At 62.8% G+C, this 53,661-nt stretch carries 64 protein-coding genes (1 of these 64 only partly in view); 43 read left to right on the top strand and 21 right to left on the bottom strand.

Annotated elements, in window-relative coordinates:
- Window positions 1-210: 210 nt before the first annotated feature.
- From ACH79_RS29835 to ACH79_RS29845, 3 genes are all read left to right on the top strand, one after another.
- The gene (locus tag ACH79_RS29835) at window positions 211-636 is read left to right on the top strand and encodes a YciI family protein (protein ID WP_161854123.1); all 426 of its coding nucleotides are present in this window, start codon (window positions 211-213) and stop codon (window positions 634-636) included.
- A gap of 164 nt (window positions 637-800) precedes the next feature.
- Window positions 801-1,331 carry a dihydrofolate reductase family protein gene (locus tag ACH79_RS29840; RefSeq protein ID WP_161854124.1) on the top strand — a complete coding sequence of 177 codons (531 nt, stop codon included), beginning with the start codon at window positions 801-803 and terminating at the stop codon, window positions 1,329-1,331.
- A gap of 77 nt (window positions 1,332-1,408) precedes the next feature.
- A complete protein-coding gene (locus ACH79_RS29845) occupies window positions 1,409-2,062 on the top strand; it encodes a glutathione S-transferase family protein (RefSeq protein ID WP_161854125.1) in 654 nt (217 codons plus the stop codon).
- A gap of 87 nt (window positions 2,063-2,149) precedes the next feature.
- Here the strand turns inward: ACH79_RS29845 and ACH79_RS29850 are convergent, their stop codons facing one another.
- The gene (locus ACH79_RS29850) at window positions 2,150-2,608 is read right to left on the bottom strand and encodes a DUF3237 domain-containing protein (protein WP_161854126.1); all 459 of its coding nucleotides are present in this window, start codon (window positions 2,606-2,608) and stop codon (window positions 2,150-2,152) included.
- Window positions 2,609-3,548: 940 nt separating this feature from the next.
- On the opposite strand from ACH79_RS29850, the gene ACH79_RS29855 reads away from it, so the two are divergent.
- Together ACH79_RS29855 and ACH79_RS29860 are read left to right on the top strand one after the other, a co-directional pair.
- The gene (locus ACH79_RS29855; RefSeq protein ID WP_371419296.1) at window positions 3,549-4,400 is read left to right on the top strand and encodes an alpha/beta fold hydrolase; all 852 of its coding nucleotides are present in this window, start codon (window positions 3,549-3,551) and stop codon (window positions 4,398-4,400) included.
- A 131-nt stretch (window positions 4,401-4,531) separates the two neighbouring features.
- Window positions 4,532-5,167, top strand: a complete 636-nt coding sequence (locus ACH79_RS29860; RefSeq protein WP_161854128.1) for a class I SAM-dependent methyltransferase — start codon at window positions 4,532-4,534, stop codon at window positions 5,165-5,167.
- A gap of 745 nt (window positions 5,168-5,912) precedes the next feature.
- Here the strand turns inward: ACH79_RS29860 and ACH79_RS29865 are convergent.
- On the bottom strand, window positions 5,913-6,263 hold the full coding sequence (locus ACH79_RS29865) for a hypothetical protein (RefSeq protein WP_161854129.1): 351 nt from the start codon (window positions 6,261-6,263) through the stop codon (window positions 5,913-5,915).
- A gap of 163 nt (window positions 6,264-6,426) precedes the next feature.
- Between ACH79_RS29865 and ACH79_RS29870 the strand changes: the two genes are divergently transcribed.
- On the top strand, window positions 6,427-6,966 hold the full coding sequence (locus ACH79_RS29870) for a DUF1993 domain-containing protein (RefSeq protein WP_161854130.1): 540 nt from the start codon (window positions 6,427-6,429) through the stop codon (window positions 6,964-6,966).
- Between the two features lie 99 nt (window positions 6,967-7,065).
- Window positions 7,066-7,509: a GNAT family N-acetyltransferase gene (locus tag ACH79_RS29875; protein ID WP_246738194.1), complete on the top strand. Its 444-nt coding sequence runs from the start codon at window positions 7,066-7,068 to the stop codon at window positions 7,507-7,509.
- Window positions 7,510-7,561: 52 nt separating this feature from the next.
- Here ACH79_RS29875 and ACH79_RS29880 read toward each other — a convergent pair whose 3' ends face one another.
- Entirely contained in the window at window positions 7,562-7,954 is a 393-nt protein-coding gene (locus ACH79_RS29880; protein ID WP_161854132.1) for a VOC family protein, read from the bottom strand.
- A 274-nt stretch (window positions 7,955-8,228) separates the two neighbouring features.
- On the opposite strand from ACH79_RS29880, the gene ACH79_RS29885 reads away from it, so the two are divergent.
- The gene (locus ACH79_RS29885) at window positions 8,229-9,440 is read left to right on the top strand and encodes an MFS transporter (protein ID WP_161854133.1); all 1,212 of its coding nucleotides are present in this window, start codon (window positions 8,229-8,231) and stop codon (window positions 9,438-9,440) included.
- Window positions 9,441-9,526: 86 nt separating this feature from the next.
- Here ACH79_RS29885 and ACH79_RS29890 read toward each other — a convergent pair whose 3' ends face one another.
- The 4 genes from ACH79_RS29890 to ACH79_RS29905 all read right to left on the bottom strand — a co-directional run bounded on the left by ACH79_RS29890 (window position 9,527) and on the right by ACH79_RS29905 (window position 12,394).
- The gene (locus tag ACH79_RS29890) at window positions 9,527-10,507 is read right to left on the bottom strand and encodes a thioredoxin family protein (protein WP_161854134.1); all 981 of its coding nucleotides are present in this window, start codon (window positions 10,505-10,507) and stop codon (window positions 9,527-9,529) included.
- A 2-nt stretch (window positions 10,508-10,509) separates the two neighbouring features.
- Window positions 10,510-11,211 carry a cytochrome c biogenesis CcdA family protein gene (locus ACH79_RS29895; RefSeq protein ID WP_161854135.1) on the bottom strand — a complete coding sequence of 234 codons (702 nt, stop codon included), beginning with the start codon at window positions 11,209-11,211 and terminating at the stop codon, window positions 10,510-10,512.
- Between the two features lie 28 nt (window positions 11,212-11,239).
- Complete coding sequence (locus tag ACH79_RS29900; protein ID WP_202639340.1) at window positions 11,240-11,641, bottom strand: cupin domain-containing protein; 402 nt, start codon at window positions 11,639-11,641, stop codon at window positions 11,240-11,242.
- Between the two features lie 78 nt (window positions 11,642-11,719).
- A complete protein-coding gene (locus tag ACH79_RS29905) occupies window positions 11,720-12,394 on the bottom strand; it encodes a VOC family protein (RefSeq protein ID WP_161854137.1) in 675 nt (224 codons plus the stop codon).
- 149 nt (window positions 12,395-12,543) lie between these two features.
- On the opposite strand from ACH79_RS29905, the gene ACH79_RS29910 reads away from it, so the two are divergent.
- The 3 genes from ACH79_RS29910 (at window position 12,544) to ACH79_RS29920 (ending at window position 14,853) form a co-directional block, all read left to right on the top strand.
- The gene (locus ACH79_RS29910; RefSeq protein WP_161854138.1) at window positions 12,544-13,071 is read left to right on the top strand and encodes a MarR family winged helix-turn-helix transcriptional regulator; all 528 of its coding nucleotides are present in this window, start codon (window positions 12,544-12,546) and stop codon (window positions 13,069-13,071) included.
- 66 nt (window positions 13,072-13,137) lie between these two features.
- Window positions 13,138-14,115 carry an SDR family oxidoreductase gene (locus ACH79_RS29915; RefSeq protein ID WP_161854139.1) on the top strand — a complete coding sequence of 326 codons (978 nt, stop codon included), beginning with the start codon at window positions 13,138-13,140 and terminating at the stop codon, window positions 14,113-14,115.
- Window positions 14,116-14,151: 36 nt separating this feature from the next.
- Window positions 14,152-14,853 carry a GNAT family N-acetyltransferase gene (locus ACH79_RS29920; RefSeq protein WP_161854140.1) on the top strand — a complete coding sequence of 234 codons (702 nt, stop codon included), beginning with the start codon at window positions 14,152-14,154 and terminating at the stop codon, window positions 14,851-14,853.
- Window positions 14,854-14,884: 31 nt separating this feature from the next.
- Here the strand turns inward: ACH79_RS29920 and ACH79_RS29925 are convergent, their stop codons facing one another.
- Complete coding sequence (locus ACH79_RS29925; protein ID WP_161854141.1) at window positions 14,885-15,340, bottom strand: SRPBCC family protein; 456 nt, start codon at window positions 15,338-15,340, stop codon at window positions 14,885-14,887.
- Window positions 15,341-15,461: 121 nt separating this feature from the next.
- Here ACH79_RS29925 and ACH79_RS29930 point away from each other — a divergent pair, with 121 nt between their 5' ends.
- The 8 genes from ACH79_RS29930 to ACH79_RS29965 all read left to right on the top strand — a co-directional run bounded on the left by ACH79_RS29930 (window position 15,462) and on the right by ACH79_RS29965 (window position 20,867).
- Window positions 15,462-16,547 (top strand): adenylate/guanylate cyclase domain-containing protein, encoded by a 1,086-nt coding sequence (locus ACH79_RS29930; RefSeq protein WP_161854142.1) that lies wholly within the window; start codon window positions 15,462-15,464, stop codon window positions 16,545-16,547.
- 66 nt (window positions 16,548-16,613) lie between these two features.
- Window positions 16,614-16,952, top strand: a complete 339-nt coding sequence (locus ACH79_RS29935; RefSeq protein ID WP_161854143.1) for a helix-turn-helix transcriptional regulator — start codon at window positions 16,614-16,616, stop codon at window positions 16,950-16,952.
- Window positions 16,953-16,963: 11 nt separating this feature from the next.
- Window positions 16,964-17,500, top strand: coding sequence for an SRPBCC family protein (locus ACH79_RS29940; protein WP_161854144.1), 537 nt, complete (start codon window positions 16,964-16,966; stop codon window positions 17,498-17,500).
- Between the two features lie 55 nt (window positions 17,501-17,555).
- Entirely contained in the window at window positions 17,556-18,305 is a 750-nt protein-coding gene (locus ACH79_RS29945; RefSeq protein ID WP_161854145.1) for a DUF899 family protein, read from the top strand.
- Window positions 18,302-18,598, top strand: a complete 297-nt coding sequence (locus ACH79_RS29950) for a hypothetical protein (RefSeq protein ID WP_161854146.1) — start codon at window positions 18,302-18,304, stop codon at window positions 18,596-18,598. The genes ACH79_RS29945 and ACH79_RS29950 overlap by 4 nt, the downstream gene beginning before the upstream one ends.
- 66 nt (window positions 18,599-18,664) lie before the next feature.
- Window positions 18,665-19,078: a GFA family protein gene (locus ACH79_RS29955; RefSeq protein WP_161854147.1), complete on the top strand. Its 414-nt coding sequence runs from the start codon at window positions 18,665-18,667 to the stop codon at window positions 19,076-19,078.
- Between the two features lie 97 nt (window positions 19,079-19,175).
- The gene (locus tag ACH79_RS29960) at window positions 19,176-19,889 is read left to right on the top strand and encodes an IclR family transcriptional regulator (protein WP_161854148.1); all 714 of its coding nucleotides are present in this window, start codon (window positions 19,176-19,178) and stop codon (window positions 19,887-19,889) included.
- A gap of 126 nt (window positions 19,890-20,015) precedes the next feature.
- Window positions 20,016-20,867, top strand: a complete 852-nt coding sequence (locus ACH79_RS29965; protein ID WP_161854149.1) for an NAD(P)H-dependent oxidoreductase — start codon at window positions 20,016-20,018, stop codon at window positions 20,865-20,867.
- Window positions 20,868-20,940: 73 nt separating this feature from the next.
- On the opposite strand, the gene ACH79_RS29970 is transcribed toward ACH79_RS29965, so the two are convergent.
- Window positions 20,941-21,504 carry a putative glycolipid-binding domain-containing protein gene (locus tag ACH79_RS29970; protein WP_161854150.1) on the bottom strand — a complete coding sequence of 188 codons (564 nt, stop codon included), beginning with the start codon at window positions 21,502-21,504 and terminating at the stop codon, window positions 20,941-20,943.
- Between the two features lie 172 nt (window positions 21,505-21,676).
- On the opposite strand from ACH79_RS29970, the gene ACH79_RS29975 reads away from it, so the two are divergent.
- From ACH79_RS29975 to ACH79_RS29985, 3 genes are all read left to right on the top strand, one after another.
- Entirely contained in the window at window positions 21,677-22,027 is a 351-nt protein-coding gene (locus ACH79_RS29975; RefSeq protein ID WP_161856644.1) for a Lin0512 family protein, read from the top strand.
- Between the two features lie 68 nt (window positions 22,028-22,095).
- The gene (locus ACH79_RS29980; protein ID WP_161854151.1) at window positions 22,096-23,817 is read left to right on the top strand and encodes a dihydroxy-acid dehydratase; all 1,722 of its coding nucleotides are present in this window, start codon (window positions 22,096-22,098) and stop codon (window positions 23,815-23,817) included.
- 78 nt (window positions 23,818-23,895) lie between these two features.
- Entirely contained in the window at window positions 23,896-24,438 is a 543-nt protein-coding gene (locus ACH79_RS29985) for a 2'-5' RNA ligase family protein (RefSeq protein WP_161854152.1), read from the top strand.
- A 48-nt stretch (window positions 24,439-24,486) separates the two neighbouring features.
- On the opposite strand, the gene ACH79_RS29990 is transcribed toward ACH79_RS29985, so the two are convergent.
- Together ACH79_RS29990 and ACH79_RS29995 are read right to left on the bottom strand one after the other, a co-directional pair.
- Window positions 24,487-25,116 carry an HAD-IA family hydrolase gene (locus tag ACH79_RS29990; RefSeq protein WP_161854153.1) on the bottom strand — a complete coding sequence of 210 codons (630 nt, stop codon included), beginning with the start codon at window positions 25,114-25,116 and terminating at the stop codon, window positions 24,487-24,489.
- Between the two features lie 21 nt (window positions 25,117-25,137).
- The gene (locus ACH79_RS29995; RefSeq protein WP_161854154.1) at window positions 25,138-26,010 is read right to left on the bottom strand and encodes an SDR family oxidoreductase; all 873 of its coding nucleotides are present in this window, start codon (window positions 26,008-26,010) and stop codon (window positions 25,138-25,140) included.
- Window positions 26,011-26,090: 80 nt separating this feature from the next.
- Between ACH79_RS29995 and ACH79_RS30000 the strand changes: the two genes are divergently transcribed.
- On the top strand, window positions 26,091-26,798 hold the full coding sequence (locus tag ACH79_RS30000) for a glutathione S-transferase family protein (RefSeq protein ID WP_161854155.1): 708 nt from the start codon (window positions 26,091-26,093) through the stop codon (window positions 26,796-26,798).
- Here the strand turns inward: ACH79_RS30000 and ACH79_RS30005 are convergent.
- Together ACH79_RS30005 and ACH79_RS43235 are read right to left on the bottom strand one after the other, a co-directional pair.
- Window positions 26,791-27,339 carry a disulfide bond formation protein B gene (locus tag ACH79_RS30005; RefSeq protein ID WP_161854156.1) on the bottom strand — a complete coding sequence of 183 codons (549 nt, stop codon included), beginning with the start codon at window positions 27,337-27,339 and terminating at the stop codon, window positions 26,791-26,793. The two genes, ACH79_RS30000 and ACH79_RS30005, sit on opposite strands and share 8 nt — an antisense overlap.
- A 7-nt stretch (window positions 27,340-27,346) precedes the next feature.
- Entirely contained in the window at window positions 27,347-27,505 is a 159-nt protein-coding gene (locus tag ACH79_RS43235) for a DUF5993 family protein (protein ID WP_202639064.1), read from the bottom strand.
- A 183-nt stretch (window positions 27,506-27,688) separates the two neighbouring features.
- On the opposite strand from ACH79_RS43235, the gene ACH79_RS30010 reads away from it, so the two are divergent.
- Window positions 27,689-29,014: a dicarboxylate/amino acid:cation symporter gene (locus ACH79_RS30010; protein ID WP_161854157.1), complete on the top strand. Its 1,326-nt coding sequence runs from the start codon at window positions 27,689-27,691 to the stop codon at window positions 29,012-29,014.
- A 32-nt stretch (window positions 29,015-29,046) separates the two neighbouring features.
- Window positions 29,047-29,424 (top strand): ArsC family reductase, encoded by a 378-nt coding sequence (locus tag ACH79_RS30015; protein ID WP_161854158.1) that lies wholly within the window; start codon window positions 29,047-29,049, stop codon window positions 29,422-29,424.
- On the opposite strand, the gene ACH79_RS30020 is transcribed toward ACH79_RS30015, so the two are convergent.
- On the bottom strand, window positions 29,421-30,023 hold the full coding sequence (locus ACH79_RS30020) for a PAS domain-containing protein (protein WP_161854159.1): 603 nt from the start codon (window positions 30,021-30,023) through the stop codon (window positions 29,421-29,423). The two genes, ACH79_RS30015 and ACH79_RS30020, sit on opposite strands and share 4 nt — an antisense overlap.
- Window positions 30,024-30,398: 375 nt before the next feature.
- On the opposite strand from ACH79_RS30020, the gene ACH79_RS30025 reads away from it, so the two are divergent.
- The 7 genes from ACH79_RS30025 (at window position 30,399) to ACH79_RS30055 (ending at window position 36,894) form a co-directional block, all read left to right on the top strand.
- Window positions 30,399-31,154: an ABC transporter ATP-binding protein gene (locus ACH79_RS30025; protein ID WP_161854160.1), complete on the top strand. Its 756-nt coding sequence runs from the start codon at window positions 30,399-30,401 to the stop codon at window positions 31,152-31,154.
- Entirely contained in the window at window positions 31,147-31,890 is a 744-nt protein-coding gene (locus tag ACH79_RS30030; RefSeq protein ID WP_161854161.1) for an ABC transporter ATP-binding protein, read from the top strand. The genes ACH79_RS30025 and ACH79_RS30030 overlap by 8 nt, the downstream gene beginning before the upstream one ends.
- 38 nt (window positions 31,891-31,928) lie before the next feature.
- Window positions 31,929-33,149 (top strand): ABC transporter substrate-binding protein, encoded by a 1,221-nt coding sequence (locus ACH79_RS30035; RefSeq protein ID WP_161854162.1) that lies wholly within the window; start codon window positions 31,929-31,931, stop codon window positions 33,147-33,149.
- A gap of 70 nt (window positions 33,150-33,219) precedes the next feature.
- Window positions 33,220-34,107, top strand: a complete 888-nt coding sequence (locus ACH79_RS30040; protein ID WP_161854163.1) for a branched-chain amino acid ABC transporter permease — start codon at window positions 33,220-33,222, stop codon at window positions 34,105-34,107.
- Between the two features lies 1 nt (window position 34,108).
- On the top strand, window positions 34,109-35,077 hold the full coding sequence (locus ACH79_RS30045; RefSeq protein ID WP_161854164.1) for a branched-chain amino acid ABC transporter permease: 969 nt from the start codon (window positions 34,109-34,111) through the stop codon (window positions 35,075-35,077).
- A gap of 152 nt (window positions 35,078-35,229) precedes the next feature.
- Window positions 35,230-35,874 carry a DUF47 domain-containing protein gene (locus ACH79_RS30050; RefSeq protein WP_057836192.1) on the top strand — a complete coding sequence of 215 codons (645 nt, stop codon included), beginning with the start codon at window positions 35,230-35,232 and terminating at the stop codon, window positions 35,872-35,874.
- Window positions 35,875-35,889: 15 nt separating this feature from the next.
- The gene (locus ACH79_RS30055; RefSeq protein ID WP_161854165.1) at window positions 35,890-36,894 is read left to right on the top strand and encodes an inorganic phosphate transporter; all 1,005 of its coding nucleotides are present in this window, start codon (window positions 35,890-35,892) and stop codon (window positions 36,892-36,894) included.
- Here ACH79_RS30055 and sugE read toward each other — a convergent pair.
- Window positions 36,886-37,209 carry a quaternary ammonium compound efflux SMR transporter SugE gene (gene sugE / locus ACH79_RS30060; RefSeq protein WP_161854166.1) on the bottom strand — a complete coding sequence of 108 codons (324 nt, stop codon included), beginning with the start codon at window positions 37,207-37,209 and terminating at the stop codon, window positions 36,886-36,888. The two genes, ACH79_RS30055 and sugE, sit on opposite strands and share 9 nt — an antisense overlap.
- Before the next feature lie 153 nt (window positions 37,210-37,362).
- Between sugE and ACH79_RS30065 the strand changes: the two genes are divergently transcribed.
- From ACH79_RS30065 to ACH79_RS30095, 7 genes are all read left to right on the top strand, one after another.
- Entirely contained in the window at window positions 37,363-38,982 is a 1,620-nt protein-coding gene (locus tag ACH79_RS30065; protein ID WP_161854167.1) for a peptide chain release factor 3, read from the top strand.
- Between the two features lie 272 nt (window positions 38,983-39,254).
- On the top strand, window positions 39,255-39,980 hold the full coding sequence (locus ACH79_RS30070; RefSeq protein WP_161854168.1) for a crotonase/enoyl-CoA hydratase family protein: 726 nt from the start codon (window positions 39,255-39,257) through the stop codon (window positions 39,978-39,980).
- A 58-nt stretch (window positions 39,981-40,038) separates the two neighbouring features.
- Window positions 40,039-40,596: a TetR/AcrR family transcriptional regulator gene (locus ACH79_RS30075; RefSeq protein WP_161854169.1), complete on the top strand. Its 558-nt coding sequence runs from the start codon at window positions 40,039-40,041 to the stop codon at window positions 40,594-40,596.
- A 67-nt stretch (window positions 40,597-40,663) separates the two neighbouring features.
- Entirely contained in the window at window positions 40,664-41,266 is a 603-nt protein-coding gene (locus ACH79_RS30080; protein WP_161854170.1) for a hypothetical protein, read from the top strand.
- 89 nt (window positions 41,267-41,355) lie between these two features.
- Complete coding sequence (locus tag ACH79_RS30085; protein WP_161854171.1) at window positions 41,356-41,940, top strand: NnrU family protein; 585 nt, start codon at window positions 41,356-41,358, stop codon at window positions 41,938-41,940.
- Between the two features lies 1 nt (window position 41,941).
- Window positions 41,942-42,763 (top strand): 3-methyl-2-oxobutanoate hydroxymethyltransferase, encoded by an 822-nt coding sequence (gene panB, locus ACH79_RS30090; RefSeq protein ID WP_161854172.1) that lies wholly within the window; start codon window positions 41,942-41,944, stop codon window positions 42,761-42,763.
- An 11-nt stretch (window positions 42,764-42,774) separates the two neighbouring features.
- Window positions 42,775-44,370 carry a class I adenylate-forming enzyme family protein gene (locus ACH79_RS30095; RefSeq protein WP_161854173.1) on the top strand — a complete coding sequence of 532 codons (1,596 nt, stop codon included), beginning with the start codon at window positions 42,775-42,777 and terminating at the stop codon, window positions 44,368-44,370.
- 12 nt (window positions 44,371-44,382) lie between these two features.
- Here ACH79_RS30095 and ACH79_RS30100 read toward each other — a convergent pair whose 3' ends face one another.
- Together ACH79_RS30100 and ACH79_RS30105 are read right to left on the bottom strand one after the other, a co-directional pair.
- Window positions 44,383-44,685, bottom strand: a complete 303-nt coding sequence (locus tag ACH79_RS30100) for a hypothetical protein (RefSeq protein WP_161854174.1) — start codon at window positions 44,683-44,685, stop codon at window positions 44,383-44,385.
- Between the two features lie 140 nt (window positions 44,686-44,825).
- Complete coding sequence (locus ACH79_RS30105; RefSeq protein ID WP_161854175.1) at window positions 44,826-45,698, bottom strand: hypothetical protein; 873 nt, start codon at window positions 45,696-45,698, stop codon at window positions 44,826-44,828.
- A 243-nt stretch (window positions 45,699-45,941) separates the two neighbouring features.
- Between ACH79_RS30105 and ACH79_RS30110 the strand changes: the two genes are divergently transcribed.
- From ACH79_RS30110 to ACH79_RS30125, 4 genes are read left to right on the top strand one after another with little or no spacing between them, the layout of a single operon-like run.
- Complete coding sequence (locus ACH79_RS30110; RefSeq protein ID WP_161854176.1) at window positions 45,942-46,595, top strand: tetratricopeptide repeat protein; 654 nt, start codon at window positions 45,942-45,944, stop codon at window positions 46,593-46,595.
- Between the two features lie 28 nt (window positions 46,596-46,623).
- A complete protein-coding gene (locus tag ACH79_RS30115; protein WP_161854177.1) occupies window positions 46,624-47,133 on the top strand; it encodes a hypothetical protein in 510 nt (169 codons plus the stop codon).
- Window positions 47,134-47,188: 55 nt separating this feature from the next.
- Entirely contained in the window at window positions 47,189-48,571 is a 1,383-nt protein-coding gene (gene der / locus ACH79_RS30120) for a ribosome biogenesis GTPase Der (protein WP_161854178.1), read from the top strand.
- Window positions 48,568-49,809: a TCR/Tet family MFS transporter gene (locus ACH79_RS30125; RefSeq protein WP_161854179.1), complete on the top strand. Its 1,242-nt coding sequence runs from the start codon at window positions 48,568-48,570 to the stop codon at window positions 49,807-49,809. Before der ends, ACH79_RS30125 begins: the two co-directional genes overlap by 4 nt.
- A 106-nt stretch (window positions 49,810-49,915) precedes the next feature.
- Here ACH79_RS30125 and ACH79_RS30130 read toward each other — a convergent pair whose 3' ends face one another.
- The 4 genes from ACH79_RS30130 to purF all read right to left on the bottom strand — a co-directional run.
- On the bottom strand, window positions 49,916-51,142 hold the full coding sequence (locus ACH79_RS30130; protein WP_161854180.1) for an ABC transporter substrate-binding protein: 1,227 nt from the start codon (window positions 51,140-51,142) through the stop codon (window positions 49,916-49,918).
- A 96-nt stretch (window positions 51,143-51,238) separates the two neighbouring features.
- Window positions 51,239-52,372, bottom strand: a complete 1,134-nt coding sequence (locus tag ACH79_RS30135; RefSeq protein ID WP_161854181.1) for a hypothetical protein — start codon at window positions 52,370-52,372, stop codon at window positions 51,239-51,241.
- Window positions 52,373-52,571: 199 nt separating this feature from the next.
- On the bottom strand, window positions 52,572-53,312 hold the full coding sequence (locus ACH79_RS30140; RefSeq protein ID WP_161854182.1) for an SDR family NAD(P)-dependent oxidoreductase: 741 nt from the start codon (window positions 53,310-53,312) through the stop codon (window positions 52,572-52,574).
- Window positions 53,313-53,472: 160 nt separating this feature from the next.
- Window positions 53,473-53,661: the 3' portion of an amidophosphoribosyltransferase gene (gene purF, locus ACH79_RS30145; RefSeq protein WP_161854183.1), read on the bottom strand. The gene runs 1,317 nt beyond the window's last position; the window shows 189 of its 1,506 coding nt (coding positions 1,318-1,506); its start codon lies off the right edge, out of view — the gene reads right to left on this strand; it ends in the stop codon at window positions 53,473-53,475.

A 53,661-nucleotide genomic window follows, 5' to 3' on the forward strand; every position in this document is an offset into this window, starting at 1 on the left:
GGACCGAGCAACCAAACTCCGACCACAAGCAAGCGCAGCCCGGGTGAGCGCAGCGATACCCGGGACCGCCCCCGCTGACCCGAAAAGCGGTCGTTCCTGCCGCGCATCTCGAACATCGAAAAAATCTGCAGAACGATGTCGGTTTCCGACAAGCTCGTTCGTCCTCCCGATGAGCGCCAAAAGGGGCCGGCTCAAACAAGGTGACAGACGATGCGGGTTATGGTGTTCGCGAAAGCCACTGAGGACAGCGAAAAGGGCGTGCCCCCCACGGCCGAGGCGTTCGAGGCGATGGACCGGTTCACCGAGGAGCTGGTCAAGGCCGGCGTCCTGGTGGCCGGCGCCGGCCTCATGCCCAGCGCCCAGGCCAAGCGCATCGCCTTCGATGGTCCCGGCCGCACGGTCATCGACGGGCCGTTCGCCGAGATCCGCGAGATGGTCGCCGGCTTCTCGATCTGGGAGGTCAAGGACATGGACGAGGCCGTGGCCTGGGCGAAGCGCTGCCCCAATCCCATACCGGGCCCGAGCGAGATCGAGATCCGGCCGTTCCTCGAGGCGGCGGATCTGGCCGAATTTCTGACGCCCGAAGAGCTCTCGACGCCCCATGACGGGACGCGCGGGAAACTCGGCGTCGCCTAGGTCGTGAACCCGCAAAATGGAAGCACCAGGATGCGCGTGCTGAATGGCCGAGAATGGTGGGAAGCGGACCTCCGGTTATTGGTCATCGACAAAGCGGCGCGCAGATTGTGTTCAGCCTCACTTCCGCGCAACGTCAGCTAGAAGCTGCGGTGGAGAATTGTAGCATGGCGAAGATCGTCTTCGGAATGAACCTGTCCCTGGACGGCTATGTCGACCATCAGGAATTTGCGCCAGATCCTGTGCTCTTTTGTCACTGGATCGAGCAAGTGCGCGGCGTGACGGGCAGTGTGTACGGCCGCCGCATGTACGAGGTCATGCGCTATTGGGACGAAGACCATCCTGAGTGGACCCCGGAGGAACGCGACTTCGCGGCGGCGTGGCGGCGCCAACCGAAGTGGGTCGTATCACGATCGTTGAAGTCGGTCGGCCCCAATGCCACTCTCGTCGGGGATGACTTCGAGGCGGTGATACGTGAGCTAAAGGCTCAGCTCGTTGGCGAGATTGACGTTTCCGGACCAGACCTGGCAAGAAGCCTAACCGACCTTGGTCTTATTGATGAGTATAAACTCTACCTTCACCCCGTCGTGCTTGGTCGCGGCAAGCCGTTCTTCGCTGGCCCCCGGCCGCCGCTTCGCCTCGTAGCCAGCGATCAAATAGGCGAGGGCGTGATCAGGTTGACGTACGCTCCTGCTTAATCCCACGGCTCAGATTGCGCTATTACAAGGGTGGATTAGCCGGAGGCGTAATCCACCGCCCGAGGAGGAGCCTCGCGATGACCATCACCATTACCGCCTTTGAACGGTCACCCGATGGCGGCAGAGGGCTGGCGCGCGATACGCGCGTTCGCTGGGCGCTTGAGGAAGTGGGCCAACCCTATGAGGTTCGCCTTGTTTCGTTTCGTGCGATGAAGGAGCCCGCGCATCTGGCGCTTCATCCCTTTGGCCAGATTCCGACCTATGAGGAAGGCGATCTCGCGCTGTTCGAGACAGGGGCGATCGTCTTCCATGTCGCCCAGCGCCATGCGGGCCTTCTGCCTGACGATGCCGATGCCCGGGCGCGCGCGATCACCTGGATGTTTGCCGCTGTCAACACGGTCGAGCCGCCGATCCTTGAACTTGCAACCGCCAAGATCCTGGAGAGTGACAGGCCCTGGCATGACGCGCGCTTGCCTCTGGTCGAGGATCGCGTTCGCGACCGGCTGAAACAACTTTCCGCCCGTCTGGGCGATGCCGACTGGCTCGATGGTGCGTTCAGCGCGGGCGATCTGATGATGGTGTCGGTGCTGCTCAGGCTGAAATCATCGGGCATTCTGGATGAATACCCAAACCTGGCAGCCTATCTCGCCCGCGGTGAAGCGCGGCCTGCCTACAAACGGGCTTTCGCCGCTCAACTGGCCGTCAACACCGGCAAGCCGCCGACCGGCTGATGATGTCCGTCCTGGGCGCGAAGTCGTCGCCGCGGAATCTTCCCTCATCGAAGCGCTCGACAAATCTCGCAAACAAAGGCGCAGGAATCAGGTGACGCGGTAAATGCGGTATTCGATCTGGTCTTTTCCGGTGAGGCGGCCCTCGGCCACAAACAGATGCTGGTTGAGCCAGGCGTATTTCGGTGCGCCGGTATCGAAGCGCATTGCCATCCGCATGTAGTGATCTTCAAAGCGCGTGGTGCCGGCCGTCTCGACGGCCTTGGTGAAGGCGTCATTCATCTGCACGAGGCCGGTGTAGTGCAGCAGAATGACGGCGTCGTCATCTGTGATGAATTGGACGCGGACATCGGGCCGACCAAAGCCATCCGAGCCCGGCCGGTACCAGTCGCCGCCCGGCATTGCGATACGCGCCTTGATGCGCGTGCCTTCCAGTGTGCCTTCGCTCATCTCCCAGTAGCTGCGCGCGCCGACGGGTGAGCCGTGCGTCGTCGGCATCGGACCGCGCACGCGCAGACGATATGTCATCTCGAATTCAAGACCAGCCATTGGATCGGCCTTCGTAGTCGGAAATATCGGTCAACGGCCGGGCCGGCGCGCGGGTTCCAGACGTGCCCGTGATGATGACGCGCTTCATGCGCTTCCTTGCGCCCAATCGGCAGGTGCTCCGCTGTCGATATCCGCTTTCCAGCCCTTTCTGCTCCTCGCCGCGGAGGGGCGGCGCGATAGCCGAACTGGATCACGGCTACATATATGCTCCCAATTGTGAAATGGCACACAGACAGGAGCCGTCCAGTCTGGTTGTGTAAGATGAATGGCCGCCGTTGGTGGGGGAATCCCTGCTACGGGGCCGTTCGTTTTCGTTTCAGGAGCATCGTTATGCGCGGCTTTAATCGCACGGCACCTGTGATGTGTGCCTCTCTCATTCTCAAGTCCACCTTGAGCGGGTGAACCAAAGAGGTTTCGCGTGCGCTGATTACCGCGTACAGAGATTTACTGGGCCCCGCCGGCGACGGACGGGGCTTTTCTATTTCTTTTCTCTGCCCACTGCTGTCCGGCGGTGCCCCTGTGAAGAAGGACGCAGGGGTCATGTGGTACTTTTGGCCCGATTTAGCATTTGATGTTGTCAAAGGGCTGGTAGCCGGAAGCGCTTCTATAGCGCTTCAAGCGGTTGCTCCCATGACGCTTCGCGTCTTGAAGCGGTTTCGAGCGCGTTGGTCTGCTCGAAAAGCCGCAAGAAAGGCAGCCCGTAAGGCGGAAAAGCGTATTCCGCCGTCGCCCAGCTCGTCGGAATGAGCTGTGCAAGCAGGGCGGGTCAGGCTTTCACTGACCCGCCCTGCGCTGAAATAGACAAACAGTCTTAGCTTCCATTTGAGGGCGGGACTTGTCCCGCGCTGATGCCGCGCGCGACATTCAAGCGCATCCGTTGTGAACCTTGTGACGAACGGCGCGTTGAACGCAAAATGACATGCCGTCTTCGGGAGGCTCGATGCGACACGAATGGATGGATCTCGACGGAAGTCGCATCTTTTTCCGGGAAGCAGGCTCATCTGATGCGCCTGCCGTGCTCTTGCCACACGGCTATCCTTGCTCATCGTATGAATTCCGGAACCTGATGCCGCTTCTTGAAGATCGGTGGCGCCTGATCGCGCCTGACTTCCCTGGATGCGACTACAGCGACACGCCTGAATCTTTCGCATACGATTTTGACGGCTATGCGGATTTCCTTGCGCGGTTTGCTGACCGCCTCGGCCTCAAGCAATTCGCGCTCTACCTGCACGATTTCGGATCTCAGATCGGTCTTCGGCTCGCCATCAAGGCGCCGGAGAGGATGGCGGCGCTGATCATCCAGAACGGCGACATCTACGAGGACCAGTTAGGTCCTAAATACGCGCCACTAAATGAGTATTTCGCTCATCCGACACAGGAGAATCGCAGCAAGCTTGCAGCGGCGGTAAGTCGAGAGGGCTATCGCGACGAATTCCTGAACGATGTCGAACCCGAACAGGCCAGGACCATTCCTCCCGACTTGTGGGAGCTGCACTGGGCTTTGACGACTCCGCGCCGGAAGGAGATTGCGGTGCATGTGATTGCGGGCTTGAAGGACAATCTCGCCTGGTTTCCACGCTATCAGCGTTATCTGCGGGATCATCAACCGCCGACCCTGATCATATGGGGTCCGAAAGATGGCTTCATGCCCGAAGGCGCCGCGCGCGCCTATTTGCGCGACCTGCCGAACGCCGAACTGCATTTCCTTGATGGCGGTCACTGGCTGTTGGAGACGAATCTCAACGAAGTGGCCAACTTGATGAGAGACTTTCTTTCCCGGATTCAAGCTTAATCCATCGCATTCGCTCATCGTGACGGACTCGTGAAGGGCGGGTTACGTTTTCGTTGACCCGCCCTACGGCCGCCGTCAGCATTTCCATTTCCTGCGCATATGCTAGAAGCCGCTGCGCAGGAGGACGCGCCATGTTTCGTCTCGTAAACGACGCCCAGTTCTGGGACCGCGCTGCGCGCAAATATGCCACCGACCCGATTGCCGATATGGCGGGCTATGAGCGCACGCTCGAGCGCACCCGACATTACCTCAAGGGGGCCGAGACGGCATTCGAGTTCGGATGCGGAACGGGAACGACGGCGCTGAAGCTTGCGTCATCGGTCGGGCGCATCGTGGCGACCGACTTGTCCGGCGAAATGATCGCGATCGCGCGCGACAAGGCGAAGGCCGAAGGCTGCAGCAATGCCACGTTCGAGGTGGCGCGGCCCGAGGCGGCGCCGTGGCCGGACGGGACCTTCGATGTCGCGTTCGGCTTCAACGTTCTGCATCTGGTGGCGGAGCGCGAAGCAGCGTTGAAAGGTATCCATCGCCTGCTGCGGCCTGGCGGGCACTTCATTTCCAAGACGCCGTGCCTGAAGGAAATGAATTCGCTGCTGCGCGTCGCGCTGCCCTTGATGCAGCTCGTCGGCAAGGCGCCCTATGTGGCGTTTCTGTCGGCGGAGGATCTGGAACGCGAGATTTCGGCGGCAGGATTTGAAATCATCGAACGCGCCCGCCATGCCTCCCGCGGCAAGGATGCGCGGCCGTTCGTCGTGGCAAGGAAGTAGCGTCGATCGCCGCTTTGTATCCCCGCGTATCGCTTTCGCTCATGCGGGCTACAAATTCGCTGCGCCTTGCGAATTGATTTGCTTCGCGCAAACGCAATTGGAACGCGCGGCTGCGACGAACTGGCATGACGGGCAAATCACTTCTGATTTTCAGAAATCATGTCAAGCCGGGAAGCAAAAATATTCCGCTTTCACTCTCACCCAAATCAGTCGCATAACTCCGGCCGTCTCACGGCGGATGAGGGGCGCTTCGCGATCGTCACGAACGTGCGGTGAGATGCGATGGACGCTGATGTCACGACGACGTACGTGACGTGAGGCGTACGGCGAAGTCGTGTGGTTCGGGCGCCGCGGTGCTGGCGCTAAGTTGGCGGGAAGTATCCCGCCGACGACGGAGGCAAAAGAGCCGTTCTCCGGGAAGAGCACGAAGTAAGCCGTAAAGCCATCGCGCAGGGAAGGCCGGGCTGCTCCCGCTGTACCTGTATGCTCGTGTGCATCTCTTGCTATGCCAACGGCACACGAGACCTCGGGTGCAGCAAGCACCCGGTCTTCCCTGCGCCCTCTTGATTGGAGAGGGCGACGAAGAAGACACAAACCTCGGGCAAAACATGTCGCGAGATCGCGAAACTATATCCACGCCATTGCGAGCGAAGCGAAGCAATCCATTGTCACCTCATGCGTGGAAGGATGGATTGCTTCGCTGCACTCGCAATGACGCGGTGAGGTCCGTGCAGACGCGCAAAAACTAATACCGCGGCGTATTCCACTGCGGACAGCGATGCACGTAGTCCCAGGGAATGTCATAGACGCAGGTGTAGCGGAGGTCGTCTGACTGTTTGATTGGCGGCGGGGCCTCTACGACCACCGGTCGGTCGACGTCGCTCGGCAGACCGTAGAACACGCCGACGCCGCCAGGCCAGAAACCGCCTCGGTGATGGTGATGATGATGCCCCGAGTGGGGGAATGCCGGGAAAGCCGGACGCGTTGGCGCCGCGCCCGCACCGCGTGCCGCGCCCGGATCGGCCAAGGCTTCGCCTGCGGCAAGGACAAGCGCGACTGCGCCGAGAGATGCGATAAACGTCGTTCGATAGGTCATGGCACTCACCCATGAGAGGTTACTGGGCAGCATTCCCAAAACGCTAAGCTGGGCCTTTCGTGCCCGCAAAGACATAATTAATTATTGGTTAAGACGTAATCTTAACGGTGCGGCGTGAAAAAGCCGCCCGGGAACGATCGGGTGAAGGAGGAGGCTGCCAAGCATGTCCGATTCAGTGTTGAGGCGAGCGACTGGAGTCTTTACGACGCGATTGCAGGTGCTGGCCGGCTTGCTTGACGCCGCCGAGACGCAATGGCGCGAGAAGGCCGAGAGCCCCGAGGCCTTGCTGGCGGCCCGGCTCGCCGATGACATGTTTCCATTCCCGTACCAGATCGTCTTCACCTGCAACCAGCCCAATCAGTTCGCTGCCTGGTGCAGCGATGCGACAGCGCCGGAGACCGATCCGGCGACGCTGGATTTTCGCGGCTTGAAACGGCATGTGCAGGATACGGTCGCCTACGTCGCGGAGCGGACCGCCGGGATCGATGACCGCGTGCTCGACCGCGACAAGCGGATCGATCTGCCTGGCGGCAGGTTCATTTCATTCACCGGCCACCTCTATGTCGACGAGTGGCTGCTGCCCAATTTCTACTTCCATCTCGTCACCGCCTACGACATCCTGAGGCATCACGGCGTGCGGATCGGCAAGGCCAACTACATGGCACATCTTGCCGGGCGGGTGCGCACCGCGAAGGCGGGGTAGGGTGAGAGCGGGGCCGCAAGATCCGCGGGCGCAAAGCGTGAACACATGGCGTATGATCCCGCGACGACTCCACGGCCGGCCGATCCTTCCGAGTGCGGCGTGCTCGCGAAGCTTTGGTATGACGGCTGGCAGGATGCCCACGCCGCGATCCTGCCGGCAGAGCTGGCGCGGGCGCGCACGCGTGAGAGTTTCGCCGAACGGATGACCGGCGCGCTCGCCGATGTGCGGGTCATCGGGCCGCGAGGCGCGCCATCAGGCTTCGCGATGCTGAAGGGCGACGAGCTCTATCAGTTCTACGTCGCGTCGGAAGCGCGCGGCGCCGGGATAGCCGCCACTCTCATGGCAGACGCGGAAGCGCAACTATCGGAGCGCGGCGTCGGGACGGCGTGGCTCGCCTGCGCGATCGGCAACGTGCGCGCCGCCCGATTCTATGAGAAGTGCGGATGGTATCTCGCCAGAACGATGGTCAACCGCCTCGACACCGTCGATGGTCCCTTCGATCTGGAGATTTGGCGCTATGAGAAACGTCTGGCGCACCGGTGAGGGCGCGTTTGGAGGTCGGACTAGTCGGCCTGCGCACACACAGCCCGAACTCTCAAGGATTCCATCCCCCGCTGCCGTATTCGCGGGTGATGATTTCAAGAAGATGCCCGTTCTGCTCCTTGAAGTAGAAACCACGTCCGCCGTCGTGGTGGTTAATCTTTCCGGCCTGGGTCTGTCCAGGGTCGGCCCAGTAGGGAAGCTGCCGTTCCCGCACCCGGCCGAAGATCGCGTCGAACTCGGCCTCGCTGGTCAGAAACGCATAGTGCTGCGGAGCAATGTCGCCGTCGACATCCATGTAGTCGAGGTTGGCGCCGTTTTCGGTGGTGACCATGTAAAACGGCCCCCATCGCCGCGGAGCCGGCAGACCGAGCATCTCGGCGAGGAATGTTGCCGATGCCTTGCGGTCGTGGGTCGACAGGATTGTGTGATTGAAGTGGATGGCCATTGCGCTCTCCCGGGCTGGAACAGCTTCGTCGCTCCGTTAACTGGACCGCAGGTTGTATCGTTCCACGAGCAACGACTGGGCGCAGATTCTCGCAAGGATTCGCGCAAATTACCCCCTGTGAAGCCATGACGCTCCCTCAAGCGGGAAAAATGACGGCCCCTTGCTGCGCTGCCTCCTGCTCGCAAAAAAGTGAGGCGGCTCGCGCCTCGGCCTGTAGCTTTCGGCCCGTCCCATTCGTCTTGGACCCAGAGAACGTCAAACTGGAGGTCAAGGAATGGAAAACGCACGCTATCGCTGGGTCATCGTCGCGGCCGGCGGCTTGCTCGGCTGTGTCGCGATCGGTGGCATGTTCTCGCTGCCGGTGTTTTTGCAGCCGATCGCGCGCGATACCGGCTGGTCGGTGACCGGCATATCCAGCGCCATGACCGTCGGTTTCCTCGCGATGGCCTTCACCAGCATGATCTGGGGTACCTTGTCCGACCGGCTCGGGCCGCTGCCGGTGGTGCTGACCGGCTCGGTCGTGCTGGCGGCGAGCCTCGGGCTCGCCAGCGTCGCGACATCGCTGGTCGTATTTCAGTTCGTGTTCGGGCTGATGGTCGGCGGCGCCGCGGCTGCGATCTTCGCGCCGATGATGGCGACCGTCACCGGCTGGTTCGATACCCATCGCAGCCTGGCGGTGTCGCTGGTCTCCGCCGGCATGGGCATGGCGCCCATGACCATGTCGCCGCTCGCCGCATGGCTGGTCTCGAACCATGACTGGCGGACCTCGATGCAGATCGTGGCCCTTGTTGTCGCCGCGATCATGATCCCGGTCTCGCTTCTGGTGCGCCGCGCGCCAGCGCTCGAAAGCAAGGCCGCCGCGCCGACCAGCGCTTCGGCAGAGCCGGAGATGTCGCTCGCGCAAGCGCTGCGCTCGCCGCAATTCATCATCCTGCTGCTGACGAATTTCTTCTGCTGCGCGACGCACTCGGGCCCGATCATCCACACCGTGAGCTATGCCATCAGTTGCGGAATCCCGATGATCGCCGCCGTCACCATCTACAGCATCGAGGGTCTGGCGGGGATGGGCGGCCGCATCGCCTTCGGCCTGCTCGGCGACCGCTTCGGCGCCAAGCGCGTGCTTGTCTTCGGTTTGCTGGCGCAGGCGTTCGGCGCGCTCGGTTATGTTTTCGTGAGCGAGCTCGCCGCGTTCTACGCCGTCGCGGCATTGTTCGGCTTCCTCTATGCCGGCACCATGCCGCTCTACGCCGTTCTGGTGCGCGAAAACTTTCCGCTGCGGATGATGGGCACCGTGATCGGCGGCACGGCGATGGCCGGCAGCCTGGGCATGGCGACGGGGCCGCTCGCCGGCGGTCTGATCTACGACACCTTTGCGAGCTACGCCTGGCTCTATGTCGGCTCGTGGATCATGGGCCTCGGCGCGTTCCTGATCATGATGACGTTCCGGCCGGTGATGGCGGTGCGGCCTGCGCCGGTGCCGGCGTGAGTCTCGCTGTCATTGCCTGCGACAAACGCGGAGCGTTTGCGCAAGGGAGCGAAGCGATGAAGCAATCCATGTCTCCGAGAGCGCACTCAGCCGAACGTAAAGCTGTAGGCGCTGAGACCGGCCTTGGCCGCTTTCAGCCGTAACACGTGCTCGCCACCGGGGCCACTGTAGATGGAATAAAGCCGGCTTCCATCGACCGTGACCGGCGGCTGCGGCGTTCCGTCGACGGTCACGGACAATGTTTGCGGCGACAGGCTGCCAGCGACCAGATTGACCTTGGGTGCATTGAAGCGGAGTAGGATTTCGTCGCCGTCGGCCGAAGAGGTGGCGCGATCGTCCGTCACGTTCCAGAGGCCGGAGAGGGCGAACCGGTTCGGCGGCACATTGTCCGGCAGCGTATAGGTCCGTTCGCCGCCCGCAGCGCCTTGCGTCTCGACGATGGCGCCATCGTTCTTCTCCGAACCGAGATACATCTCGGGTGTTGCAACGGCGCTCAAGTCCGGATCGCGCATTGGTGCGACGGGTGCGCGATCGCCGACAAGGCGCGCGATCGCATTTTCCATCTGCTGGTAGCCGCCTTCACCAAACTGCGTCGCGACGATCGTGCCGGACCTGTCGATCAGATACGCGGCCGGCCAGTACTGATTTCCGAAGGCGCGCCAGGTGCGGTACTGATTGTCCTGTGCCACTGGATAATGGATGCCCAGCCGCTTGATGGCGGTCTCGACATTCGCACGTTCCTTCTCGAAGGCGAATTCGGGCGTGTGCACGCCGACCACGACAAGGCCTTTGTCCTTGTATTGCTCATGCCATTTGGTGACGTACGGCAACGTACGCAGGCAGTTGATGCAGGAGTAGGTCCAGAACTGAACCAGCACGACCTTGCCACGGAGGCCTTCCGTCGTCAGCGGCGGCGAATTCAGCCAGGCGGAAATCCCGGAGAACTCCGGCGCAGGCCGGGAGTCCTGCCGCGTCGTTTCCTGGCTGAGCGGTGCTGATGGACCAAACTGCGCGATGGCAAGAACGGCGACGATCACAAGAACGATCAGGCTAAGAAGCTTGCGCATAGTCATAATCCCAGTTGAAGGTTCGGATAAAGCTCCGAAAACCAGACAGCGACGATGCTGTCGTATTGCGTGTAGAAGGCGAACGCGACGAGGAGCACCGCCGCACCAAATGTTCGCTGCAAGGCGAGGGTGTAGGGCGCAAGCTTCCGCACTTGCGTGGTCGCGTATTGTCCGCCATAGGCGATCAGCAGGATCGGAATGCCGGCGCCGACTGCGTATGTGACGAGCAGCAGCGCGGCGTGTGCCAGGTTCTCCGATGTCGCGATCAGTGTGAGAATCGAGCCGAGCACCGGCCCGGCGCACGGCGTCCAGAGCACGCCGAGCGCCAGTCCAATAACGAGGCCGCCTGCATTGCCTGATCCGGCACGCGAGACGACGCTGTCGGCGAAAGAAAGCAGGCCGCTCAACCTTGCCATCAGCCACTCGTATGGCTGCGGCCACAGCAACAGAACGCCAAAGCTGCCGAGCAGGATGACGGAGATCTTCCGCAAGGTGTCGTGCGACAAGCCAAGCACGGTCGAGAACGAGCCGAACAGGATCGCAAAACCGGAAAACGTCAGGACGAAACCAGCCACAAGGAAGAGCGGTCGCCGCCGGTCTTGCTGGCCAATGGAGGCGCCCAGCAAGACCGGCAGCAACGGCAGGATGCAGGGCGCTGCCACCGTCAGCAAGCCGGCCGCAAATGCCAACGCAATCTCAATCATCTCGGACTCTCCTCGTGGGCCGCGGCTATCACTTCACCAGCGTGAGGAGCGGCTTGCCCTTTTCGACGATGTAGGTGGCGAGCTCGCTCCCGGTGACGCTGCCGGGATTCCTGGCCGAATGGACCGTTCCGGCAGGAATGAAGAGCACGTCGCCGGCCTTCAGCGTGACGGGCGGCTTGTCCTCGATCTGATATTCGAGCTGGCCTTCGAGAACATAAATCACCTCTTCGCCGGGATGCGTGTGCTTGCCAAACGCCACCCCGGGGGCAAGGTCAACCTTGACCTGGATGGCCTCACGTCCGGGCGCGCTGAGATCGTGCCGCTGCAGATCGGTTCGCGTGACCCCATTCTTCTGCGCCTGCGCGCCAAACGGCGCCAGAACGGCTCCAGCGACAAGCGCCGCCATCGCCATGAATTGCATTTTCTTCACTGTGGTCATGTTCAGCTCCTTGGTTTGAGGTCAGTCACCGGCGAACTCGCCGCCAATGACGATGACAGCTTCCCTTGCTCATGCGGCCTGCTGCTGGCCGTGCTGTTCGTTGACGATGTAGTCGGCGTACCAGTCCGGCCAGTTTTCATCGTGCTTGCCGCCGTTCCGCTTTTCGTATTCGCCATGGGCGGCGGCTGCCCGGCGAAATGCGGCGGCGAGATCGGCCGACGAGGTGAATGAGGTTGCGTTGCCGTCGATGCGTCCGGGCAATCGCGCGGTGACTTCCTGCAGCAACCAGCCATTGCCGTCGGGATCGCTGAACGAGGCATACGAACGGTAGCTGCCGCGTTCCGGATCCGGGCCGCTCAGCCGGACCCGGCCGAACAGATACGGCTCGTCCGAGCCAACGTGCACGTCACCGGCGGCGTGAAACGCTTCACTGATCGCGACGCCGCGGCCGAGCAATTCGCTGCGAGCGGCCTCGATGTCGGAGACGACCAGGTACAGGCCCTGCGCGGAGCCGGGCGCGGCAGAGGTGACGTTCTTGCCGAAGATCACCGAGGCGTTGGAGCCGGGCGGGGTGAACTGGATCACGCGGTAGTCGTCGGGGCCGACGAAATCTGCGTCGAGCCGCCAGCCGAGCTTCGCGTAGAATTGCTTCGCGCGTTCGACGTCGGAGACGGGGATAACGACGATTTCGAGCTTCAGGTCGACGGCCGGCGCTTTCGAGGTTTGGTTTGCAGTGGTGGTCATGGCGTTCTCCTTTGGTTAGATCGTGTACGATATATTCGTGTGCGTGCTATAAATGCCTGAACCGGCCGACTGTCAACCCTTCCGATTTAATCGGATACGATATATATGGGTGCGAGACTTCACATGTTCGTGTCGGAAAGGATGACCCCATGAAGCCCAATGATGCGCCTGGATCCGGCCCAAAGTCCGGTTCCAGGGACAATTCCCGAGACAATTCAAAGTCTACTGCGAAGCCGAAATCGCCCGGGGGTGACCGGCGCCTCGGCGACTTCCTGTGCTTTGCGGTCTATTCGGCCAACCTGGCATTCGGGCGGGCCTACAAGAAGGGCCTGGACGAACTCGGCCTGACCTACCCGCAATGGATCGCGATCGTGGCGCTATGGGAGCAGGACGGCCAGACCGTGAGCGAACTCGGGGCGAAGATGTTTTTGGAATCCAACACGTTGACCCCGATCCTGAAAAAGCTCGAGGCGGCGGGCTATTTGCGCCGGCAGCGCGATCCGGCGGACGAACGGCAGGTGCGCATCAGCCTGACCGAATCTGGCCGGCGGTTGCGCGAAAAGGGCATGCACATGAACCTGGTGAGCGCGACCGGATTGAAGCCCGACGAGTTCGCGCGGTTGCAGGAAAACGTCGTCACGCTTCGCGACAATCTGATCAGGGCTACGGCAGAGTAGGCATGACAACGCGCTCGATCGGCGCTTCGATATGATCGAACGGCGGCGAGTGAAGGAGAACGTGCGATGAATGTTGCGTCACATGAGACTTCGCTTCGCGGACGTATCGCCGTCGTGGCAGGCGCGACGCGTGGCGCTGGACGTGGCATTGCGGCAGCGCTCGGCGAGGCCGGCGCGACGGTCATCTGCACGGGGCGCAGCAGCGCCCGCGCGGATGCACCAACGCGGTCGGACTATGACCGGCCGGAGACGATCGAGGAGACCGCCGAACTCGTGACCAGCCTCGGCGGCAAAGGCATCGCTATTCCCGTCGACCATCTCGAACCGGCGCAGGTCGCGGCGCTGGCTGAGCGTATCCGTGCCGAGCATGGCCGCATCGATGTGCTCGTCAACGACATCTGGGGCGCCGAAGTGCTGAAGGGCGGACCGCCGCAGTGGAATACGCCGATCTGGAAGCTCGACTTGCAGAAGGGCTTGCGAATTCTGCGGCTCGGCATCGAGACGCATCTGGTCACCTCGCATTACCTGCTGCCGCTGCTGGTCGCGCAGCCGGGAGGCCTGCTGGTGGAAGTCACCGACGGCACTGCCGATTACAACGCAACGCATTATCGCATCTCGGTGTTTTACGATCTCGTCAAGCAGAGTGTAAACCGGCTTGCATATTCGCAAGGTCACGAACTCGCGCCCCACGGCGCAACAGCGGTAGCGGTCACGCCCGGATGGCTGCGCTCCGAAATGATGCTGCAAAATTTCGGCGTCACTGAAACGAATTGGCGCGAGGCGCTGACGGAGCGGGGAGGCGGCAAGCACCAGGCGCCGCCGGATTTCGCGCTGTCGGAATCGCCGCGCTATGTCGGCCGCGCCGTGGCGGCGCTGGCTGGCGATCCCGATCGGTCGAGGCGGAATCAGAAGTCAGTCAGCTCCGGCGAGCTCGCACGCCACTACGGCTTTACGGATATTGACGGCTCGCGGCCCGACATCTGGCGCTACACGGCCGAGGTACGGGAAGGCGGCAAGGTGGCGGACCTCAGCGACTACCGTTAGGGTTGCATGCCATCGAGTACGAATGAAAGCAGCCTGATGTCCGTTCACAACAACTCCAGTCACCCCCTCGACCACCCGATCTGGACCGCACTGACGACCACGCAGCAGGCGTTGGCCGAAGGTGACGCCCGCGCGCGGCGTTATCCAACGGCCATCACGCCATTCGCCGACATGCCGGATCTGTCAGCCGAAAACTTTGCAGCGCTCGCGGCCATGATGTCGCCAGCGGACATCGCGGTGCTGTTCACGCCGGAAGCCGTGAAACCGCCCGCAGAATTCAAGGTCGTGCTGGCTGATACCGGCGAGCAGATGATCGGGACGATCCTTGAAACGCCGGCCAACGGCGTCGACATCGTCACCCTCGGCGTCGACGACGTTCCGGCGATGATCGAGCTGACCGCGCTCACCAAGCCGGGCCCGTTCAGCACCCGGACCCATGAGCTCGGCACCTTCCTCGGCATCCGCGTCGACGGGCAACTCGTGGCGATGATCGGCGAGCGGATGAAGCCCGCGCAATATACCGAGATCACTGCCGTCTGCGTGCATCCGTCCCATCGCGGCCGCGGCTACGGGCAGATGCTGCTATCCGCCATCTCCCGCCACATTGTATCGCGCGGCGAAATTCCCTTCCTGCACGTGTTCACCCACAATCACTCCGCCATCGCGCTCTACCGGCGGCAGGGGATGGAAATCCGCCGCCGCCTGCACGTGACGGTGTTGAAGAAAGCGGATGGATAGTTCGCGATGAAGGCCTCGACCGCTGCCATCCTCACGCGTTGCGCGTGCCGTTCGGGCCGCGATCGGGACCCGGATCCTGGCCGGCGGCCGCCAGCGTCAGCCTGCCAATATAATGCGCCCATCCCTTGGCGTGGCTTGCCTGATGCGTCGCGCTGGGAAGGCCGCTATGGGTCATGCGCAGCAACGTGCCACCATCGTGCTCGATCAGGTCGATCTCGATCAGGCCTGATCCCGGCGGGACCTCATCATTGCCTTCCCAGCCAAAGCTGTAGGCGAGGCGATGTACCGGCACGACCTCGCGGAACGTGCCGCGCGCGGTGGCGCTGCCCACGCCCTTCAGGAGATACAGCCCACCGGGATGCATCTCCGTCACGGCCTCGCTACCCATCCATTGCACGATCTTCTCGGGGTCGGTCAGGAAGGCGAACACGCTGGCGCGCGGCGCGGCGATCTGGGTCTCGCGCTGGACCACAAATGATTCTGGCATCGAAAACCTCGTTGCTCATCGGCATGACGGATCGTGCAACCCGCACGAGAACATATGCCGGCGCGGGGATTTACCAAGTGCCGATGATGACGATCGATTGTTCTTGCCGGATGATCGGCCAATGCAGCTGAGCTCGACGCTGACATGGCTGGTCGATGCCGCCAGCGCTTCGCCGGGTGCCGAGCGGTTCCTCAGCGAGCTCGGCACGCGCCTGATCGCGGACGGCGTGCCGCTTGCCGGCGGGGCGCTGACGCTTGCCGTGCCGCATCCGATCATCGCGCGCCGTACATGGCTGTGGCGGGCCGCGAACGGAGAGGTGATCGAGGCGGTGGGATTTGCGCCGGCGGGATTGGGAGGGGCAGGGCGTTCATCCGGCGATGCGGGGCGGAGCTGGTTGGCGGGGCTCGCGGACGGCGCGGTGCATGAAGACAGCGTCGGCGCGAGAGAGGCCGGGCCGCTGCTTGGCTGGATCGGACCGCGCCGCTTCAAGGAAGCGGAAGCCAATCGATTGCGCGAGGCCGCCCGCTTTGCCGCAGCGCCACTCGCCGCGCTCTCGGCGCGCGCAACGCTGTCAGCCGCGCTCGAGGCTTATCTCGGCCGGCGCAGCGCTGCGCGCGTGCTGGCGGGCCCGCTGCGGCGCGAAGTCGGCGAAACCATTCGGGCGGTGTTGCTCTTTGCCGACCTGCGCAGCTTCACCGCGCTGTCCGAGGCGGAGCCTGCAACTTCCGTCATCGAAGCGCTGGGCTCCTGGTTCGACTGCATCGCCGGCTCGGTTCACGCCTTCGGCGGCGAGGTGCTGAAATTCATCGGCGACGGCGTGCTCGCGATCTTCCCTGTCGGCGAGAGACCGCGCGACGCCTGCGACGCGGCCGTACGCGCCGTCGCTTCCGCCAAGGCCGGCATGGCGCATCTCGACGTCGAGCGGAAAGGGCAAGGGCTGCCCTCGCTGTCGTTCGGCGTCGCGCTGCATCTTGGTGAAATTCTGTGGGGTAATGTCGGTGCGGCTGACCGGTTGGATTTCACCGCGATCGGGCCCGCGGTGAATCTGGTCAGCCGACTCGAAGGGCTTTGCCGCCCGCTCGGCCGGACAGTTCTGATCGCAAGTGCGGTTGCGGCCGAAACCACGGCGACCCTGGTTCCGCTGGGAACACATGTGCTGCGCGGCATTGAAGCGCCCTGCGTCGTTTACACCGTGCCGGATGGCTAAAACCGGATCACGAAAACGTTAAACCGAACGGTTGACTGTTTATCTCGTGCAGCTATATTAAACCGTATGGTTGAGCAAAATCTTGACGCCGTTTTTCATGCCCTCGCGGATCCCACGCGGCGGGCGATGCTTGGACAATTGGCCGAACGCGAACGCACGATCGGGGAACTGGCGACGCCGTTCCACATGAGCTTCGCCGGCGCCTCGAAACATGTGCGGGTGCTGGAGAATGCCGGCCTCGTGAAACGCACGATCCGCGGCCGTACCCATCTGTGCCGCCTCGAAGCTGCCCGGCTCGCGGAAGCCGATGCGTGGCTCAGGCGCTACGAGCGTTTCTGGAGCGACAATCTCGACCGATTGGAAGCGCTGTTGCGGGCAGAAGACGGGGCGAAGGCCAGGAAGTGAAGGAGAGACCGATGAATTCAACGACGAAGCCCGAAGCCTATGGCGAATTGCCCGAGCCCAGGACGCTGAAAATCCAGCGGCTCTTGCCCGGGCCGATCGAGCGCATCTGGGCCTATCTCACCGACAGCGAACTGCGCCGCAAATGGCTGGCCGCAGGCGATATGGATGCGAAGGTCGGCGCGCCCCTCGAGCTCGTCTGGCGCAACGACGAGTTGACGGACCCGCCCGGCGAGCGCCCGGCCGGCTTCGGCGGCGGCGAGCATCGAATGCAGAGCCGGATTACCGAATTCGATCCGCCGCGAAAATTGTCGATCACCTGGAACAGCACCGGTGATGTCACGTTCGAACTGGAGCCGAAAGGCAAGGGCGTGCTGCTCACGATCGTCCATCGGCGCTTCCCCGACCGCGCCACGCTGCTCAAGCACATGGCCGGCTGGCACATGCATCTCGATGTCCTGGTCGCCCGTGCAAGCGGTGAAGAGCCGGCGCCGTTCTGGGACGGTTGGAGCGGCCTCATGAAGGAATACGACGCCCGTCTGCCGGCCTGATGCCGCAAATCGCACCACTCAAGCAACGAGCATCACAACAAACAGGAGGTTAGACATGCAGATTCACACCGTTTCGGCGCAGGAATGGGAAGCGGCACGCCAGCAATTGCTCGCGAAGGAAAAAGAAGTGACCCACGCCCGTGACGCGCTCGCCGCCGAGCGAAGGCGGATGCCGTGGCTCGCGGTGGAGAAGGAGTACAAGTTCGAGGGCCCCAACGGTGAGGCGAGCTTGCGTGACTTGTTCGAAGGCCGCCATCAACTGATCGTCTACCGGGCGTTCTACGAACCCGGTGTGTTCGGCTGGCCCGAACATGCGTGCCGCGGATGCTCGATGGTGGCCGACCAAGTCGCGCATGTCGCCCATCTCAACGCCCGCGACACCACGCTCGTGTTCGCCTCGCGCGCGCCGCAGGCGGATATCGCGCGGCTGAAGAAGCGAATGGGATGGGAGATGATTCCCTGGGTTACCGTCACCGACAGCTTCGATGCTGACTTCGGCGTGGACGAGTGGCACGGCACCAACGTGTTCTTCCGCAACGGCGACAAGATCTACCGCACCTACTTCATCAACAACCGCGGCGACGAGCAGATGGGAGGCACCTGGAACTACCTCGACATCACGCCGCTCGGTCGCCAGGAGGTGTGGGAGGATTCGCCGGAAGGTTATCCTCAGACTCCGACCTACAAATGGTGGAATTGGCACGACAGCTACGTTGAGGGCGCTGCGCCCGACAAGAGGTGGGTCGAGGTGTCGGATGCCGGAGAGGCCGCGTTCCGGAAGCAGAGCGCGAGTACAAAGACATGAGCCAATCCTGCTCCGGCGGGTCCGGCGGCGGCGCGCCCCGCCGGAACGAGGCTGCGCGGCAGGCGGCCAATGCGCTCTATCTCGCGGCCGCGCCGACCTTCGCGGCAATGGCGCTACTGACGGGCGTGCTGGGCGGCGGATCACCGGATGCGTTGTGTTCGACCGCGAGCGCGTCATCTCTTGATGGAATGGTCCCGATGTATTTGCTGATGAGTGCCTTCCACCTTGCGCCGTGGCTGAAGCTTATGTCCAGCCGCACGCGGATGTCGCAGAACGGCGTAAGCCGGGCATGAGACGCGCCGCGGCGCATTGGAAGGGATCGTGGTCCACCCGTGTTGTTTTATCGAAGGAGAAAGAACTTGAGCGACGCCTATACCGGCGGATGCGCCTGCGGTGCGATCCGATATGAAATCTCTGCCGAGCCGATTGAGATGAACGACTGCCAGTGTCGCCAATGCCAGCGCAAGAGCGGCACCGGCCATGGCTCCTATTTGACATTCCCACGACCAGCCGTGAAGGCCGACGGCGAGGCAAAACATTGGGACGTGGTCGGTGACGGCGGAACGGTCAAGTCCCGCGCCTTCTGCCCGACATGCGGCTCACCGGTCTATCTGACATTCCCCGGCATTCCCGAGATCTTCATCGTCCACGCAGGAAGCCTCGACGATCCCAGCCGATACAAGCCGCAAAAAGTGCTCTGGACTGCCGCCGGCCATCGATGGGACCATCTCGATCCGGCCGCCACGAAATTCGACAAGATGCCGCCGGGGTAACACGCGATGAGCGCAAAGATTTAAACATGGATGGACTTGTGGTTCGGCTGCGCGACGCCAATCTTAGCGGACAGTATCTGTTACCAACGAACGCGTGATGCCGGAAGTCAGGTTAATTCAATCCATCGAGCGCGCGGCCGCGATCCTCGAAATCATCGCCCAGGAAGGCGGCGCCGCGCGGCTGCAGCTTATTGCCGAGCAGGCGAAGCTCGGCAAGACGACCGCGCACAATCTCCTGAAAACGCTGGACGAGCTTGGTTACGTGCACCGCCGCGTCGGCGATGCGCGCTATCATCTCGGCGGCCGCATTCTGAATCTGGCGCGGATTGCGGGAGACGATGGCGCGCTTCGCAGCCGCCTGCGCCCGGCGCTTGAAGCCATCGCAAGGCGTACAGGAGAGATGGCCTATCTGGCGGTTCCGAGCGGTGACGAAGTCTATTATCTCAATGCGATTGAATCGTCTCACGCATTGAAGGCCGGTGCATGTCCCATCGGTGTGCGCGAGCGGCTGGAGGGATCGGCGGTAGGCCTTGTGTTCCTTGCCTTCATGCCCGGGCTCGGCAAGCGCGTGCTCGCCAGCCGTACCGACGCGCTCGGTCCGATTTTATCCGAGATCAAGGCGGTGGCGACGCGCGGCTTCGCGCTCGATCTCGAGAATTACCGGCGCGGTCTCCATTGCGTTGCCATTCCCTGGCGTGAGGGTGGCGAGGTTCGGGCGAGCGTCGGGCTAAGCGGGCCGGCCGAACGCCTGTCACCGCAGGCGTTGACGGACATGGCTTGGACGATGATGAAGGAAGTCGAGCGTGCCTGAGTTCAGCATTGCTGAACATTTGGCGTTTTCAGATTTCGATCGTTCGCATTTGTAGAATTTGCCCACCATGTTGGGGCCAGCGCGCCGCGCCGTGCGTTTTCGCGAGGCCTCAACAGGAGCAACGTCTTGAGCAAAGTTCTAATCGTCCATGCCCATCCGGAACCGAAATCACTCACCACCGCTCTAAAGAATCTGGCGGTCGAAACGCTCACCGGGCAGGGCCACGCGGTGCAAGTCTCCGATCTCTATGCTGCCAACTGGAAGGCGGTCGCCGATCGCGGAGATTTTTTCGAGCAGGCGCAACCCGACCGCCTCAGCTATGTCGCGGAGTCGCGTCATGCCTTCGCTACCGGCACTCAAACTCCGGATGTCGAGGCGGAGCAGCAGAAGCTCCTGTGGGCCGACGCGGTTCTCCTGAGTTTTCCGATGTGGTGGTTCGGCATGCCGGCCATCCTGAAGGGCTGGGTCGACCGCGTCTTCGCCTACGGCTTTGCGTATGGCGTCGGTGCCCATGGCGGCGAAAGATGGGGCGATCGGTACGGGGAAGGTACTCTAAGCGGGCGTTGCGCAATGTTGTCAGTGACGATCGGCGGCCGCGCGCCGCACTATGGCGAGCGCGGCGTGAATGGGCGGCTCGACGACCTGCTGTGGCCGATACAGCATGGCATGCTCTTCTATCCGGGCATGGAGATCATGCCGCCCTTCGCCGTCTATCAGAGCGACAGGCTGACCGACGCCGAGTGGCCCGCCATCGCCGAGGCCTATAAGCGCCGTATCGTGGGCCTCTTCAGCGACCGGCCAATCGCATACAGCACCCAGAATGGCGGACATTATGACGGTCAGCAGGTTTTGAAGCCCGGTCTGGGCGCCGGCGCGAGCGGCACGCGCATCCACCTCGTTCAGCCAGGTGACCCAACGGAGATTCTTTATAACGCCAACCCTGCGGCGCGAGAAATGGAGACTGGTTCGATCCCATGAGGAAAGCTCGCTGATGGATCGGCTCGGCGCAGGCGGCTTTTCGGTCAGCGATTTATCGCAACGCCCTCGTCAGTCAGACAGGGGTAATCCGTTCGAAATGCTGATAGCGAAGCACCAGGTCGCGCCTATCCACTTCGAGCTCCGCCTCAAAACCTGCCGAGACCCCGAGATCTACGTAACGTACCCGATCTGGACCGAGACGGTCGTATCGCTGACGGGAGCGCTGGATCGTCATGGCTGCACCATCCACGAAGCAGGTATCGAGTGTGCGGCTCTGTCCGGCGCCGGCAGGTGTCCGGCGGATAGGGAAAGTGTTGCAGAAGGGGGTGACCGAAAGGTCGGGCTCCTCCGCGCCGTCGAGGTCGGGACGATGTTGGCCGTTAACGCGCCACCCGCTATCCGTCCGCTCAAGGGTGAGGTGAGCGTGCCCGACCGGGCCCCATCGCTCCACGTCCAACGATTGAGCCCGCCAGTCAGGCGTCAGTCTCCAGCGGTGGTCGAGGCGAAAGCCGCCGTCCTCCGCGCAGATTACGGTCGATTCCGCCAACACGGCATCAGCGGAAACGTGGAGCGCCAGCCGCTCCAGGCCGGTGACGTCCGTTCGGCGCCAGAATAGAATCTCGGATCCGTCTTGCACGATTGATCCTCGGATTGCACCCACACCGAGAACGGTTTTAGGCGATATCGGTTCCTGCAACGCAGCGGTCGGTGCGGGTTGCATTCGGGCTAATCTTACTCCGTCTGTGCTCGCGTGAATCGTGAACGGCTGATATGTCTGTCACTTGAACGGAAACAATATGGGAAAAGCTATGGCACGTGTGCGCTGTATCACCGAAATGGGCATGGGCGTCGACGTTCACGGTCGCGATGCCACCAAGGCCGCCAAGCGCGCTGTCTCGGACGCCATTCGCCACTCCAGTTTGGGCTTTTTCCGAATGCTGGGGAAGACCGCCAACGACATGTTCGTCGACGTCATGATCGCCGTGCCGGACCCGAGCGGAGTGGATACTGCGGCGGTCGCCAAGGAGTTGCCGTATGGCACCGTGAAGGTAACGGCGGTGAGTGGTGGGCTGGAAATTCCGGCCGAGAGCGGCAGTGACTCCATCCTGATTGCGAATGCCGCCGTGATCGTCAGTTTTGACGACGGCAAGACTGCCTAACCTCGTTCAGTGCCAATCAGGCCGGACGCCGACGTCCGCGCATTCAATGAGAAGACCTGGAGCACGTCATGACAACGCAAGACAGCAGCACCTATTGGAAGAGAGGGCGGGTTGAGTTGCGCGCCGCCGGATTCGATCCGGATCGTGCAGCGCAGACCAATGCAGTGGTAACGATCGCCAGCGCCTGGACCAACGCGCATCGCTGCAACAACCGCGTTCGCACTATCGCCGATCTCCTGGTGGAAATCCTTGCCGAGCGCGGCGGGCAGGGGCTGGTCGTCGGTGCGCCGGCGGTGTCGGATGCCTTGACGCAGGGCACGCCGACGGCTGGCTACAGCCTCGCCTCGCGCGACGTCGTCGCCGACTGCTTCGAGATCGGCCATTACGCTCATCATGGCGATGCCATGATCGTGATTTCCGGCTGCGACAAAACAGGAGCCGCCGCGCTGATGCCGCTGGCGCGCACCAATGCCTTCGGGCTCGTGCTCTATCCCGGCACCAGCACGCCCGGCCGCGTGTCGTTCGGGGCGTGGGCGGGCAAGGGCAACAATCTGACAATCATGGATTACGCCGAGGCGCGCGCCGCCAACGAGTCGGGCCGCCTGTCAGGCGAAGAGCTTTTGGAGGTCGAGCGCAACGTGATGCCAGGCAGCGGCACTTGTGGCGCGATGTTCACGGCCAACACCATGAGCACGATCGCGGAATCGATCGGCATGATGCTGCCGCGCGGCGCCTCTCATCCCGCCGATTACAACGCGGGCAGTGACATTCACGCCGACGTCCGCGCCCAGGCGCGCGCTTCGGTCGATGCGCTGTACCGGCTGATGGCGGCCGGCATCCGGCCGCGCGACATCATGACCGAGCGCGCGTTCGAAAATGCCATCAAGACCATCTATGCGATGGGCGGTTCGACCAACATGTATCTGCATCTGCTGGCGGTCGCGCGCGAGGCCCAAGTGCCGATCACGATCGAACGCATCCAGGCGGTCGGTGAGCGCGTCCCGCTATTGGCCAACCTTCAACCGCACGGTCCCTTTGCGATGGGAAGCCTGCATGCGATTGGCGGCGTGCCCGTGGTCATGAAGGAATTGCTGCGCGCCGGCTTCCTGCATGGCGATGTCATGACGGTGACCGGCAAGACGCTGGTGGAAAATCTCGCCGATGTTCCGACACTGGAGCAGCTACCGCCGCAGGAGATCGTTTCCCCGGTGTCGAAACCGCTCGCGCCGGCCAACAATCACATCAGCGTCCTCAAGGGCAATCTGGCGCCGGAGAGCTGTCTGCTGAAGCTCTCGGGCAAGACGCTCGAGAAGGGACAGTTTCGCGGCACTGCGCGCGTATTCGAGTCCGAAGCCGACACGATGGCCGCGATCCGCGCCGGTGAGATCGTGTCGGGCAACGTCATCGTGGTGCGCAATGTCGGCCCGGTCGGCGGGCCCGGCATGCCCGAGATGGTGATGCTGACCATCCAGTTGCAGGGGCGGGGGCTCGGCGAGGACGTGGCGCTGATCACCGACGGCCGCTTCTCCGGCGTCTCGCACGGCATCCTGATCGGCCATGTCTCGCCGGAGGCCGCGCGCGGTGGTCCGATCGCGGCGGTGCGCGACGGCGACACCATCGTGATCGATCCCGGCGCCCGGACCCTTACTCTCGAGGTGCCGGCGGAAGAGATCGTGCGCCGCATGGCCGACTGGCGCGCGCCGGCATCGGTGGCGCAGGTGCGGCCCGGCTCGGTGCACGACAAATACATCCGCCTGGTGTCATCGGCGCATTACGGGTGTGTATTGTAAGATCACAGGAATTTGGCAAAGGTCAGTTGTATTCTTGCCTTGCTACAATCTTATGTTCATGATCTGTTCTAATTTATCATGGACAAATTTGCAAGCTGTGGTAGTGGCCGGCTATTCCTCGCGACACTTCCGGACGCAGCCACGGCGGAGCGAATTCACCGGCTGGCCAGCGTGCTGAAGCGCGCTCATCGCTTTGACGGCAAGCTCATCGCATCAGACCGGCTGCACGTCTCGCTGTTCTCTCTCACCGGTTTGCCGGATCGCCAGATTTGCGCGGCGTGCGAGGCGGCGACCGATTTTCGGACGGAGCCGTTTGAGGTGTCGTTCGATCGGACGGCGAGCTTCCGGGGCGGGCCAGGCAATCGTCCCTTTGTGCTGGTCGGCGAGAAGGGACTACGCCGGCTGCAGTCATTTCGGCAGATGCTCGCTGCTGCGCTGACGCGAAGTGGTTTGAGACGGCTGGCCAACACGAACTTCACGCCGCATGTCACGCTGTTGTATGACGCGCGAAGCGTGGACGAGTACCCGGTCGAGCCGGTCGCCTGGACCGTCGCCGAGTTTGTGCTCGTCCATAGTATGAAGGGCCATCACCACCTCGAACGGTGGTGCTTGCGGGCATAACAGCCACCGGCTGCGAAGTGCGGCGGGAAGCTTCGCCCACCGCTAATTCTATGTGGCAAGCCGCTCGGTCATCTCTTCAATCGAGTTGAACAGATGCGTCGGTCCCGCGGCTTGCAGCGCAAAAGGGAGGGCATAGCCCCAGGCCACCGCGCCCGAATCCATCTCGGCGGCTTTCGCGGCCTCGATATCGCGGATTTCATCGCCGATGCAGATTGTCTCCGATGGCTTGACCCCAAGTTGCCGGGCGACGCGCCGGAATTTCCGGTGCTTGCCGAATATCGCGGCGCCGCAGTCGAAGCGGGTGACGAGAGTGGTGACGGGACCAAGCACTTGCCGGACAGAGGCCTCGCTGTCCGAGCTGACGATCGCGATCTGGATGCCGATGCGCTGAAGCTCGGCCAGCGTTTCCGGAATGCCTGAAAACAGCGAAGTTTCACCCGCCGCGGCGAGCTTGCGTTTTCGCATGTCGTTGACGATGGCCGGAAGCTGCCACGTGGATACGCCAAGCCGCGCCATGATTTCCCGCGCGGACAGCCCGCGCAAATCTTCTAGCTCCTCCGCCGTGACCGGTTTGAGATCGAAACGTGCGATCACGTCATGAAAGGAAGCGCGAAACCAGGGAAGCGTGTCGGCGAGCGTGCCGTCAAAGTCGAAGATGGCGAGGCGATAGCGTGTCATGGGAGATCGGCTTTCGGCGGGTTATTTGTCGTCGCCGCCGAAATAGGCTGGCTTGCCGGTGGTCCAGGTTTCGCCCCAGAGCTGGCCGCCGCCATCGACGGTCAGCGTTTCGCCGGTGACGAATTTGGCCGAAGGGCCGGCGAGGAAGGCGGTGGCTTCGGCGACTTCCCAGGGCGAGCCGACTCGCATCATCGGGTTCGAGCGCGGGTAGGCTGCGCGTGCCTCCGGCGTATAAACGCTCCAGCCCTCGGTCTCGATCGCGCCGGGCGCCACGCAGTTGACGCGGATGTTCAGCGGCGCCCATTCGACCGCGACGGCGCGCGACAGCCCGATCACGCCGCTCCGCGCCGCAATCGTGTGGGCGATGCCGTAGAGGCCGTGCGTCGTCACCACCACGATGTTGACGATGCTGCCGGGATGCTTGTGGTCGCGCCAGCGCTGCGCGGCGGCCTGCATCATGTACCAGGTGCCGTTCAGATTGGTGTTGATGACGGCATTCCAGCCCTTCACGGAAAAATCGATCGCAGCCTGCGGAAATTGTCCGCCGGCGCTGTTCACGAGGGCGTCGACGCGGCCTTGCGCAGCCCAGATCGCATCGAACAGGAGATTGACCGCATCGGGCTCCCTGATGTCGGCGACATGCGCTGACGCCTTGAGGCCACGCTCCGCCAACTGGGCCACGAGCGCATCGAGCTTGCCGCCGTCGCGCCCGACTACGGCGACATGCGCGCCCAATCGCGCGAATAACCATGCGATGGCGCGTCCTATGCCGCCGGCGCCGCCCGAGACGACGACGACTTGATCCTTCAGCGCGTCGCTTGCGAAGACCGTCGGATGAACCGCAAGCTCCGCGTCGGTGAGGCCGAGCTTCGATGGTGAAGGATGGTCAGTCATGGATCGGAGCAGGTCTTGTTATATGCGACATCAGCCGTACATTAGCCTGACAGCAGAAACCAAGCAAAAGAACGAGTTTAATGCCCGATCTCTCCGCTTTCCCAATCACCAAACGCTGGCCCGCCAAACACCCCGACCGTCTTCAGCTCTACTCGTTACCGACGCCGAACGGCGTCAAGGTCTCGATCATGCTCGAAGAGATCGGCTTGCCCTATGAGGTGCATCTGGTCGATTTCGGCAAGGATGACCAGAAGACGCCGGAATTCCTGTCGCTGAATCCGAACGGCAAGATCCCGGCGATCCTCGATCCCGATGGGCCCGGCGGCAAGCCGCTGGCGCTGTTCGAGTCCGGGGCGATCCTGCAATATCTTGCGGACAAGACCGGCAAGCTTCTGCCTGTTGATCGGGCGCGGCGATACCAGGCCATTCAGTGGCTGCACTTCCAGATGGGCGGCATCGGGCCGATGTTCGGCCAGGTTGGCTTCTTCCACAAATTCGCCGGCAAGGAATATGAGGACAAGCGGCCGCTCGAACGCTACGTGGCCGAATCGAGACGTCTGCTCGATGTGGTGGAGACGCGCCTTGCCGGGCGGCAATGGATTATGGACGACGAATACACCATCGCCGACATTTCCATGCTCGGCTGGGTGCGCAACCTGATCGGCTTCTATGGTGCGCGCGATCTCGTCGCGTTCGATACGCTGAAGCAGGTACCGGCATGGCTGGAGCGCGGGCTGGCCCGGCCGGCGGTGCAGCGCGGGCTCGAGATACCCAAGCGGCCTACTTGAGCAATTCGTAAAGGACGGGGTTATCAGCGCAGGCGCCGAAGCCGCATTCCAGCAGTGTCGTTACCACGTTCGCTGCCGCCAGCGCGATCACGAGCCACACCGCGATCTGGGCGAACGCGCCGCCGGTCGGCGGCAGTACGGCGCCGTCGTCCTTGAACTGCCGGTCGAACAGCATGACGACGGCAATCAGGATGATCGCGGCAATGAAGCCGATCAGCGCCCAGGTGTAATAATGATAGCCCAGCAACGCCGAACCATAGCCGGCGTCGCCGGGCAGGATGTGCAGCAGCACCTGCCGGGTCGACGCGACGGCGCCCACGACCGCCGCCAGCAGCGACATCGCATAATGGCTGGGGCGCGGGCCGAAGCGGATATTGAGGATCGGGCCGACGGCGAGCGCCGCGAACAGGATTCGCTGCAGCAGGCAGAGCGGGCAGGGAAGCTCATTCAGGATGAACTGCGCCGCATAGGCCGCCGCCAGCACCAGCGCGACCGCGTAGAGGCCGAGTGCGTTCAGCGTGATGGCGCGGGTCTGGGTCATGCGTCCCTCAGAACGACAGTTTCAGCGTATCGGTCGCGTGGTGCAGATAGGTCGCGGCGCATGCGATCATGACCCGCGCCAACAGGCCGAGTGCCAGCAGGCGCGGACCGCGCCAGGCGATCAGCATCGTGACGGCCACAGCCAAAAATAAAAGGGTGAATTCCATCGGCCATCCCGGGAACGAGTGATGCCACAATCTATGATAGATTCGCCGACGGGTTTGCAAAGAATCGATCTGCTTGCGGCGAAATCAGCGAGGCATATGAACAGGCGAGCCATTGCCACACGAATGTGATTGTCGTGCGCTGTCGCTCTATTCCATGCTGCTCCTCCCGCCCGGAGTAACCCGATGGCCACCGAAATTGCCCGCCCGGCCGCGCGTCATCAGCCGTGGTTCAAGATCCTGTATGTGCAGGTATTGATCGCGATTGCGCTCGGCGTGTTTGTCGGCCGGCTCTATCCACATTTCGGCAAGGAGCTTAAGCCGCTCGGCGACGGCTTCATCGCCCTGATCAAGATGATGATCGCGCCGGTGATCTTCTGCACGGTCGTGCATGGCATTTCGTCGATGGGTGACCTGAAGCGCGTCGGCCGAGTCGGGCTGAAGGCGCTGATCTATTTTGAAGTTGTTTCGACGATTGCGCTGGCGGTCGGCCTCATCGTCGGCGAGGTCCTCCAACCCGGCCGTGGCTTCAACATCGACCCGACCACAATCGATCCGGCGTCCGTCGCGACCTACGTCACCAAGGCAAAGGAAGAGGGTATCGTTGCGCATCTGCTTGCGATCATTCCCGACAGCTATTTCGGCGCGCTCGCCCGCGGCGATCTGTTGCAGATCCTGCTGATTTCCATCCTGTCCGGATTTGCCATCGCATTTCTGGGTGAGGCTGGCGAGCCGATATCCCGCGCCGTTGATCAGGCGGCGAAGATGTTCTTTGGCATCATCCGCATGATCGTGCGCCTCGCGCCGGTCGGTGCTTTCGGCGCGATGGCGTTTACCGTCGGCGCTTATGGTCTCGATTCGCTGTGGAATTTGATCGCGCTGATCGCGACCTTCTATCTCACCAGCATCCTGTTCGTGTTGATCGTTCTCGGTTCGATCGCACGGATATCCGGCTTTTCGATCATTCGTTTCATCGCCTACATCAAGGATGAACTGCTGATCGTGCTCGGAACCTCATCGTCGGAATCGGTTTTGCCGCAGATGATGCAGAAGATGGAGCATCTCGGCGCGTCGCGGCCCGTGGTTGGCCTTGTTATTCCAACCGGCTACAGTTTTAATCTCGACGGCACCAACATCTACATGACATTGGCTACGCTGTTCCTGGCACAGGCGACCAACACTCATCTGACGATCTGGCAGGAGCTCGGTATTCTCGGCATCGCCATCATTACCTCGAAGGGGGCATCTGGAGTCACGGGCGCAGGCTTCATCACGCTGGCGGCGACCCTTTCAATCGTACCTGACATACCGATCCAGTCGATCGCCATCCTGGTCGGAATCGACAAGTTCATGAGCGAGTGCCGGGCGCTAACGAACCTCATTGGTAACGGTGTCGCCTGCATTGTCATCAGCCGCTCGGAGGGCGAACTGGACGGTGACAAGCTGCATAAGGCAATGGCTCATCCGATCGAACTGGGAGAGGCGCTCGAGCGGGGCGCATCCACGAGATAACGAATCACTGGATCAACTTTGGCGGGGCTGGAATGACAAAACCCATCACCATCTACGGCATCAAGAACTGCGATACCATGAAGAAGGCGCGCGCCTGGCTGGACGATCACGGCGTGGCTTACGACTTTCACGACTACAAGCTTGCCGGCATCGCCAAGGACACGCTCAAGCAATGGTCCGACGACATCGGCTGGGAAACGCTGCTCAACCGCGCCGGCACGACGTTCAAGAAGCTGCCGGAGAGCGACAAGGAAGGCCTGAACGAGCGCAAGGCGCTGGCGCTGATGCTGGCGCAACCTTCGATGATCAAGCGCCCGGTGCTCGATCTCGGCGGCAAATTGCTGGTCGGGTTCAAGCCGGATATCTACGCCAAGGAAGTGGCGGCGAAGTCGCGCGGACGGAAGGTCTAATCGAATTCGAGCACATCGCCGGACGGAATGCGGCCGGGGGCACGGTGGAACAGATCGCGGTCGATGATGGTGCGCAGCGTCGGCACCGGCAGCTTGTCATTGCCCCGAATGAGGTTCTTGATCTCGAAGCCGCCGTCTTCGCTGATGGTCTTCAGCGAAGCGATGATATGGCTGACGCTATCCTTGTCGGCGAATGGCAGTAGCAGCCGCTCATAGGCGACGAGACGCCCGTAGATATCGTTCATGTCGGCGATGGTGTAGGCGGGAAGGCGGCGGGCGATGCACTCATAATAAACCGGCATCACCATCGGAGCGAGCCTTGCGCCGAGATACTCGTCGAGATAGCGCCCCTTGCCGGTGTTTCCATATGCCGTCGACATCCGCGTGCCGTCGCTCTGGATGGTCAGGCGCGGCGGCCGTGACTGGGCATCGACGGTATAGAACACCAAGTCCGGAAATTCGTCCTCCATGCGCGCCGGCCGGTATTCGGACATGCGCGGGATCGACTGGTTGCGGGCGTATAGTCGCAGCCAGGTATTGAGCAGGTCGCGCTGTTTGATCGATTTGACGACGGACGGTTGGGCGCTCTCAAATTCCAAGGCGACAATTCCTTGCTGTCTAAATCGCGTAGATGATGCGATTGCGGCGGAAATATTCTGGGAAAGCGGCTGATTGCAGCAGAACACCGTTAATGATGGCTTGCCGGGACGAAGATCACGGCTGAACGCTGGCGGTGCGCGAGCCCGAGCTCGGCGGCCGGCGCATTCGACTTATGGCGCATCCGGAACCAGGTCCCCGGCTTTTCCCCGTGACAGCTTTCCACCTTGCCTAATCCATCGCGTTGACGGCATATTCCGGCCCGGAGGCGGCGGGCTCGGTACGGATTCCTAGGACGTCCAGGAGAGTCCGCCCGAACAGGGAAAAAATGGCCGCGCGCGAACGGCTTCGCGGAGACGGCTAACGGGGGAATTTGTTTGGCTGATGAGTTTATTCTCGAAACCCACGGATTGACCAAGGAATTCGCGGGTTTCTTCGCCGTTCGCGATGTCGCCCTCAAGGTGCGCCGCGGCAGCATTCATGCGCTGATCGGGCCGAATGGCGCCGGCAAGACGACGTGCTTTAACCTGCTGACCAAGTTCTTGAGGCCGTCAGCAGGCCAGATCCTGTACAAAGGACAGGACATCACCGCGATGGCGCCGGCCGACGTGGCCCGCCTCGGGCTGGTGCGTTCGTTCCAGATTTCGGCGGTCTTCCCGCACCTGACGGCGCTGGAGAACGTCCGCGTCGCGCTCCAGCGCCAGCATGGATCCTCCTTCGATTTCTGGCGCTCAAAGAGCGTGCTCGATCGCTTCAACGGCCGGGCCATCGAACTGCTGAACGACGTGGGTCTGAGCGAGTTCGCCAATACGCCCGCGGTCGAGATGCCCTATGGACGCAAGCGTGCGCTGGAGATCGCAACGACGCTGGCGCTCGACCCGGAAATGATGCTGCTCGACGAGCCGATGGCCGGCATGGGCCACGAAGACATCGACAAGATCGCGGCGCTGATCAAGCGCATCTCGGCAACGCACACCATCCTGATGGTCGAACATAATCTCTCCGTGGTGGCCAACTTGTCCGACATCATCACGGTGCTGACGCGCGGCCAGGTGCTGGCGCAAGGCAATTACGCAGAGCTCTCAAAGGACGAGCGGGTCAAGGAAGCCTATCTGGGGGCCGGTCATGCCTGAGTTGAAAATGGCGGAAGCTGCCGCCAAACCGGCCGGCGCCGAGGTGCTTTCCGTTTCTGACCTGCAGGCCTGGTACGGCGAATCCCACATCCTTCACGGGATCAACTTCAATGTGAAGGCCGGCGAGGTGGTCACGCTGCTCGGCCGCAACGGCGCCGGCAAGACCACGACGCTGAAGTCGGTCATGGGAATTATCGGCAAGCGCACCGGTTCGATCCGTTTCAACGGTCAGGACATCACGCGCGCCTCGTCCGACAGGATCGCACGCCAGGGCATCGCGTTCTGCCCCGAGGAGCGGGGCATTTTCGCAAGCCTCGACGTGCGCGAGAATCTGCTGCTGCCGCCCGTCGTGCGCAGCGGGGGACTGTCGCTCGACCAGATCTTCGAATTGTTTCCGAACCTGAAGGAGCGCCTCAACAGCCAGGGCACCAAGCTCTCGGGCGGCGAGCAGCAGATGCTGGCGATCGCCAGAATCCTGCGTACCGGCGCTCGCTTCCTGATGCTGGACGAGCCGACCGAAGGTCTGGCGCCGGTCATCATCCAGCAGATCGGCCACACCATCGCGCGGCTGAAGTCGGAAGGCTTTACCATCCTGCTGGTCGAGCAGAATTTCCGCTTCGCCTCCACGGTGGCTGACCGATACTACATCGTCGAACACGGCAAGGTCATCGACGGTTTTGCGAACTCGGAGCTGTCGGCCAATATGGACAAGCTCCACACCTATCTCGGCGTTTAATCGGTAATTTGGCTGCACTCTGGATTAATGGAGATACTATGAAACATCGGATTTCAGCTCTCTTCCTCGGCACCGCGCTTGCGCTTGCCGCAGGCAGTGGCGCCCTGGCGCAGGACAAGACCGTCAAGGTCGGCGTCCTGACCGACAATTCCGGCCTTTACTCCGACCTCGGCGGCGCGGGCTCGACTCTCGCCGCCCAGATGGCGATGGAGGATTCCGGCCTCGCGGCCAAGGGCTGGAAGATCGACATCGTCTCCGCCGACCACCAGAACAAGCCCGACATCGCCACAACCATCGCGCGTCAATGGATCGACGTCGAGAAGGTCGATATCTTCGTGGACGTGCTGAACTCCGGCGTTGCGCTGGCGGTCAACAATCTGGTGAAGGAAAAGAACGCGGTCATGATCAATACCGGCGCGGCGACGTCGGACCTGACCAACGCCCAGTGCTCGCCGAACACGATTCACTGGGTCTACGATACCTACATGCTCGCCAACTCTACCGGCCAGGCGCTGGTTAAGGCCGGCGGCGACACCTGGTACTTCCTGACCGCCGACTACGCGTTCGGTCATGCGCTTGAGCGCGACACAACAGCGGTCGTGGTGAAGTCGGGCGGCAAGGTTATCGGCACCGTCAAGCATCCGCTGAATTCGTCGGACTTCTCCTCGTTCCTGCTGCAGGCGCAGGCCTCCAAGGCCAAGATCATCGGCATGGCGAACGCCGGCGGCGACACCACCAACACCATCAAGCAGGCCGCGGAGTTCGGCATCGTCGCGGGCGGCCAGAAGCTCGCGGGATTGCTGCTGTTCATCAATGACGTTCACTCCCTCGGTCTCAAGGTTGCGCAGGGCCTGAACTTCACGGAAACATTCTACTGGGATCTGAACGATGGCACTCGCGCGTTTTCGAAGCGCTTCTCCGAGCGCATGAAGAACAAGGCGATGCCGTCCATGGTGCAGGCCGGCGTTTATTCGGGTCTGATCCACTATTTCAAGACGATCGACGCGATGGGCGGCAACCCGCATGACGGCGTCAAGGTCGTGGCAAAAATGAAGGAAGCGCCGACCGATGATCCGCTGTTCGGCAAGGGCACGATCCGCGCCGACGGCCGGAAGATTCATCCGGCCTACCTGTTCGAGGTCAAGAAGCCCGCGGAATCCAAAGGGCCGTGGGACTATTACAAGCTGATCGGAACCACCCCGGGCGACCAGGCCTTCCGGCCGCTCTCGGAAAGCGCCTGTCCGCTGGTCAAGAAGTAAGAACAACGGCCCGCGGGGCATTGCGCCCGCGGGCCACTTTCGCCCAACAACGAGATCGAGTGCCAAGCCGATGCAAGCTCTCTACGCCCAGCTCCTGGTCGGACTGATCAACGGGTCGTTCTACGCGCTGCTCAGTCTCGGGCTGGCCGTGATCTTCGGCATGCTCAACATCATCAACTTCGCCCATGGCGCGCTCTACATGATGGGCGCGTTTACCGCGTATTTTCTGCTGCATCTCACGGGAATTGGATACTGGTGGGCCCTGATCATCGCGCCGATTGTCGTCGGCATCTTCGGCATGATCCTGGAACGGACCATGCTGCAGTGGCTGGCGGGTCTCGACCACCTCTACGGGCTTTTGTTGACGTTCGGCATCGCGCTGATCGTGCAGGGCGTGTTCCAGAATTACTTCGGCTCCTCCGGCCTACCGTACGCGATTCCTGATTATCCGGAGATCGGCGGCTTCCGCGGATTACAGGGCGGCATGAATCTCGGCTTCATGTTCCTGCCGATCTACCGCGGCTGGGTCGTTGTCTTCTCGCTGGTCGTCTGTCTCGCCACCTGGTTCCTGATCGAGAAGACGCAGCTCGGCGCTTACCTGCGCGCCGCGACCGAAAACCCGACGCTGGTGCGGGCGTTCGGCATCAACGTTCCCCGGATGATCACGCTGACCTATGGGCTCGGCGTCGGCCTGGCGGCGCTGGCCGGCGTGTTGTCGGCGCCGATCAACCAGGTGCGGCCGCTGATGGGCGCGGACCTGATTATCGTCGTGTTCGCGGTGGTGGTGATCGGCGGCATGGGATCGATCATGGGATCGATCATCACCGGCTTCGCGCTCGGCGTGATCGAGGGGCTTACGAAGTATTTTTATCCCGAGGCCTCCAACACCGTGGTGTTCGTCCTGATGGTGCTGGTGTTGCTGGTGAAGCCAACGGGACTGACGGGACGGGCGGCCTGACATGAGCGCATTGACTGACGATACACTGCCGGTAACGCCGCGCGCGATGCGCGACGAGATGATCGTGTTCGCCGCGATGGCGGTGCTGCTGGGGCTCGTACCCCTGACGGGCATTTATCCATTCTTCGTGATGCAGGCGCTGTGTTTTGCGCTGCTTGCCTGCGCCTTCAACCTCCTGATCGGCTATGGCGGCCTGCTGTCGTTCGGCCACGCCATGTTCTTAGGGACCGCTGGCTACTGCTCGGCGCATGCGCTCAAGGTCTGGGGTGTAACGCCGGAAGTCGGAATTCTGGTCGGTGTCGCCGGCGCCGCGGCGCTCTCCGTCGTCACCGGCTTCATCTCGATTCGCCGGCAGGGCATCTATTTTTCGATGATCACGCTGGCGCTTTCGCAGCTGTTGTTCTTCATCTATTTGCAGGCACCGTTCACCCATGGCGAAGACGGAATCCAGGGCATTCCGCAAGGCTATCTGTTCGGAATCTTCAATCTGGCCAAGCCCACCGTGCTCTATTACGTCGTGCTGGCGGGCTTCCTTGCCGGCTTCCTGCTGATCTTCCGCACCATCAACTCGCCGTTCGGCGAGGTCTTGAAGTCGATCCGCGAGAACGAGCAGCGGGCGATTTCGCTGGGCTACAAGACCGACCAGTACAAGCTGCTCGCCTTCATTCTGTCCGGCACGCTTGCGGGCTTTGCCGGCTCGCTGAAGGTGTTCGTGGCGCAGAACGCCTCGCTCACCGACGTGCACTGGACGATGTCGGGTGAAATCGTGCTGATGACGCTGGTCGGCGGCCTCGGGACCATCTTCGGCCCGGTCGTCGGGGCCTTCGTCATCATCGCCATGCAGCAGTATCTGGCCGGGTTCGGCCAGTGGGTGACGGTGATCCAGGGTGTGATCTTCGTGGCCTGCGTGCTGACCTTCCGCCGCGGTATCGTCGGCGAAGTCGCGCATTATTTCCGCCGATCCCTGTAAAACGGCCGGTTTTCGCGCCGTTTTCGGCTTCACAAAGCGGTGGATGGCCCGGTTCCCGGGTCCCGCCGTGGCGCGTTTTTCCTGCGAATGGTCTATGACAGTTTTGTGACAGGCCGCCCCCCGCGGGCTGTTCTGAACGACGGAAAATATCCATGCTGCGCTGGTTTCGTGCCTTTTTGCCCAAGGAGGAGCGGTTTTTTGACCTGTTTGCCCGCCACGCCCAGACGGTCGTACAGGGCGCGCTGGCGTTGCAGGACATGCTGCGCGGCGGCGAGGAGACGCCGGTATTCTGCCAGCGCGTGAACCAGTTCGAAAACGACGCCGACGGCATCACCCGCGAGGTACTGACCGCGGTCCGCCGCACCTTCATTACCCCGTTCGACCGCGGCGACATCAAGAACCTGATCACGGCGATGGACGACGCCATCGACCAGATGCAGCAGACCGCGAAAGCGGTGGTGCTGTTCGAAGTCCGCACGTTCGAACCCCCGATGCGCGAAATAGCCACGCTATTGGTCGAATGCGCCAATCTGGTCAGCCGCGCGCTGCCGCTGATGCAGTCGATCGGCAACAACGTCGCGATGCTGACTTCCATCACCGAGGAAATCGGAAAGCTCGAGGGCCGTATCGACGATCTCCACGACATCGGGTTGAAGGAGCTGTTTCTCAAGCACCGCAACGGCAATTCGATGGATTTCGTGGTCGGCGCCGAGATCTACAAGCATCTCGAAAAAGTGTCCGACCGCTTCGATGACGTCGCCAACGAAATCAACTCGATCGTGATCGAACAGGTATAGGGCAGGGCCAATTCAGTGGACGCCTCGCTTGGTCTTCCGGTTCTGATCTTTCTGATTGCGGTCGCGCTGCTCTTCGACTTCCTCAACGGGTTGCACGACGCCGCCAATTCGATCGCCACGATCGTATCGACCCGCGTGCTGCGCCCCCAATATGCGGTGCTCTGGGCGGCTTTCTTCAATTTCATCGCCTTCCTCTTCTTTGGGCTGCACGTCGCCAATACGATCGGCAAGGGAATCATCGAACCCGATGTCGTCGATGCGGCCGTGATCTTCGCTGCGCTGATCGGCGCCATCGTCTGGAATCTGATTACCTGGGGGCTCGGCATTCCCTCATCGAGCTCGCACGCCCTGATCGGCGGGCTGGTCGGCGCGGGCATGGCCAAGGCCGGGATATCAGCGGCGGTCTGGAGCGGTCTGTCGAAAACGCTGCTGGCGATCGTGCTGTCGCCGCTGGTCGGGTTCCTGCTGGCGCTGCTGCTGGTGGCGATCGTGTCCTGGCTGTCGGTGCGCTCGACGCCGTTTGCGGTCGACCGCGCCTTCCGCATCCTGCAATTCGTCTCGGCCTCGCTCTATTCGCTCGGCCATGGCGGCAACGACGCGCAAAAGACCATGGGTATCATCGCGGTGCTCCTGTATTCGCAAGGCCACCTCGGGGCGGATTTCGCGATTCCCTTCTGGGTCGTGATCTCCTGCCAGGCGGCCATGGGGCTCGGCACGCTGATGGGGGGCTGGCGGATCGTCCGCACTATGGGGCTGCGGATCACCAAGCTGACGCCGATGCAGGGCTTTTGCGCTGAAACAGGCGGGGCGGCGACCCTCTTCATGGCCACCTATCTCGGGGTTCCCGTTTCCACGACCCACACCATCACCGGCTCCATCGTCGGCGTCGGTGCCGCGCGGCGGGTCTCGGCGGTGCGCTGGAACGTGGCAAGTTCGATCGTCTACGCCTGGGTGATCACCATTCCGGCGTCCGCGATTATCGCGGCGCTGACCTATTGGGCCGTGCTGCTGCTACGCTGATCCGGTGACGAGCTTGAGCCCGATGATGCCCGCGACGATCAGTCCGATGCAGGCGAGGCGGGCGGCGGTCGCGGGCTCGCCGAACAGGAAGATGCCCAGGACTGCCGTTCCGACCGCGCCGATGCCGGTCCATACCGCGTAGGCGGTTCCAATCGGCAGCGCTTTCAGGGCAAGACCCAGCAGGAGGATGCTGCCGGCCATGCAGGCGAGCGTCAGGACCGATGGAATGAGCCGGGTGAAACCTTCGGTATATTTGAGGCCGATCGCCCAGCCTATTTCCATGAGGCCGGCGACGAACAACACGATCCAGGCCATGACAACCCTCCTGATAAGGCAGGGTCGTCCCCGCGGATGAGCTGTGAACGGAAGGCCGTCCTTCCGCTGCCGATATGGGACTGGAGAGCCGCCACTGCAACCACCAAATGAGGCTTGATTAGCCCTCCTTTCCCTGCCAAACGCTCGAGCCTCATGTCCGATATTGCCGCTACCGCCGAATCGCAACCCCGCACGCCGCTCTCAGATGAAGTGGCACGGCGGCGCACGTTTGCGATCATCTCCCACCCGGATGCCGGCAAGACCACGCTGACCGAAAAGCTCCTGCTGTTCGGCGGCGCCATCAACCTGGCGGGGCAGGTCAAGGCCAAGGGCGAGCGGCGCAACACCCGGTCCGACTGGATGAAGATCGAGCGCGAGCGCGGCATCTCGGTCGTGACCTCGGTGATGACGTTCGAATTCCAGGATCTCGTCTTCAACCTGCTGGACACGCCGGGCCACGAGGACTTCTCCGAGGACACCTATCGCACGCTCACGGCCGTCGATTCCGCCGTCATGGTGATCGACGCCGCCAAGGGCATCGAGGCGCGGACGCGAAAGTTGTTCGAGGTATGCCGGCTGCGCGACATCCCGATTATCACCTTCATCAACAAGATGGACCGCGAGAGCCGCGATACGTTTGAGCTCCTCGACGAGATCGAGAAGACGCTGGCGCTCGACACCACGCCGATGACCTGGCCGGTCGGCCGCGGCCGCGACTTTCTCGGCACCTACGACGTCGTCAATGGCGGCGTGCGGCTACTCGAGGGCGGCGGCGCCAAGACCGGCGCGACCGAGCAGATCGATATTGCCGATCTCGCCGGCCGCAACGCCAATCTCGACGTCGCCGAGATCAAGGATGACCTCGCGCTGGTGTCGGAAGCCTGCAAGCCGTTCGAGCTCGAGGCGTTTCGCGAGGGCCATCTCACGCCGGTCTATTTCGGCAGTGCATTGCGCAATTTCGGCGTCGGCGACCTCTTGGAAGGTCTCGGCAAGTTCGCGCCCGCGCCCCGCGCGCAGGACTCGAACGTTCGTAAAGTGGAGGCTGCCGAGCCGCGCATGAGCGCCTTCGTGTTCAAGATCCAGGCCAACATGGATCCGAACCACCGCGACCGCATCGCCTTTGCGCGGCTGTGTTCCGGCAAGCTCAGCCGCGGCATGAAGGCAAAGCTCGTGCGTACCGGCAAGAATATGTCGCTGTCGTCGCCGCAATTCTTCTTCGCCCAGGACCGCTCGGTAGCTGACGAAGCCTTTGCCGGCGATGTCGTCGGTATTCCGAACCACGGCACCTTGCGGATCGGCGATACGCTGACGGAAGGCGAGGACATCACCTTTGTCGGCGTGCCCAGCTTTGCGCCGGAAATCGTCCGTCGCGTGCGCCTCACCGACGCCATGAAGGCAAAGAAGCTGAAAGAGGCGCTGCAGCAGATGTCGGAAGAGGGCGTGGTGCAGGTGTTCCGGCCGCGCGACGGCGCGCCGGCGCTGGTCGGCGTCGTCGGCGCACTGCAGCTCGACGTGCTGAAAGCGCGCCTCGATGCCGAATATTCGCTGCCGGTCGAATTCGAGGTCTCGGAATTCCAGCTCGCGCGCTGGATTTCCTCCGACGACCGCAAGAAGCTCGACGCCTTCGTTGCCGCCAACAATTCGGGCATTGCCGACGATGTCGATGGCGATCCCGTCTTCATGGCCAAGAACGAGTTCTATCTCGGCTATACCCGCGAACGCGCCGAAGGCATCAACTTCTCCAACGTCAAGGACGTGAAGAAGAAGGCGTAGGGGCGCGCTGTGTCCCAGCCTTCACTGTCGTCCTCCGCGAAAGCGGGGGACCCAGTACGCCGCGGCTTGTCCGTCAATCACTACCGTCCCTGGAATACTGGATCGCCCGCCTTCGCGGGCGACGACGGCTGAGGCTGCGGCTCGCTGTTTGCCTCACATATGCATCCAGTGGATGCCTGCATGCATCCCGAGTCCGGACAAATCTCTTGCGCCGTCGAGCCGTGTCCGAAACTATCCACTGGATGCTTTTAAAACAACAGGGGAGACCGCCCATGACTGACCTCGCGACCTATTCCCGTTCGGGCCCGGTCGGCACCATCGTGATCGACGACGGCAAGGCCAATGTGATGTCGCTTGCCATGCTCAACGCCCTGCATGCGGCGTTCGACCGGGCGGAAATGGACAAGGCCGTCGTGCTCCTGAAGGCCCGCGGTAAGCATTTTTCTGGCGGTTTCGATCTCGGCGTCTTTGCCAAGGGCAGCGCCGAGGACCAGTATCAGATGGTGAAGGCAGGTGCGGAGTTGGCGCTGCGCATCCTCTCGTTTCCGACGCCGGTGGTGGCGGCCTGTCAGGGCAACGCCTACCCGATGGGGGCCTTTCTCATCATGTCGAGCGACCATCGGATCGCCGCCGAGGGTGATTACCGGATCGGCATGAACGAGGTCGCGATCGGCCTCACCGTGCCGCGTTTCGCCATCGAGATCGCGCGGCAGCGATTAACGCCGGCCTATTTCAGCAGGGTGGTGATAACAGGAGAGATGTTCGGCCCCGCAGAAGCCGTCACCGCCGGCTTCTTTGACCGTGTCGTTCCGGCCGATACGCTGGAGCGCAGCGCCGAGGAGACCGCGCAAAAGCTCGCCACGCTCAATATGGCAGCCCATGCCGCCACCAAGGCGCGGGCGAGGGGGGCGGTGATCAGGATGATCCGCAGCATGATCGACGAGGACATTACGCCGCAATATGGCGAGGACCGCGTGGCCAAGCGGGCATCTGCGTGACGAAAAACGTCGGCGCCGGGCAGTGGCGTTGCGTCCCGTGGCTTTGTATGAAGGAGACATGACCGCGACGCCGCGCCGGGCGACCTATCGTCATGGCAATCTTAAGTCCGCAGCGCTGAAGGCCGCCACCCGTCTGGTGGCTGCGGCCGGCCATGAGCAGTTGAGCCTGCGCGAGGTCGCCGACGCCGTCGGCGTCGCACATCGCTCGCTGTACAATCATTTTGCCGACCGCGAAGCGTTGCTGGATGCGGTCGCGACCGAGGCCTATACGCGGCTCGCCGCCATCCTCGTCAAGGCAGGGACGCCGCAGGATTACACCGCCAAATACGTCCGCTTCGCGCTGGCCAATCGCGCGCTCTACGCCCTGATGACCAGCCGCCCGCACGCCACCATGAAGCACAATCCGCCGCTACAGGCCGCGGTCCATAAGGTCATCGCCCAGGCCATGCGGATCTTCTGCCAGGATATTGAGAGCCCCGCCGAGCGTCGCCGGGCGGTGATGAAGGTCTACATCACGCTGTATGGCGGCATCTCGCTCTATACGGCCGGCGTCCTCGACCAGCCCAGCGAGAAGGCCCTGATTGCGGAACTGTCTGCCATGAACGCGGGGATGTGAACACGGCCCGTCTTGATAGCGGCCAGGACGTGCATCAGTTTAATCGGGTCGTTCCAGGACCCCGCGCATGTTTCGGCTTGCCATCGTCTGCCTGATCGGCCTGTTCGTCGGGATCGGCGTCGCCGACGCCCAGTCGCGTCGCCAGATCGACGCCACGCCGTTTTCGCATGCGCCCTGCAGCGTGCTCGACGGGCAGCCCTGCACGCCGTCGTTCTGCAGCGTGTTCAACGACGGTCCATGCATTCCCGAGATCGACTATCCGTACGGCCAGAACCTGCAACTCACGATCGAATCCGCACCTTCACAGGATCAGGCCGCGAAATACCGCAAGCCGGACCATGATCTCGATACGATCGGCGACCTGTTCGCGGCGCTACGCTCCTGTTGGTCGCCGCCGCCTTCCGACGTCGCGCGCGCGGGCATGCAGATGTCGGTTCGCTTCAGCTTCAAGCGCTCGGGCGAGATCATCGCCACCCCGCGCGTGACCTATGCCACGGCAGGCGTTCCCGCGGATACCCGTTCGACCTACCTGAAGGCGATCAACGCGTCGCTTGCGGCCTGCACACCGTTGAAGCTCACCAGCGGACTTGGCGGCGCGCTTGCGGGGCGGCCGATCGCGATCCGCTACGTCGACAACCGCGATCTGGGCAAGCAGGCGGAGAAGCCGTAGGTGGTGGCCGCGTAGCGCATTGCGCACCAAGCCATTAAGATGATACGCGGGATATTCCGGAACACCAGCCGCGCAACGGGAGGGACATCATGGGACTGTGGGTGATGATCCTGGGCCTGGTCCTGTTCTTCGGCGTCCACACCCTCACCATCCAGCGCAAGTTGCGCGCGCAGGTCATCGCCGCAACGGGCGAGGGCGGCTACAAGATCGGCTATGCGCTGGCCTCGTTGGTCGGCCTGGCGCTGATCATCTGGGGCTTTGCCAAGTATCGTGCGACGGGCTGGATCGATGTCTGGAACCCGCCGGTGGCGCTCAAGCACATCACGGTGGCGCTGATGCTGCCTGCGGTCATCCTGGTGGTCGCTTCCTACATCCGTGGCCGGATCTATACGACGCTGAAACATCCTATGCTGACCGGCATCAAGCTGTGGGCGGCGGCGCATCTGCTCGCCAATGGCGATCTCGGCTCGATCATCCTGTTCGGCTCGTTTCTCGCCTGGGCGGTCTATGACCGTGTTTCGCTGAAGCATCGTTCCGACGCCGGCGCGCCGCCGATTCCCGTCGGAGGTCCCGGCAACGACCTGATCGCGATCGCGGTCGGCGTCGTCGCCTATCTGGCGCTCGCATTCGCGTTCCACCCGGTCGTGATCGGCGTCCCCGTGGTTGGAGCCTGACATGTCCGTTCAATCTGCCATCAAGCGCAAAACGGCGCCGGACATCCGCGCGCGAAAGCACGGCGAGCCGATCGTGATGCTGACGTCCTACCACGCGCACACCGCCGCGCTGGTGGATCGCCACTGTGACGTCATTCTGGTCGGGGACTCCCTCGGCAATGTCATGCACGGTCTCGAGACCACCGTGCCGGTGACGCTGGACATGATGATTCTGCAGGGGCGCGCGGTGATGCGGGGTTCGAAGCACGCCCTGGTCGTGGTCGATATGCCGTTCGGCTCCTATGAAGCCTCGAAGGAGCAGGCGTTTCATTCCGCGGTGCGGATATTGAAGGAGACCCATTGCGGCGCGGTCAAGCTCGAAGGCGGCGTGCGGATGGCGGAAACGGTCGAGTTCCTGTCCGAGCGGGGCGTGCCGGTTATGGGACATATCGGACTGACGCCGCAATCGATCAACACGCTCGGCTCATTTCGTGCGCAAGGCCGCGACGAGGGCAGTTGGGATCCGATTCTGAACGACGCCAAGGCGATTTCCGACGCCGGCGCCTTCTCCGTCGTGATCGAGGCAGTGGCCGAGCCGCTGGCGCGAAAGATCACGGAGACCATCGCCATTCCGACCATCGGTATCGGCGCCAGCGCGGCCTGTGACGGGCAGGTGCTGGTGCTGGAGGACATGCTCGGCCTGTCGCCGAGGACGCCAAAATTCGTTCGCCGCTACGGCGAGCTCGGCCCCGCGATCGAAGCGGCAATCCAGGGCTACGCCAGCGACGTGCGTTCGCGCGCCTTCCCCGGACCCGAACACGTCTACGAGATGAAGAAGAGCTGACAAGGCGCGCCATGGACTGGTCGCAGCACTCCATTCCGGCGATGCGGCTCGAGCCGCGCTTCGGCGACCGTATCGTTCCGGTCTTTTGCGAACGGCCCAGGAGTATTCCGGCGATGGTCGCCGAAGCCGTGGCGCGAAACGGCGATGGTGAGGCGCTGGTTTGCGGCGCCACGCGAATGACATGGCGCGAAGTCGCGCAGCGATCGGCGCAAATCGCAGCTGGATTGCAGAACCTCGGCCTGCAGCGCGGTGATCGCGTCGCGGTGCTGCTCGGCAACAGAACAGAATTCGTGCTGACGATGCTGGGGGCGGCCCATGCCGGGCTGGTGACGGTGCTGCTTTCGACCCGCCAGCAAAAGCCGGAAATCGCCTATGTGCTCACCGATTGCGGAGCAAAGCTGCTGATCCACGAGGCCGCGCTGGCCGACCGCGTGCCCGATGCCGGTGACATTCCCGACGTGACGCACCGGATTGCCGTCGACGACGATCCGCGGCTCTCGCGCTTTTCCGATCTGGCCGATCACGCGCCGCTGACGGCGCCCGTCGAGGTCGGTGAAGAGGATACTGCCATGATCCTCTATACCTCCGGAACGACGGGGCGGCCAAAGGGTGCGATGCTCGCCCATTGCACCATCATTCATTCGTCGATGGTGTTCGTGTCGTGCCTGAAGCTGACAGCGGCGGATCGGTCGATTGCCGCGGTGCCGCTCGGCCATGTCACGGGCGTGGTCGCCAACGTCATGACCATGGCACGCGCCGCCGGCGCGCTGATCATCATGCCGGAGTTCAAGGCGGCGGAATATCTGAAGTTGGCGGCGCGAGAGCGTGTCACCTACACCGTGATGGTGCCGGCGATGTACAATCTCTGTCTGCTGCAGTCGGATTTCGACAGCTATGACCTGTCGAGCTGGCGGATCGGCGGCTTTGGCGGCGCGCCGATGCCGATTGCTACCATCGAGAAGCTCGCCGCGAAAATCCCCGGCCTGCAACTCGCCAATTGCTATGGCGCGACCGAGACGACCTCGCCCTCGACGATGATGCCCGGCGCATTCGTCGTGAGCCACATCGACAGCGTCGGGCTGCCGTGCCCCGGCGCCACCATCATCGCCGTCGATGCCGAGGGCCGCGAGCTGCCGCGCGGTACGATCGGCGAAATCTGGATTCACGGCGGCTCGGTCATCAAGGGCTACTGGAATAATCCGAAGGCGACGGCGGAGAGTTTTACCGCCGGCTTCTGGCATTCCGGCGATCTAGGTTCTATCGACGAAGCGAACTTCGTTCGCGTGTTCGATCGGCAGAAGGACATGATCAACCGCGGGGGCTTGAAGATCTATTCAGCAGAGGTCGAGTCAGTGCTGGCCGGCCACCCCGACGTGGTCGAGAGCGCGATCATCGCAAAACCGTGCCCGGTGCTCGGCGAGCGCGTACACGCCGTGGTGGTCACGCGTAACACGGTCAGGGCAGAGGCGCTGCGTGCCTGGTGTGCCGAGCGACTGTCCGACTACAAGGTGCCGGAAACCATGGATCTGCGCACGGACCCGTTGCCGCGCAACGCCAATGGCAAGGTGATGAAACGCCAACTCCGCGAGGCTTTCACAGCGGCCTGAGCGAGGAGCCGATCAAGTCGAACTTCTGTCGACGAATTCCTCGAGATAGGGGGGCACCTCACGCCCATCGATGTCGCATCGACAGCGGATTTCTCTCGCGACGTCCTTGGAAAGATCGTCGGTCCAGTGCTCCAGCGTGTTGAAGGCGACTACCTCGATCGGATCGTTGAATTGTCCCGACAGGAGATCGGCAATGACCGTCTCGATGTCAGCGCGCTCGGTTTGCCGAGCAATACCATGCTGCCCTGGACCTTCCACGACCAGATAGATCGTCTGATCGGCGCCATACGGCACACTCGGCGGAAATTGGCGCATTGTCCGATCCTCCATCGAACTTGGATTTCAATTGCAGCACAGGGGAAAGGTTCCTATCACGCGGCGGCATTTCAAAAACGCTGCGACGGTGACGATGCCCAATGCCGTCCCTCATTACCGCGCGTCGGCGCGCGACAGGACTAGAGCTTCGGCGCGCTGCCCTTGGGCATCGCGCTCTCGCCTTGCCCGGAGGTGAGTGCAGCGCTGTCGATCGCAGCGGCGCTGACGAGTTGCTTGACATCAAGCAGGGTGAACTGCGCGATGCCAACACGATCGGCCGGCGTGCCCGGAACGAGCTGCACGCTCAACACGCCGTCGCAATTGGCGCCCCTGGCCTCGGCGAGCATCGCGCTCGGATCCTTGGCTTTGGTCTGCGCGCGCTTGACGACCGCCACGCAACTGCCGCGGACGGTGTCGCCGTTGAGCTTGACGGCTGCCCTCGGGTCGAGCGGCTTGTCGATTGCTTCCAGCGCGGTCGCTTCCTTGTACTTGGCGCCGACCGACATGATCGAGCCCTTGCGGTAGATGTAGTACAGGTGCTGATCGCCCACGATGGTGGGCACGCCGTATTTGCCCATGATCTCCTTGATCATGTCGGCCTTCGACGGCTGCTGGTCCTGCGCGAAGGTCAGATTGCGCGCGAGGAAATAGGCGCGGTTGGCGCTTGCGGGCGAGGAGAAGCTGGCCGAGAGCATTTCGCCGTTCTGCTTCGGACCGGCGGGAAGATTGAAATTCAACGCGGCGACGTAGCCGGCGCCGCCATTGCCGAATTTCTGCTGCTGGATATCGGTCTTGGTGTCGGTCCGGCCCTTGAACAGCGAATCAAAGACGGCGCGCGCCGATTCGGCGTTTGATTCGGTTGACATGCCCAAAATGTCAGGGCGCAACTTGCCCGAGAACGCCGTCTCGGGCGTCTTAGGCGCATTGGGCTTGACGTCATCGGCCAGTGACGCTGCGGCCAGGGATACCAGGCCCATGGCAAGCGTCATCGAAACCAGCGCATGGCGAGGCATGAAACACCTGAAAAATCGGGTAGAGTTGAGAATTGCAACGGCCGGGATTACGCCAAGCTTTGAACCGCGATGTCAACATTGGCAGCCGGTTTCGGAGGTGCCTGGGAGGCGCTGTTAACGCTTTGATCCGCCTCGCTTTGCCTTGCCACCGCCATATCGATAGGCTACGCCCCGGCCATGCGGGGATCGGGTGCGCGATACGGCCGCCCAAGTCGCGGTTCCTCGGGAATGGGATATCTTTAAGTGTCTGAATTATTTGACGAAGTCGATGAGGAGGTACGTCGCGAACAGCTCAAAAAGCTGTGGGACAAATATTCGCTTCTGATCATTGCCGGCTTGATTTTGATCATCGCCGCCGTGGGCGGCTGGCGCGGCTACCAGTATCTGGAGGCCAAGAAGGCGGCCGAGGCGGGCGCTGCGTTCGACAAGGCGGTCGAGCTTTCGGAAGCCAACAAGCATGCGGAGGCTGAAGCAGCCTTTGCCGATCTGGCTGCGAAGGCGCCGTTCGGATATCGCGTGCTGGCACGGCTACGGATGGCCGCAGAAGTCGCCGAACGCGATCGACCGGCTGCGGCAAAGCTGTTTGACGAGATCGCCGCCGACCGCAGCGTCGGCGTGGCAGAACAGGATCTGGCGCGGATTCGCGCCGCCCAACTACTGCTGGAAACCGCCACCTATCCCAACATGAAAGAGCGCCTCGAAGCCGCTGCTGCGCCGGGCGCCACCTTCCGCCATACTGCACGTGAATTGCTGGCGCTGTCGGCCTGGCGTGCGAACGATACCGCAGCGACGCGGCAATGGCTGGACATGATCGCCAACGACGGCGAGACGCCGCCGAGCCTGCGCTCGCGTGCCGAAGCGCTGCAGGCCCTGCTGCCGCCGGTCGCCAAGAGCTGACACCAGCACAACGAGTTGGAAACTTGATATGCGCCGCCCGCAACGTTTGATCGCAACGGCCGTCCTCATCGCGCTTTCGGGTGCGCTGGCAGGCTGCGGCAGTACGGCCAATTTCGACCCAAGCGATCTGCTCGACTTCCTTGATACCAAGAAGAAGCTGCCCGGCGACCGCAAGCCGGTGTTCCCCGAGGGCGTGCCGGGCCTCGAGCAGGGCGTGCCGAAGGATCTCTATCGGGGCGCGCGTCAGCAGGCTGACGACCCGAACGCACAGGCGGCCGCTGCCCCTCCGCCGGCAGAGGAACCAAAATCCAAGCGTGGCGCCAAGTCCAAGGGCAAGCAGGCTGCCGCCCCCGCTGCCGTGGACCCCGACGCCGCGCCCGAGGAGGACAGCACCGCCGCAGCGCCGCCGGCGCCCAAGCCGGCCAAGATCGTGCGCAAGCGCACCACCGCGCCGCCGCCCGATCAATCGGCCGCGCCGGCACAATCCCAGCAATCGGCATTCCCGGCCCCGATGCCGAGCGGCAGTTTCACGCGCTGATTTCTTGTTTTCGTTCAATTGACACGCCCTTCAAAAAAGGGCGTTTGGATCATTTATGTCCTTCACGATCGCCATCATTGGCCGGCCCAATGTGGGTAAGTCGACGCTGTTCAACCGGCTCGTCGGGCAGAAGCTTGCGCTGGTGGATGACGAGCCCGGTGTCACCCGCGACCGCCGCGAGGGCAGTGCGCGTCTCGGCGACCTCGAATTCACCGTGATCGATACCGCCGGCCTCGACGAGGGCGCCAGGGGCTCGTTGACTGCGCGGATGCAGGAGCAGACCGAAACCGCCATCGGCCTGGCCGATGCGTTGATGTTCGTGATCGACGCCCGCGCCGGGCTGACGCCGAATGATCGCGCCTTTGCCGATTTCGCCCGCCGCGCCAACAAGCCGGTGGTGCTGGTCGCCAACAAGAGCGAGGGCAAGCACGGCGAACTCGGCGCGATGGAATCCTATGCGCTGGGGCTCGGCGATCCCATCCAGATTTCAGCCGAGCATGGCGAGGGCATGAGCGATCTCTACGACGCGCTCGCCGCGCTGATGCCGGAGCCGGCCGAGGAGCCTGAAGAGTTCGACGACGATGACATCATCTCGGACGAGGATCTCGCCCAGCGTCCGATCCGCGTCGCCATCGTCGGCCGCCCCAATGCCGGCAAATCCACGCTGATCAACCATCTGCTCGGCGAGGAGCGACTGCTGACCAGCGCCGAGGCCGGCACCACGCGCGATTCCATTTCGGTGGAGATCACCTGGCAGGGACGCGATTTCCGCGTGTTCGATACTGCGGGTTTAAGGCGGCGCTCGCGGATCGAGGAGAAGCTGGAAAAATTGTCGGTGGCGGATGCGCTGCGCGCGGTGCGCTTTGCCGAAGTCGTCGTGATGATGATGGACGCGCAGAACCGGTTCGAGGAACAGGATCTGCGCATCGCCGACCTGATCGAGCGCGAGGGGCGGGCGATCGTGCTCGCGGTCAACAAATGGGATCTGATGGAGCGCAAGCCTCATCTCATCTCGGCGCTGCGCAGCGATGCCGACCACTGGCTGCCGCAGGTCAAGGGCGCCCCCATCGTCGCGGTGTCCGGCCTGATGGGCGAGGGCATCGATCGCCTGATGACCGCGATCCAGGACGCCTACGCCGTCTGGAACAAGCGTGTGCCGACGGCCGCGCTCAATCGCTGGTTCGAGCAGGCCGTCGACGCCAATCCGCCGCCGGCGGTGTCGGGCCGCCGGCTGAAGCTGAACTACATCACCCAGACCAAGGGGCGTCCGCCGAGTTTCGTGCTGTTCTGTTCGCGCGCGGATGCGGTGCCGCAATCCTACTTGCGCTATCTCACCAACAGCCTGCGCGAAGCCTTTGATCTGCCGGGCACGCCGATCCGGATCACGCTGCGCGAAAAGGCCAATCCGTTCGCCCACAAGCGCAAGCGGCCATCATGAGCGAACAGGCGTCCACCGCTGTTGCCGACGACAGGCCGCCGGTACGCAGTGGCGCGGCGGCCTTCATCTTCGTCACCATCCTGCTCGACATGCTCGCGCTCGGCCTGATCCTGCCGATCCTGCCCAAGCTAGTGGAAAGTTTCGTCGACAACGATACCGCAACCGCTGCGCGGATCTTCGGGCTGTTCGGCACCGCCTGGGCGTTGATGCAATTCCTGTTCTCGCCGATCCTCGGCGCGCTCTCGGACCGCTTCGGCCGGCGGCCGGTGGTGCTGCTGTCGAATTTCGGGCTGGCGCTGGATTATGTGCTGATGGCGCTGGCGCCGTCGCTTGTGTGGCTGTTCATCGGCCGGGTGATATCGGGCATCACCTCCGCGAGCATCTCCACGGCCTTTGCTTACATCGCCGACGTGACGCCGCCGGAGCGGCGCGCCGCGGTGTTCGGCAAGATCGGAGCGGCGTTCGGCGCCGGCTTCATTCTCGGTCCCGCCGTCGGCGGCCTGCTCGGCGGCATGGACCCGCGCCTGCCGTTCTGGATCGCGGCCGGCTTAAGCTTTGCGAACACGCTTTACGGCTGGCTGATCCTGCCCGAGTCGCTGCCGCCGGAACGGCGCGCTCCGTTTCGCTGGAAAAGCGCCAGTCCGATCGGCGCACTGCATCTGTTGCGCTCGAACCGGATTCTCGCAGGCCTGTCGCTGGCAAATTTCTTCGGGCAAGTCGCGCATGTGGTGCTGCCGTCGACGTTCGTGCTCTACGCGACCTATCGCTATGGCTGGGATACGAAGACGGTTGGCCTTACGCTGGCGTTGGTCGGCATCTGCGCCATGGTGGTGCAGGGCGCGGGCGTCGGGCCGATCGTGTCACGCCTTGGCGAGCGCCGGGCGCTGCTACTCGGGCTTGCCAGCGGCGCGCTGGGATTCTTCATCTATGGCGCGGCGCCGACCGGGCCATTGTTCTGGGTCGGCATTCCCGTAATGGCGCTGTGGGGGGTGGCGGGTGCGGCGATCCAGGCGCTGACGACGCAACTCGTTACACCGGATCAGCAAGGCCAGTTGCAGGGCGCGACCAACAGCGTCAACAGCATCGCCCAGATGGCGGGACCATTTCTGTTCACGCTGACATTTGCCTATTTTATCAGCGATCAAGCGCCGGCGAAAATGCCGGGCGCGCCGTTTCTTTTGGCGGCGGCGTTGCTGGCGCTTGCGCTGGCGATCGCGTGGCGGACGCTGAAAAGGTAGGGTGGGCAAAGCGAAGCGTGCCCACCATTCGCGACGTGCATTCGGAGCGAGATGGTGGGCACGGCGCTTGCGCGCCTTTGCCCACCCTACGCGATCTGTTACGCCGTTACTTCTTCACCAGCGGGCAATCGCTGGCTTCGAGCGGCTTGGCGGCATCCTCTGGCGAGATCATGGCGATCTGCTTGTAATAATCCCACGGTCCCTTCGACTCTTCCGGCTTCTTCACTTCGAACAGATAAGCCGGAATGAGGCGGCGGCCGTCGGCGCGCAGCGGGCCCTTGCCGAACAGCGGATCGTCGGTCGGTAGCTCCTTCATCTTGGCGACGACCTTGGCGCCGTCACGCGGATTGCTGCCGAGCGCGTCCATCGCCTTCAGGTAATGCAGGATCTCCGCATAGAGGCCGGCGACGGTCATCGAGGGCATCGCGCCCTTCGGCGAGAGCTTCTGGAAGCGCTTCGACCATTCGCGGGTGTTGTCGTTGAGATCCCAGTAGAAGGATTCCGTAAACGTCAGGCCTTGCGCGGTCTTCAGGCCGAGCGCATGCACGTCGTTGATGAAGAGCAGCAGTGCGGCGAGTTTCTGACCACCCTGGACGATGCCGAACTCGGCCGCCTGCTTGATCGAGTTGGTGGTATCGCCGCCGGCATTGGCAAGGCCGATGACCTTGGCCTTCGAGGACTGCGCCTGCAGCAGGAAGGAGGAGAAGTCGGAGGTGTTGAGCGGATGTCTGACGGTGCCCAAAACCTTGCCGCCGGTCTGGGTGACCACGTTGCCGGTGTCGCGCTCCAGCGCATGGCCGAAGGCGTAGTCGGCGGTGAGGAAGAACCAGGTGTCGCCGCCGGCCTTGGTCAGCGCCTTGCCGGTGCCGTTGGCGAGCATGTAGGTGTCGTAGGTGAAAGAGATGGTGTTGGGATTGCAGGCCTTGCCTGTGAGGTCGGCGGTGGCGGCGCCCGAGTTGAGCAGCACCGAGTTCTTTTCCTTCACCAGATTGCTCACGGCGAGCGCAACGCCGGAGTTCGGCGTATCCGCGACCGCGTCCACCTTGTCGGCGTCGATCCACTGCCGCGCGATGTTGACGCCGATATCGGGCTTGTTCTGATGGTCACCGCTGACGACATCGATCTTCCAGCCCTTCTTCAACAGGCCGGAATCCTCGACCGCCATCTTGACCGCAACCACCGAATTGGGGCCGCCGATGTCGGCATAGAGGCTCGACATGTCGTTGAGCACGCCGATCTTGACGGTCTTGTCCTGGGCCAGTGCTGGCGTTGCGAGGGTAAGGGCGGCAAGCGCCACGGAGGCGGCGAAGCGCCGCGCAGTTCTAGTCGTCATGATACTCCTCCTCCAGAAATGGTTGTTCGCCGGCTCTCTTCTCGGAACCTGCCAGCGCTTTTGCGATAGTCCTTCTCGAAAGCGCGGGCAATGCATCTATCGTAGCGCGTCCGAGGTCAGCTTGAACTTCTGGATCCGCTTTCCGGTGTCGACCTCGGCTGTATAGACATTGCCCTTGGCATCCACGGCCATGGCGTGAACCCAGTGGAACTGCCCGGCATTGCGGCCGCTGCGGCCAAAACTGCCGACTACGGTACCATCATCCCGTTTGAGCACCCGGATTTCATTATTCTCGCCGTCGGCGCTCAGCAGATAGGTCTGCTTCGGGTCGGGCCAGATCGCGATATCCCACACGGCGCCGTTGCCGCGCGTGTTCTTTTCGTAAAACCATTCCTTAACGAAGGTTCCATCTTTCCTGAAAACCTGGATACGGTTGTTCATGCGATCGCAGACATAGAGCAACCCGTCATTGGCGAGCTTCACGCAATGCACGGGGTTGGCGAATTGCTGCGGGGCCGGTCCATTGGGATCGTAGGGCGGCTGTTTTTCATCGCTCGGCGGTTTGCCGTAGGCGCCCCAGTGCCGCTTGTAGGCACCGGTGGTGGCGTCGAACACGATGACGCGGCGGTTGCCGTAACCGTCCGCGACGAAGATTTCGTTGGCGTCCTTGTCGACCGCGGTCTCGGCGGGCTTGCCAAGCTGCGTCGTGTCGCCAGAACCCTTGCTCGGTGCGATCTTGCCGATCTGCATCACGAACTTGCCGTCGAGCGTGAATTTCAGGATCGCATTGTCATTGTCGGCATTGCCGCCGATCCACACGAAACCTTTCTCGTCCACTTCGATGCCGTGCTCGCGGCCGACCCATTCGTAGCCCTCGCCGGGGCCGCCCCAGGAGCGCAAGAGATTGCCGTCGGCATCGAACTCCAGCACCGGCGGAGCGGAGACGCAGCATTTGGAACGGGGCGGGTTCAGCGCCGCGCCCTTTTCGTCGTCGGTCAGCGAGCGCGGACGGTGAATGACCCAGATGTGGCCTTGCGAGTCGACAGTGATGCCGCCGACCTCGCCGAGGATCCAGTTGTTCGGCAGCGGTTTTGGCCAGGACGCATCGACGGCGAAGGTCGGGATGTCGGCGGCGTGTGAGGATGCGGGTGCTATCAGAATTGCGGCGGCGAAGCAGGCGGAAATGGCTTTGGAAAGATAGTGGCGGGCGCGATTACGCGTTGGCGTCATAGGTGCCTCCCGATGATTTTCTTGGCGGGTTGTCCCGCTTGAGAATGCAGTCAATCGTGGGCAGGCGACCGAGTCAATCATTGTCACCGTCATTGCGAGGTCACCGTCATTGCGAGCGCAGCGAAGCAACCCATGTCTCGACAAGCGGCATGATGGATTGCTTCGCTGCGCTCGCAATGACGGAAGAGCGCGCGAGAGTTCACTCCGGTGCGCGGAAGCTCATCAACTTATGCGTCTTGTAGTCGTAGAGCTTGCCGGTCTCGTCCCACTCCGGCGCGCACATCGGCACGATGAACTCCGCGGCCTGCTCCGGCGTATCCAGCGTCATCGGGTCTTCGCCGGGAAATATGCTGGCGCGCATGCGGGTGCGGATCGGGCCGGGGCTGAACAGGTTGACGCGCAGCTTCGTGCTCACGGTCTCATTGGCCCAGGAGCGCACCAGCGTATCCAATGCGGCTTTCGAGGCGGCGTAGGGACCTTGGTAGGCGTTGGCCTTGCTGGCCGCGCCCGAGGTCACGAACACGGCGCGGCCGGCGTCCGAGACCCGGAGCAGCGGATCCATGCAGCGGATGAGCTGGAAGTTCGCGGTGACGTTCACCGCGATCACATCGTTCCAGGGTTTCAGTTCGATATGCCCGAGCGGCGAGGAGGGGCCGGCGATACCGGCGTTGCCGACGAGAATGTCGAGCTTGCCGTGGCGTTCATGCAGTGCCGCGCCAAGCCGCGCGATGCCGTCGAAATCGGTGAGGTTGAGCGGCACCAGCGTGGCGCTGCCGCCGTCTTTGCGGATCTCGTCGTCGAGTTCCTCAAGCCCGCCTTGCGTGCGTGCGATGGCAACGATGTGCGCGCCGGCACGGGCGAGCGCGCGGGCCGTGGCATAGCCGATGCCGCGTGAGGCGCCCGTGACGAGTGCGATCCGGGAGGCGAGGGGTTTGGTCATGATCTAAGCCTTCGTCATGCCCGGGCAGAAGCACGAAGTGCGTCTTCGTGCCAGACGTCCCGGGCATCCACGTCTTCGGCGGGGTATTACAGACGTAGATGGCCGGGACAAGCCCGGCCATGACGGAAAATTACCGGTTTATTGGCCGCAAACGCGGCCGTTAGCTTGCCTCCGCCAGCAGCGACAATTGCCGGGGCTGCGGCTCGACCTGGGTCTGGTCGGTGAGGTGGGTCGGGTAGGCGCCAGTGAAGCAGTGGTCGGAGAATTTTGGATTGGCGGGATCGCGGCCCGGTTCGCCCATGGCGCGGTACATGCCGTCGATCGACAGGAACGCTAGCGAATCCGCGCC

The sequence above is a fragment of the Bradyrhizobium sp. CCBAU 051011 genome, assembly GCF_009930815.1.
Taxonomy (GTDB): domain Bacteria; phylum Pseudomonadota; class Alphaproteobacteria; order Rhizobiales; family Xanthobacteraceae; genus Bradyrhizobium.

Excerpts from the sequence above, each read along its gene's own strand:
- ACH79_RS29835 (WP_161854123.1), top strand. The coding sequence starts at position 211 with ATGCGGGTTATGGTGTTCGCGAAAGCCACTGAGGACAGCGAAAAGGGC.
- ACH79_RS29840 (WP_161854124.1), top strand. The coding sequence starts at position 801 with ATGGCGAAGATCGTCTTCGGAATGAACCTGTCCCTGGACGGCTATGTC.
- ACH79_RS29845 (WP_161854125.1), top strand. The coding sequence starts at position 1,409 with ATGACCATCACCATTACCGCCTTTGAACGGTCACCCGATGGCGGCAGA.
- ACH79_RS29850 (WP_161854126.1), bottom strand. The coding sequence starts at position 2,608 with ATGGCTGGTCTTGAATTCGAGATGACATATCGTCTGCGCGTGCGCGGT.
- ACH79_RS29855 (WP_371419296.1), top strand. The coding sequence starts at position 3,549 with ATGCGACACGAATGGATGGATCTCGACGGAAGTCGCATCTTTTTCCGG.
- ACH79_RS29860 (WP_161854128.1), top strand. The coding sequence starts at position 4,532 with ATGTTTCGTCTCGTAAACGACGCCCAGTTCTGGGACCGCGCTGCGCGC.
- ACH79_RS29865 (WP_161854129.1), bottom strand. The coding sequence starts at position 6,263 with ATGACCTATCGAACGACGTTTATCGCATCTCTCGGCGCAGTCGCGCTT.
- ACH79_RS29870 (WP_161854130.1), top strand. The coding sequence starts at position 6,427 with ATGTCCGATTCAGTGTTGAGGCGAGCGACTGGAGTCTTTACGACGCGA.
- ACH79_RS29880 (WP_161854132.1), bottom strand. The coding sequence starts at position 7,954 with ATGGCCATCCACTTCAATCACACAATCCTGTCGACCCACGACCGCAAG.
- ACH79_RS29885 (WP_161854133.1), top strand. The coding sequence starts at position 8,229 with ATGGAAAACGCACGCTATCGCTGGGTCATCGTCGCGGCCGGCGGCTTG.
- ACH79_RS29890 (WP_161854134.1), bottom strand. The coding sequence starts at position 10,507 with ATGCGCAAGCTTCTTAGCCTGATCGTTCTTGTGATCGTCGCCGTTCTT.
- ACH79_RS29895 (WP_161854135.1), bottom strand. The coding sequence starts at position 11,211 with ATGATTGAGATTGCGTTGGCATTTGCGGCCGGCTTGCTGACGGTGGCA.
- ACH79_RS29905 (WP_161854137.1), bottom strand. The coding sequence starts at position 12,394 with ATGACCACCACTGCAAACCAAACCTCGAAAGCGCCGGCCGTCGACCTG.
- ACH79_RS29910 (WP_161854138.1), top strand. The coding sequence starts at position 12,544 with ATGAAGCCCAATGATGCGCCTGGATCCGGCCCAAAGTCCGGTTCCAGG.
- ACH79_RS29915 (WP_161854139.1), top strand. The coding sequence starts at position 13,138 with ATGAATGTTGCGTCACATGAGACTTCGCTTCGCGGACGTATCGCCGTC.
- ACH79_RS29920 (WP_161854140.1), top strand. The coding sequence starts at position 14,152 with ATGTCCGTTCACAACAACTCCAGTCACCCCCTCGACCACCCGATCTGG.
- ACH79_RS29925 (WP_161854141.1), bottom strand. The coding sequence starts at position 15,340 with ATGCCAGAATCATTTGTGGTCCAGCGCGAGACCCAGATCGCCGCGCCG.
- ACH79_RS29930 (WP_161854142.1), top strand. The coding sequence starts at position 15,462 with ATGCAGCTGAGCTCGACGCTGACATGGCTGGTCGATGCCGCCAGCGCT.
- ACH79_RS29935 (WP_161854143.1), top strand. The coding sequence starts at position 16,614 with ATGGTTGAGCAAAATCTTGACGCCGTTTTTCATGCCCTCGCGGATCCC.
- ACH79_RS29940 (WP_161854144.1), top strand. The coding sequence starts at position 16,964 with ATGAATTCAACGACGAAGCCCGAAGCCTATGGCGAATTGCCCGAGCCC.
- ACH79_RS29945 (WP_161854145.1), top strand. The coding sequence starts at position 17,556 with ATGCAGATTCACACCGTTTCGGCGCAGGAATGGGAAGCGGCACGCCAG.
- ACH79_RS29950 (WP_161854146.1), top strand. The coding sequence starts at position 18,302 with ATGAGCCAATCCTGCTCCGGCGGGTCCGGCGGCGGCGCGCCCCGCCGG.
- ACH79_RS29960 (WP_161854148.1), top strand. The coding sequence starts at position 19,176 with ATGCCGGAAGTCAGGTTAATTCAATCCATCGAGCGCGCGGCCGCGATC.
- ACH79_RS29975 (WP_161856644.1), top strand. The coding sequence starts at position 21,677 with ATGGCACGTGTGCGCTGTATCACCGAAATGGGCATGGGCGTCGACGTT.
- ACH79_RS29980 (WP_161854151.1), top strand. The coding sequence starts at position 22,096 with ATGACAACGCAAGACAGCAGCACCTATTGGAAGAGAGGGCGGGTTGAG.
- ACH79_RS29985 (WP_161854152.1), top strand. The coding sequence starts at position 23,896 with ATGGACAAATTTGCAAGCTGTGGTAGTGGCCGGCTATTCCTCGCGACA.
- ACH79_RS29990 (WP_161854153.1), bottom strand. The coding sequence starts at position 25,116 with ATGACACGCTATCGCCTCGCCATCTTCGACTTTGACGGCACGCTCGCC.
- ACH79_RS29995 (WP_161854154.1), bottom strand. The coding sequence starts at position 26,010 with ATGACTGACCATCCTTCACCATCGAAGCTCGGCCTCACCGACGCGGAG.
- ACH79_RS30000 (WP_161854155.1), top strand. The coding sequence starts at position 26,091 with ATGCCCGATCTCTCCGCTTTCCCAATCACCAAACGCTGGCCCGCCAAA.
- ACH79_RS30005 (WP_161854156.1), bottom strand. The coding sequence starts at position 27,339 with ATGACCCAGACCCGCGCCATCACGCTGAACGCACTCGGCCTCTACGCG.
- ACH79_RS43235 (WP_202639064.1), bottom strand. The coding sequence starts at position 27,505 with ATGGAATTCACCCTTTTATTTTTGGCTGTGGCCGTCACGATGCTGATC.
- ACH79_RS30010 (WP_161854157.1), top strand. The coding sequence starts at position 27,689 with ATGGCCACCGAAATTGCCCGCCCGGCCGCGCGTCATCAGCCGTGGTTC.
- ACH79_RS30015 (WP_161854158.1), top strand. The coding sequence starts at position 29,047 with ATGACAAAACCCATCACCATCTACGGCATCAAGAACTGCGATACCATG.
- ACH79_RS30030 (WP_161854161.1), top strand. The coding sequence starts at position 31,147 with ATGCCTGAGTTGAAAATGGCGGAAGCTGCCGCCAAACCGGCCGGCGCC.
- ACH79_RS30035 (WP_161854162.1), top strand. The coding sequence starts at position 31,929 with ATGAAACATCGGATTTCAGCTCTCTTCCTCGGCACCGCGCTTGCGCTT.
- ACH79_RS30040 (WP_161854163.1), top strand. The coding sequence starts at position 33,220 with ATGCAAGCTCTCTACGCCCAGCTCCTGGTCGGACTGATCAACGGGTCG.
- ACH79_RS30045 (WP_161854164.1), top strand. The coding sequence starts at position 34,109 with ATGAGCGCATTGACTGACGATACACTGCCGGTAACGCCGCGCGCGATG.
- ACH79_RS30050 (WP_057836192.1), top strand. The coding sequence starts at position 35,230 with ATGCTGCGCTGGTTTCGTGCCTTTTTGCCCAAGGAGGAGCGGTTTTTT.
- sugE (WP_161854166.1), bottom strand. The coding sequence starts at position 37,209 with ATGGCCTGGATCGTGTTGTTCGTCGCCGGCCTCATGGAAATAGGCTGG.
- ACH79_RS30065 (WP_161854167.1), top strand. The coding sequence starts at position 37,363 with ATGTCCGATATTGCCGCTACCGCCGAATCGCAACCCCGCACGCCGCTC.
- ACH79_RS30070 (WP_161854168.1), top strand. The coding sequence starts at position 39,255 with ATGACTGACCTCGCGACCTATTCCCGTTCGGGCCCGGTCGGCACCATC.
- ACH79_RS30075 (WP_161854169.1), top strand. The coding sequence starts at position 40,039 with ATGACCGCGACGCCGCGCCGGGCGACCTATCGTCATGGCAATCTTAAG.
- ACH79_RS30080 (WP_161854170.1), top strand. The coding sequence starts at position 40,664 with ATGTTTCGGCTTGCCATCGTCTGCCTGATCGGCCTGTTCGTCGGGATC.
- ACH79_RS30085 (WP_161854171.1), top strand. The coding sequence starts at position 41,356 with ATGGGACTGTGGGTGATGATCCTGGGCCTGGTCCTGTTCTTCGGCGTC.
- panB (WP_161854172.1), top strand. The coding sequence starts at position 41,942 with ATGTCCGTTCAATCTGCCATCAAGCGCAAAACGGCGCCGGACATCCGC.
- ACH79_RS30095 (WP_161854173.1), top strand. The coding sequence starts at position 42,775 with ATGGACTGGTCGCAGCACTCCATTCCGGCGATGCGGCTCGAGCCGCGC.
- ACH79_RS30100 (WP_161854174.1), bottom strand. The coding sequence starts at position 44,685 with ATGCGCCAATTTCCGCCGAGTGTGCCGTATGGCGCCGATCAGACGATC.
- ACH79_RS30105 (WP_161854175.1), bottom strand. The coding sequence starts at position 45,698 with ATGCCTCGCCATGCGCTGGTTTCGATGACGCTTGCCATGGGCCTGGTA.
- ACH79_RS30115 (WP_161854177.1), top strand. The coding sequence starts at position 46,624 with ATGCGCCGCCCGCAACGTTTGATCGCAACGGCCGTCCTCATCGCGCTT.
- der (WP_161854178.1), top strand. The coding sequence starts at position 47,189 with ATGTCCTTCACGATCGCCATCATTGGCCGGCCCAATGTGGGTAAGTCG.
- ACH79_RS30125 (WP_161854179.1), top strand. The coding sequence starts at position 48,568 with ATGAGCGAACAGGCGTCCACCGCTGTTGCCGACGACAGGCCGCCGGTA.
- ACH79_RS30130 (WP_161854180.1), bottom strand. The coding sequence starts at position 51,142 with ATGACGACTAGAACTGCGCGGCGCTTCGCCGCCTCCGTGGCGCTTGCC.
- ACH79_RS30135 (WP_161854181.1), bottom strand. The coding sequence starts at position 52,372 with ATGACGCCAACGCGTAATCGCGCCCGCCACTATCTTTCCAAAGCCATT.
- ACH79_RS30140 (WP_161854182.1), bottom strand. The coding sequence starts at position 53,312 with ATGACCAAACCCCTCGCCTCCCGGATCGCACTCGTCACGGGCGCCTCA.